The organism is Pseudomonas sp. L5B5, from assembly GCF_020520285.1.
GTDB lineage: Bacteria > Pseudomonadota > Gammaproteobacteria > Pseudomonadales > Pseudomonadaceae > Aquipseudomonas.
Genome location: NZ_CP084742.1, coordinates 1,589,680 through 1,645,750, shown reverse-complemented (window position 1 = coordinate 1,645,750; position 56,071 = coordinate 1,589,680). Strand labels below are relative to the sequence as shown.

Annotated in this window: 52 protein-coding genes (2 of these 52 running past the window's edge); 20 read left to right on the top strand and 32 right to left on the bottom strand. The window is 63.5% G+C overall.

What is annotated here, in order from left to right; translation table 11 throughout:
* The 5 genes from LGQ10_RS07365 to LGQ10_RS07345 all read right to left on the bottom strand — a co-directional run.
* Positions 1 to 215, bottom strand: the 5' portion of a protein-coding gene (locus LGQ10_RS07365) for a GFA family protein (protein ID WP_226525145.1). 172 nt of this gene lie to the left of the window's left edge; 215 of the gene's 387 nt are visible here — the first part of the coding sequence; its start codon is at positions 213 to 215; its stop codon lies beyond the left edge, outside the window.
* Between the two features lie 72 nt (positions 216 to 287).
* Positions 288 to 1,601 (bottom strand): NAD(P)/FAD-dependent oxidoreductase, encoded by a 1,314-nt coding sequence (locus LGQ10_RS07360; protein ID WP_226525144.1) that lies wholly within the window; start codon positions 1,599 to 1,601, stop codon positions 288 to 290.
* Positions 1,602 to 1,679: 78 nt separating this feature from the next.
* A complete protein-coding gene (locus LGQ10_RS07355) occupies positions 1,680 to 3,044 on the bottom strand; it encodes a glutamine synthetase family protein (RefSeq protein WP_226525143.1) in 1,365 nt (454 codons plus the stop codon).
* 629 nt (positions 3,045 to 3,673) lie between these two features.
* A complete protein-coding gene (locus LGQ10_RS07350) occupies positions 3,674 to 4,333 on the bottom strand; it encodes a methyltransferase family protein (protein ID WP_226526104.1) in 660 nt (219 codons plus the stop codon).
* 65 nt (positions 4,334 to 4,398) lie between these two features.
* Positions 4,399 to 5,292, bottom strand: a complete 894-nt coding sequence (locus LGQ10_RS07345; RefSeq protein ID WP_058435641.1) for a LysR family transcriptional regulator — start codon at positions 5,290 to 5,292, stop codon at positions 4,399 to 4,401.
* 443 nt (positions 5,293 to 5,735) lie between these two features.
* Here LGQ10_RS07345 and LGQ10_RS07340 point away from each other — a divergent pair, with 443 nt between their 5' ends.
* On the top strand, positions 5,736 to 6,314 hold the full coding sequence (locus LGQ10_RS07340; protein WP_226525142.1) for an antibiotic biosynthesis monooxygenase: 579 nt from the start codon (positions 5,736 to 5,738) through the stop codon (positions 6,312 to 6,314).
* A 31-nt stretch (positions 6,315 to 6,345) separates the two neighbouring features.
* Complete coding sequence (locus LGQ10_RS07335; RefSeq protein WP_226525141.1) at positions 6,346 to 8,196, top strand: amidohydrolase; 1,851 nt, start codon at positions 6,346 to 6,348, stop codon at positions 8,194 to 8,196.
* A gap of 169 nt (positions 8,197 to 8,365) precedes the next feature.
* Here LGQ10_RS07335 and LGQ10_RS07330 read toward each other — a convergent pair whose 3' ends face one another.
* Entirely contained in the window at positions 8,366 to 8,695 is a 330-nt protein-coding gene (locus LGQ10_RS07330) for a hypothetical protein (RefSeq protein WP_058438489.1), read from the bottom strand.
* Positions 8,696 to 8,894: 199 nt separating this feature from the next.
* Between LGQ10_RS07330 and LGQ10_RS07325 the strand changes: the two genes are divergently transcribed.
* Positions 8,895 to 9,230 carry a hypothetical protein gene (locus LGQ10_RS07325; RefSeq protein ID WP_226525140.1) on the top strand — a complete coding sequence of 112 codons (336 nt, stop codon included), beginning with the start codon at positions 8,895 to 8,897 and terminating at the stop codon, positions 9,228 to 9,230.
* A 35-nt stretch (positions 9,231 to 9,265) separates the two neighbouring features.
* A complete protein-coding gene (locus LGQ10_RS07320) occupies positions 9,266 to 11,626 on the top strand; it encodes a DNA polymerase II (RefSeq protein WP_226525139.1) in 2,361 nt (786 codons plus the stop codon).
* A 34-nt stretch (positions 11,627 to 11,660) separates the two neighbouring features.
* Here LGQ10_RS07320 and LGQ10_RS07315 read toward each other — a convergent pair whose 3' ends face one another.
* Entirely contained in the window at positions 11,661 to 11,957 is a 297-nt protein-coding gene (locus LGQ10_RS07315; protein WP_058434529.1) for a hypothetical protein, read from the bottom strand.
* Positions 11,958 to 12,227: 270 nt separating this feature from the next.
* Between LGQ10_RS07315 and LGQ10_RS07310 the strand changes: the two genes are divergently transcribed.
* Positions 12,228 to 13,685 carry a serralysin family metalloprotease gene (locus tag LGQ10_RS07310; protein WP_226525138.1) on the top strand — a complete coding sequence of 486 codons (1,458 nt, stop codon included), beginning with the start codon at positions 12,228 to 12,230 and terminating at the stop codon, positions 13,683 to 13,685.
* Positions 13,686 to 13,792: 107 nt separating this feature from the next.
* On the opposite strand, the gene LGQ10_RS07305 is transcribed toward LGQ10_RS07310, so the two are convergent.
* Positions 13,793 to 14,539, bottom strand: coding sequence for a glycine-rich domain-containing protein (locus tag LGQ10_RS07305; RefSeq protein ID WP_226525137.1), 747 nt, complete (start codon positions 14,537 to 14,539; stop codon positions 13,793 to 13,795).
* A 203-nt stretch (positions 14,540 to 14,742) separates the two neighbouring features.
* On the opposite strand from LGQ10_RS07305, the gene LGQ10_RS07300 reads away from it, so the two are divergent.
* Complete coding sequence (locus LGQ10_RS07300; protein WP_226525136.1) at positions 14,743 to 15,966, top strand: DUF2599 domain-containing protein; 1,224 nt, start codon at positions 14,743 to 14,745, stop codon at positions 15,964 to 15,966.
* Between the two features lie 53 nt (positions 15,967 to 16,019).
* Here the strand turns inward: LGQ10_RS07300 and LGQ10_RS07295 are convergent, their stop codons facing one another.
* Positions 16,020 to 17,642: an MFS transporter gene (locus tag LGQ10_RS07295; RefSeq protein WP_226525135.1), complete on the bottom strand. Its 1,623-nt coding sequence runs from the start codon at positions 17,640 to 17,642 to the stop codon at positions 16,020 to 16,022.
* A gap of 181 nt (positions 17,643 to 17,823) precedes the next feature.
* Positions 17,824 to 19,470: a GMC family oxidoreductase gene (locus tag LGQ10_RS07290; RefSeq protein WP_226525134.1), complete on the bottom strand. Its 1,647-nt coding sequence runs from the start codon at positions 19,468 to 19,470 to the stop codon at positions 17,824 to 17,826.
* A 162-nt stretch (positions 19,471 to 19,632) separates the two neighbouring features.
* Here LGQ10_RS07290 and LGQ10_RS07285 point away from each other — a divergent pair, with 162 nt between their 5' ends.
* Positions 19,633 to 20,532 carry a LysR family transcriptional regulator gene (locus tag LGQ10_RS07285; protein ID WP_226525133.1) on the top strand — a complete coding sequence of 300 codons (900 nt, stop codon included), beginning with the start codon at positions 19,633 to 19,635 and terminating at the stop codon, positions 20,530 to 20,532.
* 6 nt (positions 20,533 to 20,538) lie between these two features.
* Here LGQ10_RS07285 and LGQ10_RS07280 read toward each other — a convergent pair whose 3' ends face one another.
* Both LGQ10_RS07280 and LGQ10_RS07275 read right to left on the bottom strand, forming a co-directional pair.
* Entirely contained in the window at positions 20,539 to 21,456 is a 918-nt protein-coding gene (locus tag LGQ10_RS07280; protein WP_226525132.1) for a phytanoyl-CoA dioxygenase family protein, read from the bottom strand.
* Positions 21,457 to 21,684: 228 nt separating this feature from the next.
* Positions 21,685 to 23,229 carry an MFS transporter gene (locus tag LGQ10_RS07275; RefSeq protein ID WP_226525131.1) on the bottom strand — a complete coding sequence of 515 codons (1,545 nt, stop codon included), beginning with the start codon at positions 23,227 to 23,229 and terminating at the stop codon, positions 21,685 to 21,687.
* Between the two features lie 154 nt (positions 23,230 to 23,383).
* Between LGQ10_RS07275 and LGQ10_RS07270 the strand changes: the two genes are divergently transcribed.
* Entirely contained in the window at positions 23,384 to 24,016 is a 633-nt protein-coding gene (locus tag LGQ10_RS07270) for a TetR/AcrR family transcriptional regulator (RefSeq protein ID WP_226525130.1), read from the top strand.
* 30 nt (positions 24,017 to 24,046) lie between these two features.
* On the top strand, positions 24,047 to 24,421 hold the full coding sequence (locus tag LGQ10_RS07265) for a hypothetical protein (RefSeq protein ID WP_226525129.1): 375 nt from the start codon (positions 24,047 to 24,049) through the stop codon (positions 24,419 to 24,421).
* 55 nt (positions 24,422 to 24,476) lie between these two features.
* On the opposite strand, the gene LGQ10_RS07260 is transcribed toward LGQ10_RS07265, so the two are convergent.
* The 5 genes from LGQ10_RS07260 to LGQ10_RS07240 all read right to left on the bottom strand — a co-directional run bounded on the left by LGQ10_RS07260 (position 24,477) and on the right by LGQ10_RS07240 (position 30,341).
* On the bottom strand, positions 24,477 to 25,502 hold the full coding sequence (locus LGQ10_RS07260) for a DUF6602 domain-containing protein (RefSeq protein ID WP_226525128.1): 1,026 nt from the start codon (positions 25,500 to 25,502) through the stop codon (positions 24,477 to 24,479).
* Positions 25,503 to 25,532: 30 nt separating this feature from the next.
* Entirely contained in the window at positions 25,533 to 26,627 is a 1,095-nt protein-coding gene (locus LGQ10_RS07255; protein ID WP_058433428.1) for a DNA alkylation repair protein, read from the bottom strand.
* A 76-nt stretch (positions 26,628 to 26,703) separates the two neighbouring features.
* A complete protein-coding gene (locus LGQ10_RS07250; protein WP_226525127.1) occupies positions 26,704 to 28,533 on the bottom strand; it encodes a monovalent cation:proton antiporter-2 (CPA2) family protein in 1,830 nt (609 codons plus the stop codon).
* Between the two features lie 161 nt (positions 28,534 to 28,694).
* On the bottom strand, positions 28,695 to 29,711 hold the full coding sequence (locus LGQ10_RS07245; RefSeq protein WP_058435798.1) for a M48 family metallopeptidase: 1,017 nt from the start codon (positions 29,709 to 29,711) through the stop codon (positions 28,695 to 28,697).
* Between the two features lie 30 nt (positions 29,712 to 29,741).
* The gene (locus LGQ10_RS07240; RefSeq protein ID WP_226525126.1) at positions 29,742 to 30,341 is read right to left on the bottom strand and encodes a LemA family protein; all 600 of its coding nucleotides are present in this window, start codon (positions 30,339 to 30,341) and stop codon (positions 29,742 to 29,744) included.
* 192 nt (positions 30,342 to 30,533) lie between these two features.
* Here LGQ10_RS07240 and LGQ10_RS07235 point away from each other — a divergent pair, with 192 nt between their 5' ends.
* The 4 genes from LGQ10_RS07235 (at position 30,534) to LGQ10_RS07220 (ending at position 32,227) form a co-directional block, all read left to right on the top strand.
* On the top strand, positions 30,534 to 30,965 hold the full coding sequence (locus LGQ10_RS07235; protein ID WP_226525125.1) for a DUF4265 domain-containing protein: 432 nt from the start codon (positions 30,534 to 30,536) through the stop codon (positions 30,963 to 30,965).
* A gap of 27 nt (positions 30,966 to 30,992) precedes the next feature.
* Positions 30,993 to 31,385, top strand: coding sequence for an Imm10 family immunity protein (locus LGQ10_RS07230; protein ID WP_226525124.1), 393 nt, complete (start codon positions 30,993 to 30,995; stop codon positions 31,383 to 31,385).
* Positions 31,386 to 31,461: 76 nt separating this feature from the next.
* Complete coding sequence (locus tag LGQ10_RS07225; RefSeq protein ID WP_226525123.1) at positions 31,462 to 31,800, top strand: FKBP-type peptidyl-prolyl cis-trans isomerase; 339 nt, start codon at positions 31,462 to 31,464, stop codon at positions 31,798 to 31,800.
* Positions 31,801 to 31,816: 16 nt separating this feature from the next.
* Positions 31,817 to 32,227 carry an NUDIX hydrolase gene (locus tag LGQ10_RS07220; protein WP_226526103.1) on the top strand — a complete coding sequence of 137 codons (411 nt, stop codon included), beginning with the start codon at positions 31,817 to 31,819 and terminating at the stop codon, positions 32,225 to 32,227.
* Positions 32,228 to 32,259: 32 nt separating this feature from the next.
* Here LGQ10_RS07220 and LGQ10_RS07215 read toward each other — a convergent pair whose 3' ends face one another.
* Positions 32,260 to 33,282 carry a sensor domain-containing diguanylate cyclase gene (locus tag LGQ10_RS07215; RefSeq protein ID WP_226525122.1) on the bottom strand — a complete coding sequence of 341 codons (1,023 nt, stop codon included), beginning with the start codon at positions 33,280 to 33,282 and terminating at the stop codon, positions 32,260 to 32,262.
* Positions 33,283 to 33,433: 151 nt separating this feature from the next.
* The gene (locus LGQ10_RS07210) at positions 33,434 to 34,069 is read right to left on the bottom strand and encodes a LysE family translocator (RefSeq protein ID WP_226526102.1); all 636 of its coding nucleotides are present in this window, start codon (positions 34,067 to 34,069) and stop codon (positions 33,434 to 33,436) included.
* A gap of 118 nt (positions 34,070 to 34,187) precedes the next feature.
* On the opposite strand from LGQ10_RS07210, the gene LGQ10_RS07205 reads away from it, so the two are divergent.
* Positions 34,188 to 35,135, top strand: a complete 948-nt coding sequence (locus LGQ10_RS07205) for a LysR substrate-binding domain-containing protein (RefSeq protein WP_226525121.1) — start codon at positions 34,188 to 34,190, stop codon at positions 35,133 to 35,135.
* 15 nt (positions 35,136 to 35,150) lie between these two features.
* Here LGQ10_RS07205 and LGQ10_RS07200 read toward each other — a convergent pair whose 3' ends face one another.
* Entirely contained in the window at positions 35,151 to 35,645 is a 495-nt protein-coding gene (locus LGQ10_RS07200; protein ID WP_226525120.1) for a DUF1543 domain-containing protein, read from the bottom strand.
* Positions 35,646 to 35,739: 94 nt separating this feature from the next.
* Positions 35,740 to 36,858, bottom strand: a complete 1,119-nt coding sequence (locus tag LGQ10_RS07195; protein ID WP_226525119.1) for a cytochrome P450 — start codon at positions 36,856 to 36,858, stop codon at positions 35,740 to 35,742.
* 81 nt (positions 36,859 to 36,939) lie between these two features.
* Here LGQ10_RS07195 and LGQ10_RS07190 point away from each other — a divergent pair, with 81 nt between their 5' ends.
* Entirely contained in the window at positions 36,940 to 37,689 is a 750-nt protein-coding gene (locus LGQ10_RS07190) for an ArsR/SmtB family transcription factor (protein WP_226525118.1), read from the top strand.
* Between the two features lie 86 nt (positions 37,690 to 37,775).
* Positions 37,776 to 38,291 carry an AAA family ATPase gene (locus tag LGQ10_RS07185; protein ID WP_058433834.1) on the top strand — a complete coding sequence of 172 codons (516 nt, stop codon included), beginning with the start codon at positions 37,776 to 37,778 and terminating at the stop codon, positions 38,289 to 38,291.
* An 18-nt stretch (positions 38,292 to 38,309) separates the two neighbouring features.
* Here the strand turns inward: LGQ10_RS07185 and LGQ10_RS07180 are convergent, their stop codons facing one another.
* From LGQ10_RS07180 to LGQ10_RS07160, 5 genes are all read right to left on the bottom strand, one after another.
* Positions 38,310 to 39,107 carry an AraC family transcriptional regulator gene (locus LGQ10_RS07180; protein WP_058433833.1) on the bottom strand — a complete coding sequence of 266 codons (798 nt, stop codon included), beginning with the start codon at positions 39,105 to 39,107 and terminating at the stop codon, positions 38,310 to 38,312.
* A gap of 504 nt (positions 39,108 to 39,611) precedes the next feature.
* On the bottom strand, positions 39,612 to 40,487 hold the full coding sequence (locus tag LGQ10_RS07175; RefSeq protein ID WP_226525117.1) for an EamA family transporter: 876 nt from the start codon (positions 40,485 to 40,487) through the stop codon (positions 39,612 to 39,614).
* Complete coding sequence (locus tag LGQ10_RS07170) at positions 40,484 to 41,623, bottom strand: hypothetical protein (protein ID WP_226525116.1); 1,140 nt, start codon at positions 41,621 to 41,623, stop codon at positions 40,484 to 40,486. The genes LGQ10_RS07175 and LGQ10_RS07170 overlap by 4 nt, the downstream gene beginning before the upstream one ends.
* 21 nt (positions 41,624 to 41,644) lie before the next feature.
* Positions 41,645 to 42,457 (bottom strand): DUF3865 domain-containing protein, encoded by an 813-nt coding sequence (locus tag LGQ10_RS07165; RefSeq protein WP_226525115.1) that lies wholly within the window; start codon positions 42,455 to 42,457, stop codon positions 41,645 to 41,647.
* A gap of 29 nt (positions 42,458 to 42,486) precedes the next feature.
* Entirely contained in the window at positions 42,487 to 43,953 is a 1,467-nt protein-coding gene (locus tag LGQ10_RS07160; protein ID WP_226525114.1) for a B12-binding domain-containing radical SAM protein, read from the bottom strand.
* Between the two features lie 1,126 nt (positions 43,954 to 45,079).
* Here LGQ10_RS07160 and LGQ10_RS07155 point away from each other — a divergent pair.
* Complete coding sequence (locus tag LGQ10_RS07155; protein WP_226525113.1) at positions 45,080 to 46,015, top strand: DMT family transporter; 936 nt, start codon at positions 45,080 to 45,082, stop codon at positions 46,013 to 46,015.
* Positions 46,016 to 46,024: 9 nt separating this feature from the next.
* Here LGQ10_RS07155 and LGQ10_RS07150 read toward each other — a convergent pair whose 3' ends face one another.
* On the bottom strand, positions 46,025 to 46,672 hold the full coding sequence (locus LGQ10_RS07150) for a sel1 repeat family protein (RefSeq protein ID WP_226525112.1): 648 nt from the start codon (positions 46,670 to 46,672) through the stop codon (positions 46,025 to 46,027).
* 171 nt (positions 46,673 to 46,843) lie between these two features.
* On the opposite strand from LGQ10_RS07150, the gene LGQ10_RS07145 reads away from it, so the two are divergent.
* Genes LGQ10_RS07145 through LGQ10_RS07135 form a run of 3 tightly spaced genes read left to right on the top strand, consistent with a single transcriptional unit; the run spans position 46,844 to position 49,650 of the window.
* Positions 46,844 to 48,064 carry a putative DNA modification/repair radical SAM protein gene (locus LGQ10_RS07145; protein WP_226525111.1) on the top strand — a complete coding sequence of 407 codons (1,221 nt, stop codon included), beginning with the start codon at positions 46,844 to 46,846 and terminating at the stop codon, positions 48,062 to 48,064.
* Positions 48,061 to 48,951, top strand: coding sequence for a TIGR03915 family putative DNA repair protein (locus LGQ10_RS07140; protein ID WP_058437901.1), 891 nt, complete (start codon positions 48,061 to 48,063; stop codon positions 48,949 to 48,951). Before LGQ10_RS07145 ends, LGQ10_RS07140 begins: the two co-directional genes overlap by 4 nt.
* A 12-nt stretch (positions 48,952 to 48,963) precedes the next feature.
* Entirely contained in the window at positions 48,964 to 49,650 is a 687-nt protein-coding gene (locus LGQ10_RS07135; protein ID WP_226525110.1) for a hypothetical protein, read from the top strand.
* Between the two features lie 72 nt (positions 49,651 to 49,722).
* Here the strand turns inward: LGQ10_RS07135 and LGQ10_RS07130 are convergent, their stop codons facing one another.
* From LGQ10_RS07130 to lpdA, 5 genes are all read right to left on the bottom strand, one after another.
* Positions 49,723 to 52,152, bottom strand: a complete 2,430-nt coding sequence (locus LGQ10_RS07130; protein ID WP_226525109.1) for a TonB-dependent siderophore receptor — start codon at positions 52,150 to 52,152, stop codon at positions 49,723 to 49,725.
* A gap of 82 nt (positions 52,153 to 52,234) precedes the next feature.
* Complete coding sequence (locus LGQ10_RS07125; RefSeq protein WP_226525108.1) at positions 52,235 to 53,236, bottom strand: FecR domain-containing protein; 1,002 nt, start codon at positions 53,234 to 53,236, stop codon at positions 52,235 to 52,237.
* A complete protein-coding gene (locus tag LGQ10_RS07120; RefSeq protein WP_058436638.1) occupies positions 53,233 to 53,748 on the bottom strand; it encodes a sigma-70 family RNA polymerase sigma factor in 516 nt (171 codons plus the stop codon). Before LGQ10_RS07120 ends, LGQ10_RS07125 begins: the two co-directional genes overlap by 4 nt.
* A gap of 177 nt (positions 53,749 to 53,925) precedes the next feature.
* A complete protein-coding gene (locus LGQ10_RS07115) occupies positions 53,926 to 54,945 on the bottom strand; it encodes a branched-chain amino acid aminotransferase (RefSeq protein WP_058436639.1) in 1,020 nt (339 codons plus the stop codon).
* A gap of 293 nt (positions 54,946 to 55,238) precedes the next feature.
* Positions 55,239 to 56,071: the 3' portion of a dihydrolipoyl dehydrogenase gene (gene lpdA / locus LGQ10_RS07110; RefSeq protein WP_226525107.1), read on the bottom strand. It continues 559 nt past the right edge of the window; the window shows 833 of its 1,392 coding nt (coding positions 560-1,392); its start codon lies beyond the right edge, outside the window; its stop codon occupies positions 55,239 to 55,241.

Here is a 56,071-nt window from a genome sequence, read left to right as displayed (position 1 = left end):
CTGGAATAGTCCGACGACCTGAAGGTGGCCGGGGCACCGCCTGGTCCGGTCCAGCTCACCCGCTCGCGGGGGAACTCGACCCAGGCCAGGGTCAGGGCGCCGCTGTGGCGCTGGCACAGCTTGCACGAGCAGGTATGGGGATTGGCGGCAGGCCCCCGGGCTTCGAAGCGAATCTGCCCGCACAGGCAGCCGCCCTGGTACATCACTGTGCTCATGCAAGTCTTCCTGTATCCGGGATTGTGCCGGTCTTGGCTGGAAGGCGAATCTAGCACGCCCTACAGCGCGGCTCAGCGCAGTTTTTCCAGCATCTGGTAGTACCACATGCCGGCGGCCAGCATCGGGTTGCCCAACTGGTCGCCGAAGGGCACGCGGATGTGCCGGCAGGCGGCGAAGGTGTCGTAGCGGCCCAGGTGGCCGGTCAGGGCCTCGGCCATGATCTCGCCCATGATGTGGCTGGTGGCCACGCCATGCCCGGAGTAGCCCTGGCAATACCAGACGTTGTCCGAGAGCTTGCCCAGCTGCGGGATGCGGTTGATCACGATGCCCATGGCGCAGCTCCACTGGAAGTCGATGCCCACGCCCTTGAGCGCCGGGAAGGTGCGCTCGATGCAGGGGCGCAGCTCACCGGCGATATCCCGAGAGTCCTTGCCGCTGTAGTTGGCGCCGCCACCGAACAGCAAGCGCCCATCGGCAGTCATGCGGTAGTAGTCGAGCACGAAGCGGCAGTCGTACACGGCCAGGTCCTCGGGGTTCAGGCGCCTGGCCAGCTCGCCCAGGGGCTCGGTGGTGACGATGCCGCCCATGGCCGGGAAGATCTTGCCCTTGAGTTGCTTGGGTTCGAGTTTGTGGTAGACGTCGCCGGCCAGCAGGACCTGGCGAGCCTCGATACGACCCTGGGCGGTGACCACTGCCGGCTGCGGGCCATGGACGATCTCGAGCACCGGGCTGTGTTCGAAGATCAGTGCACCGAGGCTTTCGGCGGCGCGGGCTTCGCCGATGCACAGGTTCAACGGGTGCAGGTGCAGGTTGCGGGTGTTCTTGATCGCGCCGTGGTACAGGTCGCTTTCCAGCAGGCCGCGGACCTGATCCCGGTCCAGCAGGCTGACCTCGTCGCCCATGCCGCGCTCGACGGCTTCATCGTAGGATGCGCGCAACTCGGCCAGGTGCCCGGGCTTGTAGGCCGCGTGCAGATGACCATGCTTGAGGTCGCAGGCGATGGCGTATTTCTCCACCCGCTGGCGAATGATCTGGTGCCCGCGCCAGCGCAGGTGCCAGATGAAGTCCTCCACTTCATTGCCCAGGCTGCGGCGCATCTGCTGGCGCATGGCAGCATCGCCGGACAGGCTGCCGGTGACCTGGCCACCGTTGCGTCCGCTGGCGCCCCAACCGATCTTGTGGCTCTCGACGATGGCCACCTTGAGGCCACGCTCGGCCAGTTCCACGGCACTGGCGACGCCGGTAAAACCACCGCCGATGATCACCACATCCACTTGATGGGTGCCCTGCAGGGTCGGGTACTGGGTTTCCTGGTTCAGGGTGGCGCTGTAGTAGCTGGGGCAGCGTTCGGCTGCCGGGGTCCGCGGATCGAAGGCGGCGCTCATGGGGAAATCCTCGCAAAAGAGTGAACCGGACCGCTGCTTGCAGGCAGCGGCCAGCACGTCGGGTTGCCAGCAGGGGCCTCAGGCCTGGGCCAGGTACCAGCGCCAATCCTGCTCGCCGACTTCGGCCATGAACTGGCGGTACTCGGCACGCTTGACCGCCAGGTACACGCCGAGAAACTCGCTGCCCAGGGCTTCGCGAGCCCAGGTCGATCGCTCCAGGGCGGCGAGGGAGGTCAGCCAGTCGGTGGGCAGCAGCTCCTTGGCCTGGGCATAACCGTTGCCCTGGACCGGGGCGCCCGGATCGAGTTGTTTGCGCAGGCCCCGGTGGACAGCGGCGAGGATCGCGGCGGCGGCCAGGTAGGGGTTGGCGTCGGCGCCGCAGATACGATGCTCGATGTGCCGGCTGTTGGCCGGGCCGCCCGGCACCCGCAGGCTCACGGTGCGGTTGTCGACGCCCCACGTCGGGGCCAGCGGTGCATAGCTGTTGGCCTGGAAGCGTCGGTAGGAGTTGGCGTTGGGGCAGAACAGCAGCAGGCTGTCCAGCAGTGAGGCGAGCATGCCGCCTACCGCGTGGCGCAGCAGTGGGGTACCGGCCGGGTCCTGGGTCGCGAACAGGTTGTGGCCGTCGGCATTGGCGACGCTCACGTGCATGTGCATGCCGGTGCCGGCCAGGTGGTCGAAAGGCTTGGCCATGAAGGTGGCCTGCATCCCGTGCTTGTGGGCCACGGCCTTGACCAGGCGTTTGTAGCGCACGGCCTGGTCCATGGCCTGGAGGGCATCGCCATGCTCCAGGGTGATCTCCACCTGGCCAGGGGCATACTCGGAAATCGCCGTGCGCGCCGGAATGCCCTGCAGCTTGCAGGCGGCATAGAGGTCGGCGAGAAAGGGCTCGATCTGCTCCAGCTCACGCAAGCCATAGACTTGTGTCGTGCGTGGCCGGCCGCCATCGGCATCCAGCGCGGGTTGCGGACGACCCTCGGCGTCGCGCCGGGCGTCGAGCAGGTAGAACTCCAGCTCACAGGCCATTACCGGGTAATAACCGTCGGCCTTGAGCCGGTCGATGATCTTGATCAGCAGATGGCGCGGATCGGCGATGCTGGCGGGCATGCCTTCCTGCGGGTGCATGCTGACCTGCACCGCGGCAGTGGGGATCTGCCGCCAGGGCAGGCGTACCAGGCTGCCGGCCAGGGGATAGGCGCGGCAGTCGATGTCACCCACGTCCCACACCAGCCCGGAATTCTCCACGTCGTCGCCATTGAGGGTCAGGCCGAGGATGGTGCTGGGCAATGGCCGGCCGCTTTCGTACACCGTCAGCAGTTCCTCGCGGTGCAGCAGCTTGCCTCGGGGCACGCCGTTGGCGTCGAGGATGAACAGCTCGATCATGTCGATATCGGGGTTGGCGGCCAGGAAGTCACGGGCCTCTTCGGGGGCGGCAAAATTCATTGTCGTTCTCGCTTGCGCCGTCAGGGCGCACAGGTCTTCAGGTCCTGCGACGACACCACGCACGGGCGTTCGCAGGGGCACAAGGCAGATCTGGGGCGTGGCGCGCGCAGTGCGCGATCAGGCCGGGAGCGAGTGATCCGGAGGGCGTGAGGAGTGGCGCAGGCGGGAGCGGCACAGGGCCATGGGCAGGTTGACCAGGAGTTTCATGGGCAAGCCCTGTCCAGCAGGTAATAACCGATGACGACGGCGCGATCCCCATGGACCTCATGAGGGCATTGGGCGGGCAATGGACGTGAGCGAGTGGACAGCGATCCTCGTGCGCCGCCGACACTCGCACGGCCCCGGCTGCAAGCCGTGGTGGCGGGTCTGGCGAATCCGTGGCACGGGTTCAGGAGGGACATCGGCCGGGTGATCTCGCTGTCGAGTTCGCTGTGATTATTCTTCGTGTGGACCGGGCGCCGTGGGGGCCGCAAGCCCCGGGGCGAAGCCATACTGCAAGAATCCGCCAGCCAATGTAAGGGGGTGGTAAAGGTGCCTGGCCCAGGAAAACCGTTGGAGACCAGGCGCAAATTGCCGGGCTAGAGCGGCGCCTTTGGACTGGCGAAGCTGTCTGATTTTTTTACAGGGCGTCAGTAGACCCCGGGCAGCAGGCGCCAGCTGCGGGCACAGTAATCCTCGTAGGGCTTGCCGAAATGCTTGCGGAGCAAGGCTTCCTCGGCATGGATCCGGGCAATCAGCGGCACCAGGGTCAGGGCCGCCAGCAGCAGGCCCAGCCCGGAGCGAAAGGCCAGCGCCCAGCCCACCGCGTTGACCAGCAAACCGAGATAGCTGGGGTTGCGCAGGTGGCGATACAGGCCATCGGTGACCAGTCTGTGGCCCGGCTGGATCGCCACCAACCCGCTGAAGCGCCGGCCCAGGATGAACACCGGCCACAGGCGCAGCGCGCCACCGGCCGCGAACAGCAGCGCACCCAGCCAGCGCAGGCCTTCGCCGCCGAAGGTCCAGACGTCCAGGCGATCGCAGTAGGCCGGCAGGAATCCGCTCGCCAGGCCGATTACGCCGAACACCGGCAACACCCAGCGATTGCCCCGGTCCTCCTGGTCGCCGCTGCTGAGGTTGACCTGGGTGTACAGCGAGGCCACCACCATCAGCAGCGTGGCCAGGGCGACCAGGATCAAGGCCGGGTGGCCGAAGAACGCCGCGAAGCCGCCGCGTCCCCAGATCGCCAGGCCAAGGTAGGCCAGGGCGCCGAGCAGGCTGGAGACGGCCAGCCGGGGAGAGATGTTCATGATCGACCGCGCAAGGAACAGTGCCTCTTGTGAGTGTAGGAGAGCGTTCATTGCGGTGCTGCTGTTCAGGGACTGGCGGTTGCCAGCCGGCTCACCAGGAAATCGATGAACACCCGGGTCTTCTGCGGCACTCGCCGGGCCGAGGGGTAGACCACGTTGATGCTGATGGGAGGCGCCTGCCACTGGCACAGTACCGGCTCCAGGCGTCCTGCGGCGAGGGCCTCCTCGACGATGAAGTCCGGCAACAGGGCGATGCCCATTCCGGCCTCGGCGGCCTGGGCCAGCAGGTCGCCATTGTTGGCATGCAGGGGCCCGGTCACGTGCACCCGCTGGGTGTCGCTGCCGTTGCTCAATTGCAGGCTGACGCCACTTTGCAGATAGCCGTAGTTGAGGAACTGATGACTGCTCAGGTCCCTGGGCTGGCCGGGCATGCCTGCACGCTGGAGGTAGCCAGGGGAGGCGACCATGATCCGTGGCGCCGGCGCCAGTTGCCGGGCCACCATGGACGAGTCCGCCAGGCTGGCGATCCGCAGTGTCACGTCGAAGCCGCCGCGTACCGGGTCCACTTGCTGGTCGCTGAGCACCAGCTGCAGCTCGATCAGCGGATGCAGTTCATGGAACAGCGGCACCAGCGGTCCGAGCCGACGCAGGCCGAAGGACATCGGCGCGTTGACCCGCAGTACACCGCGCAACTCGGCACGGCCATCCCGGGCCCGCTGTTCGGCCTCGTCCACCGCCGCCAGCACCTCGCGGGCGGATTCGTAGTATTCGGCACCGGCTTCGGTCAGGTGCAGGCTACGAGTCGTGCGTTGTAGCAGTTGCACGCCGAGGGCTTCTTCCAGGGCCTGGATCTGCTTGCTGACCTTGGACCGAGGCACTTCCATCGTGCGAGCCGCGGCGGCAAAACCGTTCTCGTCGACGGTGACGACGAAGGCGCGCATGCATTCGATACGGTCCATGATTGTCCCTGATCTGGAATCAATGATTCCCGATTTTAGGGAATTGTTCCTGCTACGGCCAGCACCTAGATTAGCCGCCAGGCCGGTTATTCAGGACGCATCCAGCGCCATCATCCGGTCATGTTCGCCCCCCAGCCCGACTGCAAAAGGAATGCGTCATGTCCATGCTCGAATCCCTACCTCTCAACGACCGCGCGCTCATCCCGCTCAATCATCCACCTTTGAAGAGCGACACCGTGGCCCTGGCCAGGACGGCAAGGATCTGCAACCTGACGAGCTTCCCCTGTTCCAGGCCGGCGCGGTATCGGTGACCTGGCAACAGCCGGCTCGAGTACCGGCACCCCGGGCTTCGGAACCTCCAAGGGTCCCCTAGGCCGCCTGTGCCCCCTGCAACGGCATGCCCTTCGCGGGGCTCTGATCTTCCTGGCAGTACGGAGTCAAACATGAACATCGAAATCACTGACGGCGTGGTGACCTTGCTGGTGCGCCACCGGGTCAAGAAGGGCCAGGATCAGGCCTATGAAACCTGGTTGCGGCAGATCATCGCCAAGGCCCGCAGCTACCCCGGGCACCTGGGAATCGACGTGGTGCGTGGCCACAGCGGTGGTCTAGGACTGTTCACCAGCGTGCTGCGCTTTGCCAGTACCGAGCAGCTGCAGCACTGGCTGGATTCTGCCGACCGCCGGCAATTGGTAGAGCAGGCCCGGCATCTGCTGGCTGATGGGGACCAGACCGAAGTCAACGTCGAACGCGAATTCTGGTTTACCCCCCAGGACAGCAGCGCACCCACTCCACCGCCCCGCTGGAAACAAGCCTGCGTGACTTTTTTGGTGATCCTGCCGCTGAGCTTCCTGGTGCCGCAGTTGTGGAAACCGCTGTTTGCCCAATTGCCCTGGCTCGGCGGTTATGTGCAGGCCAATGTGCTGATCACCCTGAGCATCGTGCTGCTGGTGGTCTACGTTTTCATGCCCCGGGTCACTCGCCTGTTCAGCCGCTGGCTGCAACCGCGCAGTGCGGGCTGATTCCTTCCCGATCTTCATTTGGAGCAATGCCATGAAACCCGATGCAATTGCCGATCTGATTCTGTTCAATGGCCGCTTGCACACCGTGGACCGGGCCAAGCCCCGGGCCAGCGCGGTGGCGATCAAGGACGGGCGCTTCATCGCCGTGGGCAACGATGCCCAGGCCATGGCCCTGCGCGGTACCGCCACCCAGGTCATCGACCTTATGGGGCGCACGGTGATCCCCGGGCTCAACGACTCGCATCTGCACCTGATCCGTGGCGGCCTCAACTACAACCTTGAGTTGCGTTGGGAAGGCGTGCCGTCGCTGGCGGATGCCCTGCGCCTGCTCAAGGAACAGGCCCTGCGCACCCCGGCGCCGCAATGGGTACGAGTCGTGGGCGGCTGGAACGAATTCCAGTTCGCCGAGAAGCGCATGCCAACCCTGGAGGAACTGAACCAGGCGGCGCCGGATACCCCGGTGTTCGTCCTGCACCTGTATGACCGTGCCTTGCTCAATCGGGCCGCGCTGCGGGTGGTGGGGTACGACCGCAATACGCCGAATCCACCGGGGGGCGAGATCGTCCGCGATGGCAATGGCAATCCCACCGGCATGCTGATCGCTCGGCCCAACGCGATGATTCTGTATGCGACCCTGGCCAAGGGGCCCAGGTTGCCCCTGGAATACCAGGTCAACTCCACCCGCCAGTTCATGCGCGAGCTCAATCGCCTTGGCGTCACCAGTGCCATTGATGCCGGTGGTGGCTTCCAGAACTACCCGGACGACTACCAGGTCATCAACGAGTTGGCGGCCAAGCAGCAACTGACCGTGCGCATCGCCTACAACCTGTTCACCCAGAAACCCAAGGAGGAACTGATCGACTTCAGGAACTGGACCGCCAGCGTGCGCTACGGCCAGGGCGACGATTTCCTGCGGCACAACGGAGCAGGGGAGATGCTGGTGTTCTCCGCCGCCGATTTCGAGGACTTCCTCGAACCGCGTCCCGATCTGCCGCAGGCCATGGAGCAGGAGTTGGAACCAGTGGTCCGCCACCTGGTGGAGCAGCGCTGGCCGTTCCGCCTGCACGCCACCTACGACGAATCCATCTCGCGCATGCTCGAGGTGTTCGAAAAGGTCGATCGCGACATTCCCTTCAACGGCCTGCCGTGGTTCTTCGACCACGCGGAGACCATCAGCCCGAGAAACATCGAGCGGGTCCGGGCCCTGGGCGGTGGCATCGCGATCCAGGACCGCATGGCCTTCCAGGGCGAGTATTTCGTCGACCGTTACGGCGCCAAGGCGGCCGAGATGACCCCGCCGATCCAGCGCATGCTCGCCGAAGGCATTCCGGTAGGGGCCGGCACCGACGCCACCCGTGTCTCGAGCTACAACCCCTGGACCTCGCTGTACTGGATGGTCAGCGGCAGGACGGTAGGCGGCCTGGCGTTGTACCCCCAGGGCCTGGACCGCGACACCGCGCTGGAGCTCTACACCCACGGCAGCGCCTGGTTCTCTTCGGAGCAGGGCAAGAAGGGCCAGATCAAGGTCGGGCAACTGGCGGACCTGGTGGCCCTGTCGGCGGACTACTTCCAGGTGGAGGAGGAGGCGATCAAGTGGATCGAGTCCCTGCTGACCGTGGTGGGCGGCAAGGTGGTTAACGCCGCTGGCGATTTCGCCACGCTGGCTCCGCCTGCCTTGCCGGTAACCCCCGACTGGTCGCCAGTGGCCAAGGTGCCGGGGCACTGGAAACCGGGCGCGCCGTTGCAGAATCAGGTGCACCAGTGCAACGGACCTTGTGCGGTACACGCCCATGGTCATGAGCGGGCTCGCCAATCATCGGTGCCGGTGAGTGATTTCCAGGGCTTCTGGGGAGCGTTTGGTTGTTCGTGCTTTGCTTTCTAGACCCACTGCTGTCATGAAAAAATAGCAGCGGCATGAATGAAAAATATTAGGAAAGCTTGAATCGCAGTGACTGGTTAGTTTCACGACGCAATAAAAAGGGCGCTCTCGAAGAGCGCCCGTTTTTATTGTTGTTTCATTGGGCTTTTATCAGCCAGGCATTGGCCGTTTATTAGCAAAACCGATCGATGACCCGAACTTCCGAGTTGCCGCGCAGCGACTGCCACTCGGCTTTCAAGGTCTCCAGTACTCGACCGATGAAGTCCTTGTCGGCGGCGGCTTTCCTGCCGACATAACCCTGCCCGCGGCGGTACATCTTCAGGCGGGCCGCGAGGTCCCGGTTGTTCTGGTCGAACTCTGCTTCATGGCTATGGGGCGACAGGCAGTCGATATGCACTTGGCCCGACTTGGCAATCCACAGGATGTGGCTGTCGTGGCTGTCTTTCTGTGCGGCGAACATACGTGCCAATTCATCAATAGTGGGTTGATTGTTAAGATTCATTTGTAGCCCCCTTGACCATTCATCGATCTATCTGAGTTGATTCGCTAATTCATCTTGCTACGTCGGTAAGTTGAACCCTGATACCGGAAACAGGGCGACAGAGGGTGTCTGTCGGATACAGATAAGGCCCAGAGCCTGATGTGTGTAGTTACCTTGATCAACTGCTACGCAGAGAGCGTCACAACGATAGAAAAGCAGCATGAACCGGGATGAATCTGCCGACATTCCCACCATCGGCCACAAGCATCTTGAAGAGTTCTCGCCAGCTTTCCCGTCGTATCCGCACGGTCAATGCCAGGTCAGTTTCATCAATCTGCCTTGTGGGCAGTACACATCCGGGTCAACAGCTCGGCGGTCAGACGAGCTTGCTCATAACACCTTTGCCTCGTCCCCCGATCGGGGGGACGCCTGCATCATGCAAGGGCGGAATCCGCTCGTCAACGGTTTTGTAGTGGAAATTTTCATGCACTACATATTGTCCGACAATAGCCATAAAGCCATCATCCAGGCCCCTGACCGGGGCCTGGGCAGGTAGAATCGGCGCCTTGAAACGGTCCTGAGGTTGCAACGGTGGATGTACAACAAGGCTTCGTCCTGACGCGGCACTGGCGCGATACGCCAGCCGGTACGGAAGTCGAATTCTGGCTGGCCACCGACCAGGGGCCGCGTCACCTGCGCTTGCCGTTGCAGACTTCCGTGGCCTTCATCCCGGCCGTGCAGCGACCCCAGGCCGAACGCCTGCTGGCCGATGACCCGGATGTCGAACTGCGCCCCCTGCAGCTGCGCGATTTCCACCAGCGCCCGGTGCTGGGCCTGTATTGCCCGCAGCACAACCAGCTGATGCGCCTGGACAAGACCCTGCGTCGAGCCGGCGTCGAAGTGCTGGAAGCCGACATTCGGCCGCCGGAGCGCTACCTGATGGAACGCTTCATCACCGCACCGGTTCAGTTCAGCGGCCAGCCCGGCCCGGACGGGTTGCTGCTGGAGGCGCAGATGAAGCCGGCGGCGGACTATCGGCCGCGGCTGCGCCTGGTGTCCCTGGACATCGAGACCAGCGAGCGTGGCGAGCTGTACTCCATTGCCCTGGAAGGCTGCGGCCAGCGCCAGGTGTACATGCTCGGCAAGGCCCGGGCCGACGACAGCGCGGTGGATTTCGACCTCGAGTTCTGCGCCAGCCGCGAGCAATTGCTGCACAAGCTCAACCAGTGGCTGGTCGACCATGATCCCGACGCGATCATTGGCTGGAACCTGGTGCAGTTCGATCTGCGGGTGCTGCATGAACATGCCCGGCGCCTGGCCGTGCCGCTGCGCCTGGGCCGTGGTGGCGAGGAAATGCACTGGCGCGAGCATGCCACCCACAACCATTACTTCGCCTCGGCGGCGGGGCGGCTGATCATCGACGGCATCGAGGCCCTGCGCTCGGCCACCTGGAGCTTCCCGTCCTTCAGCCTGGAGAACGTCGCCCAGACCCTGCTTGGCGAGGGCAAGTCCATCGACAACCCCTACCAGCGCATGGACGAGATCAACCGCATGTTCGCCGAGGACAAGCCGGCCCTGGCCCGCTACAACCTCAAGGACTGCGAGCTGGTGACGCGGATCTTCGCCAAGACCGAACTGCTGACCTTCCTCCTGGAGCGGGCCACGGTCACCGGCTTGCCCGCCGATCGCAGCGGCGGTTCGGTGGCGGCCTTCACCCACCTGTACATGCCGCTGATGCACCGCCAGGGTTTCGTCGCCCCCAACCTCGGCGAACTGCCGCCCGAGGCCAGCCCCGGTGGTTTCGTCATGGACTCGCGGCCCGGGCTCTACGAATCGGTGCTGGTGCTGGACTACAAGAGCCTGTACCCATCGATCATCCGCAGCTTCCTGATCGACCCGGTGGGGCTGGTCGAGGGCCTGCGCCAGCCCGATGAGCAGCATTCGGTGGCGGGTTTTCGCGGGGCGCGCTTCTCTCGCACCCGGCATTGCCTGCCGTCCATCGTCACCCGGGTCGCCGAAGGCCGGGAGGTGGCCAAGCGCGAGCACAATGCGCCGCTGTCCCAGGCGCTGAAGATCATCATGAACGCCTTCTACGGGGTCCTGGGCTCCAGTGGCTGTCGCTTCTTCGATCCACGCCTGGCTTCGTCCATCACCCTGCGCGGGCACGAGATCATGGCCCGCACCCGGCAGTTGATCGAAGCCCAGGGGCACCAGGTGATCTATGGCGACACCGACTCCACCTTCGTCTGGCTTGGCAGTGCGCATGACGAGGAGCAGGCCGGGCAGATCGGCCGTGCCCTGGTGGCCCACGTCAACCAGTGGTGGCGTGATCATCTGCACCAGCAGTACGGCCTGGAAAGCGCCCTGGAGTTGCAGTTCGAAACCCACTACAAACGCTTTCTGATGCCCACCATCCGCGGGGCCGAGGAGGGCAGCAAGAAGCGCTACGCCGGCCTGGTGCAACGTGCCGATGGCCGCCAGGAAATGGTCTACAAGGGGCTGGAGACCGTGCGTACCGACTGGTCGCCGCTGGCCCGGGAGTTCCAGCAGGAGCTGTACCAGCGCATCTTCCATCGCCAGCCGTACCAGGATTACGTACGCGACTATGTGCAGCGCACGCTGGCTGGCCAGCAGGACGACCTGCTGATCTACCGCAAGCGCCTGCGCCGGCCCCTGGACGATTACGAGCGCAACGTCCCGCCCCATGTCCGTGCCGCGCGCCTGGCGGACGAGTACAACCGCGAACAGGGTCGCCCGCTGCAATACCAGAAGGGCGGGTGGATCAGCTACGTGATCACCCTGGCCGGCCCGGAGCCCCTGGAAAACCGCCGGGCCGCCATCGACTACGAGCACTACCTGACCCGGCAGTTGCAGCCGGTGGCGGACGCCATCCTGCCCTTCGTGCAGGACGACTTCACGACCCTGGTGGGTGGGCAGATGGGACTGTTCTGAGGCCTGCCAGCGAAGGCCCCTGTGAGGGACAGGGTCAGTCGTCGACGGCCTCGCACAGGCTGCTGGCGCCGTGTTTGTCGGTGTACTTCACGCTCACCGAATCGTCGTCCTCGACACTGATGGACAGGCTCGCCTGTGGCGTTTTGACCTGGAAATGCCGTTCATCCACGGCATGGCTCTCCACCGCCTTGCCGTTGAGATAGACCGGCCCGCCCTGGTCGGCGCTGACGGCCAGGTTGCCGGGACAGGCGACGTTGAACAGCGGGATACCTTCGGCCTGGGCCGCACCGGCGGCGATCAGCAAAGCGCCCAGCAGCAGGATATTGCGCATTTCGGACTCCTCGAGGAAAGGGGGCGGACGCGGCGTGGCAGGCCCCGGACAAGTGCCTAGCCTAGCGTCGGTGCGGTACGCGTGCGAGTGGAAAATGTCCCCTCGAATCCAAGGGATTCAGCGGGTTTGTCGGACAAAAAAAACCATGGACTCGCCGTCGACGACTGTGTCAGTTTTTCAGCGCCTCTATGGGCGAGTGATAGGACGATCTCGCAGGCGGGGTCGTTTGTGTTCTATCGAATATCTTTTGTCTGGAACAAGGACGTAACAATGTCAAAGACACTGTCACAAGCACTGTCGGAAATCACCTGGAACTGGGCCGACCCGGCCGCACAAGCCAGCAACGCCTACCAACAGGTACAGGCCTTCAGTCACCTCTATGATCGTGGCGGCAGCGACCTGGTGAACGGCAAGCCGTCGTTCACCGCCGACCAGGCGGCTGATTCGATCCTGCGCAAGAACCTGTCATGGCACGACAAGAACGGCGACGGCAAGATCGACCTGACCTACACCTTCCTCACCGACAAACCTGCCAACTACAACCCGTCCCTGGGGACCTTCAGCCAGTTCAGTGCCTTGCAGAAGGCCCAGGCCGTGCTGTCCATGCAGTCCTGGGCGGACGTGGCCAATGTCAGCTTCACCGAGGCGGCCAAGGGCGGCGACGGGCACATGACGTTCGGCAACTACAACGTCAGTACCGGTGGCGCGGCCTTTGCCTACCTGCCATCCGGGGGCAGCTACGACGGTCAGTCCTGGTACCTGATCAACAGCCAGTACCGAGTCAACGAGACCCCCGGCACCGGCAACTACGGACGCCAGACCCTGACCCACGAGATCGGCCATACCCTGGGCCTGTCCCATCCTGGAACGTACAACGCCGGCAACGGCAACCCTACCTACAAGGATGCCAGCTACGCCCAGGACACCCGTGGCTACAGCCTGATGAGCTACTGGAGCGAGAGCAACACCGGCCAGAGCTTCACCAAGGATGGCAGCGGGGCCTATGCCTCGGCGCCGCTGGTGGATGACATCGTCGCGGTGCAGAAGCTCTACGGCGCCAACTACCAGACCCGTGCCGACGACACCGTGTACGGCTTCAACTCCAACACCGGACGGGATTTCTACAGCGCCCACTCCAACAGCGACAAGCTGGTGTTCGCGGTCTGGGACGGCGGCGGCAACGACACCCTGGATTTCTCGGGTTTCACTCATAACCAGAAGATCAACCTCAACGCCGGTTCCTTCTCCGACGTTGGCGGCCTGGTGGGCAACGTCTCCATCGCCTATGGCGTGACCGTGGAGAATGCCATTGGCGGTTCCGGCAACGACCTGCTGATCGGCAATGCGGCGGCCAACATCCTCGAAGGCGGTGCCGGCAACGACATCCTCTACGGTGGTGGCGGTGGCGATACCCTGTGGGGCGGGGCAGGGGCTGACACCTTCGTGTTTGGTGCGGCGTCGGATTCCACCTTTGACGCGCCGGACTGGATCATGGATTTCGCCAGTGGCCAGGACAAGATCGACCTCACCGGCATCCCGCAGTTCGCGACCGGCGGCGCAACGCTGAACTTCGTCAATGCCTTCACCGGGCATGCGGGCGATGCGATCCTCAGCTATTTCGCCGACACCAACCAGAGCAGCCTGCTGGTAGACCTCACCGGCCACGGCACGGCGGATTTTGCCGTGGGTATCGTTGGCCAGGCGGCCACGACCGACATCATCGCCTGATCGACCCAAGCCAATGGAAGCGGCGCGCCATGCGCCGCTTCCACACTACCGGTCAGGGCCTGCCAGCTGCTCGGTAGCAGCCCGACCGCCACCGGCTTCCCCGGTGCTCAGTCGCCGCCCCCTCCGCCACAACCCCCGCCTCCGCAACCACTGCTGTCACCCCCTGCGTCGCTGCCACCGTCGCCGCCGAAGCGCGAGCTGTCGCTGTCGGAGCTGCTGGAACTGCTGGGGGACGAGTCGCTGCCCAGGGAGCTGCTGTGCAGGTCGCTGCCGCAGTGAACCACCGTGCTGCCGGCGCTGCTGTCGCCCTGGCGCCGCAGGGACTGGCAGTCGGCGACGTAGTGGAAGCCCTGGGCGATCTTCAGCTTGGTGTCCAGGGCGAACAGCAGCGGCAGGCGGCTAGGCTGGGCGGGGTTGATGTTCTCTTCGCGGCAGGCCTGCTGCCAGATTCGGCGCAGCCCGTCGTCGCTCTGGCGTTCGGCATCGCGGCCCAGGGCCGCTGCCGGGGTGTGGTGCAGGAACTGGCCGAACGCCTTGTGGCAGAACGCCTGGTACTCCCGGGTGTGGAGGATGAACTCATGCCACAGGTCGTCCACCACCTGGGAGGGCATAGAGACATAACGCTGGCCGCTTTTGAGATACGCCAGGAAAAACTGGCGCAAGCCCTGGGCCACCAGTTGGCAGTCCTTGAGGGTCAATTGCGGGTGCCGGGCCCGCAGGGGCACGAACAATCCGGGCGGCAGGCTGAAGGTGCGAATGAAGGCTTCGCGCCGCAGGACCGCCAGGGTTTTCTGGCGTCGCCAGAACAGCAGGACCAGGGCCAGCGCGGCCACGGTGGGCAAGATGAACAGCATGCGAGGTCTCCAGCGCAAGGGGGCCCAGACAGTGGCGCAAAGCCGCGGTTTGTTCAAGCCGGAGACCGTCGCGGCCGGGCAGCGGCGACCGGGGACAGATGACGGAAAAACCCCGGTGGCGCCAGGTCGTGCTTCTATCCTCTGGCTGGCGCCGGTCGCACTTGCGCCCGGCCATGGATTTCACCCCACACGGAAGTCATGCCATGAAACCCAGCACCTCACTCTCTCTCGCCGTGGGCCTGGCGGGCCTGTGCCTGCTGCCCACCGCCCAAGCCGACCAGGGCAGCGACACGGTGGCCCGTCTCAATCAGCTGTACAACGACACTCGCCAGGACTGTGGCGGCCCGTCCAAGCCGGCGTTCCTCTGCTCCGGTGTGCTGTTTCGCGCCACCTGGCCCTCCACCGACTACCAGTTCTACAGCATCAGCCCCAAAAGCCAGGCCAGCGGCGGCGTCTCGGCGTCCTACCTGCGCAAGGATTCCAAGTTCCGCAAGCTGGCCTACGGCCTGCAGAGCGGCTTCATCTTCGACACCATCTTCGGCAACCCCAAGGATCACCAGGACTATGCCGTGCTGTGCTCCTTTCCCATCGACGCCGCCACCGACGATCGCCAGCAGCAGGGGTGCACCGACTCCCGGCGCACCCCGGGCAGCGTCGAGAAGTTCTGCCACGAGGTTGGTGTGACCACCGCCGAGCAATGGGGCGCCAACTACCGGCAGAACCGGGGCGATCACTCGCGCCAGTGCTCCTTCGATGTGCGTGACGAGCGCAACACCGCCGCCGGCCCGGCGTTCTACCAGAGCATCCGTTCCATGGCGCAGATCGCCGCCGAATCCTTCGGCACCCAGAACGAGCTGCGCCTGGCCAAGTGGGAGGAAAAACCGCCGCAGTCGCCGTCGATCCTGGCGCTGTTCTACACCGAGGAGGGCGGCCTGGAAGGCGCGCGCCTGAACCAGATCCAGTGGTACAAGGCAGTCCAGCAGTACCTGCCGGTGATCAACATGAAGCTGCCGCAGACACCCCAGCAGGAGGCGAGCTTTGTCTACGACAACAAGAAACAGGTGATCTACCCCATCACCGAGAAGAACAGCTGCGAACGTTATGTGCAGAGTGCCGCCTGGATCGAGCGTGACGACCCGGGCTTCGGCAAGAAGGTCATGACCCTGGAAGTCATCCCCACCGATTGCGGGCGCAAGGTCCAGGACAACCAGACCAACAACTTCTTCAACGAACTGGCCAGCGATCACTACCTCGATGCCCAGTGGAAGAACAACCCGGACAACCGCGACAGCACGGTGGGCAGCATGCGCCGCCAGCTGGTCTGCCACTTCAACATCGCCCGCAACAAGCCCGAGTGGAACCTGGAGCCCTCGCGCCCCTACACCTCCAACGAGGACTCCATCGCCAAGGGCTGCAACAACATCTGAGTCCCCGAGTAGGGTGGGGCAAGGCGCCCGGGTCCCAGGACCCGGGCTTTCTTTCAGAGGTGATGGATGTCCACGTCACGGGTTTCCTTCAGGCACAGCAGGCCGATCACCAGGCTGGCCCCAGTGATCAACACCGGGTACCAGAGGCCGTAGAAGATGTCGCCGGTGTACACCACCAGGGCAAAGGACACGGTGGGCAGGAAGCCGCCAAACCAGCCGTTGCCGATGTGGTAGGGCAGGGACATCGAGGTGTAGCGGATGCGGGTCGGGAACAGTTCGACCATCAGCGCCGCCAGCGGGCCGTAGCACATGGCGGCGATCAGGATCAGGGCGACGATCAGCGCGACCACCATGACCTTGTTGACGTTCTGGCTGTCGGCCTGTTGCGGGTAGCCGGCCAGGGTCACCGCCCCACGCAGGGCCGCCTCGTCGAAACCGTCGATCTTCACGTCGCCGACGCTGACCTGCACCGGACTGCCAGCCGGGGCGGCAATGCTGCTGTAGGGCAGGCCCTGTTTCACCAGGAAGGTCTTGACCTTGTCGCAGGGGCTGTCGAAGCGGGCCTTGCCCACCGGGTCGAACTGGAAGGTGCAGGTGGCCGGGTCGGCAGTGACGGCGATCGGCGCCTGGCGGCTGGCCTGGTCGATGGCCGGGTTGGCGTAGTGGGCCAGGCTCTTGAAGATCGGGAAGTACAGCGCCGTGGCCAGCAGCAGGCCGAACATCATCACCGGCTTGCGGCCGATCTTGTCCGAAAGCCAGCCGAACAAGATGAACATCGGCGCACCGATCACCACGCTGATGATCAGCAGGCTGTTGGCCAGGGCCGGGTCCATCTTGAGGAACTGGGTGAGAAAGAACAGCACGTAGAATTGCGCGGCGTAGAAGGTCACTGCTTGCCCGGCATTGATGCTGAACAGGGCGATCAGCACCACCTTGAGGTTCTCCCACTTGCCGAAGGACTCGCGGATCGGCGCCTTGCTGGCGAGGCCTTCCTCTTTCATCTTCAGGAAGGCCGGTGATTCGTGCAGGCTCATGCGAATCCAGGTGGAGATACCCAGCAGCACGATCGACAGCAGGAACGGCAGGCGCCAGCCCCAGACCTCGAACTGGTCGCCAGTGAAGTAGCGGCAGCCCAGCACCACCAGCAGCGAAAGCAGCAGGCCCAGGGTCGCGGTGGACTGGATCCAGCTGGTGTGCAGGCCGCGCTTGCCCTGGGGCGCGTGCTCGGCCACGTAGGTCGCGGCACCGCCGTACTCGCCGCCCAGGGCCAGGCCCTGGAGCATGCGCAAGGCCACCAGGATGATCGGCGCGGCGATGCCGATGCTGGCGTAGTTGGGCAACAGGCCCACGGCAAAGGTGGCCAGGCCCATCAGGATGATGGTGGCGAGAAAGGTGTACTTGCGCCCGATCATGTCCCCCAGGCGACCGAACACCAGGGCCCCGAAGGGCCGTACCACGAAGCCGGCGGCGAAGGCCATCAGGGCGAAGATGAAGGCCGTGGTGTCGTTGACCCCGGCGAAGAACTGCTTGCTGATCACCGCCGCCAGGGCGCCGTAGAGAAAGAAGTCGTACCACTCGAAGACGGTGCCGAGGGACGAGGCGAAGATCACCTTCTGGCTTTCCTTGTTGGTAGGCGCCACGGCTGCGGCGTCCATCGCTTGAGCATGTTCCGACATATCGATATCCCTCACAGTGACTATTTTTGTTGTTCCACTGTCGGCGCCAGCGTGGCGTCGCTATCTGGTTTTGTACCGGCCTCTGTAGGAGCGAAGCTTGCTCGCGATAGCGTCGGCGTGGGCGGCTCGATCTCTCTGGCGTGCCGGCTGGCTCTGTCGCGGGCAAGCCTCGCTCCTACAATCAGGCGGGAGAGGCGGTCTGTTTTTCCGGCGTAGTGCTCCTTGTGGTCGTGGCAAGAATCAGCTCGGCGGCCTTCTCGGCGATCATCAGCGTCGGCGAGCAGGTGTTGCCCGAGGTGATGCGCGGCATGATCGAGGCATCGGCGATACGCAACCCGGCGATGCCATGCACCCGCAGTTGGGCGTCCACCACGGCCTGGGCGTCGTGCCCCATGCGACAGGTGCCCACCGGATGGAAGATGGTGGTGCCGATCTTCGCTGCGGCTTCATGCAACTGCTCCTGGCTCTGCAATTGCGCACCGGGCAGGTATTCACTGGGCCTGAACGCTTGCAGGGCCGGGGCGGCGACGATGCGCCGGGTCAGGCGGATGGCATCGGCGGCCACTTGCAGGTCTTGCGGGTGGCTCAGGTAGTTGGGCTGGATCAGCGGTGCCTGGCCCGCTTCCACCGAGCGAATCTCGACCCGGCCACGGCTTTGCGGGCGCAGGTCGCAGACCGAGGCAGTGAAGGCCGGGAAGCTGTGCAGCGGCTCGCCGAAGCGTTCCAGGGACAGCGGCTGCACGTGGTATTCGAGGTTGGCGGTGGCCTGTTCAGGGCCCGACCGGGCAAAGGCGCCGAGCTGGCTGGGGGCCATGGACAGCGGGCCGCTGCGGTCGTACAGGTAGCGCAGGCCCATGCCCATCTTGCCCCAGAGACTGCCGGCGATCTGGTTCAAGGTACGGGCGTTGTCCAGTTTGTAGATCAGTCGCAGTTGCAGGTGGTCCTGCAGGTTCGCACCCACGCCGGGCAGGGCATGGGCGACGCCGATACCCAGGCGTTGCAGGAGCGCCACCGGGCCGATGCCGGAGCGCTGGAGGATGCTTGGCGAGCCGATGGAGCCGGCGCAGAGGATGATTTCCCGACGGGCCTTGAAGTTGTGCAGGCGTCCCTGGGCCATGGCGCGAACCGCCGTGGCGCGACCGCCCTCGAGGATCAGCCGCTGGACCTCGACATCGGTCAGCACGGTGAGGTTGGGGCGCCGGGCAATGGGCTTGAGGAAGGCCTTGGCGGCGTTCCAGCGCACCCCGGCCTTCTGGTTGACCTGGAAGTAGCCGCAACCTTCGTTGTCGCCGCCGTTGAAGTCATCGATGTTGGGGATGCCACTCTGCTCGGCAGCGCTGCGAAAGGCATCGAGGATCGGCCACGACAGGCGCTGGCGCTCCACCCGCCATTCACCGGTGCTGCCATGCACCTGGCTGGCCCCTGCAAAGTGGTTCTCGCTCTTCTTGAACAGCGCCAGGACCTCGCTCCAGCTCCAGCCCGGGTTGCCCTCGGCGGCCCAGCCATCGTAGTCGGCAGCCTGGCCGCGCATGTAGATCATGCCGTTGATCGACGAGCAGCCCCCCAGCACCTTGCCCCGCGGGTAGCTCAGGCTGCGGCCCTGCAGGCCCGGCTCGGCCTCGGTCTTGAAGCACCAGTCGGTGCGCGGGTTGCCGATGCAGAACAGGTAGCCGACGGGAATGTGGATCCAGGGGTAGTTGTCGCGCCCACCGGCTTCCAGCAGCAGCACCCGGTGCTCGGGGTTGGCGGACAAGCGATTGGCCAGCAGGCAGCCGGCGGGACCGGCACCGACCACGATGTAGTCGTAAGCGTCAAAGGCAGGAAGCATCCGTGACCTCGTTGGCAGATTCTTATTAGCAGCTGTCCGTCATCCGCGGCAGCCTTGTGCTTCATCCTAGTTGTTAGCTTTCGTTAAAAGAATGTTAGTTTTTGCCCACCCGCTGTGCGTTTTCTAACAGCGTTCGCCCCACGGCACCGGCAAGGAATCCCCATGTTCGACTGGAACGACCTGCGCTTTTTTCTCGAACTGCAACGCAGCGGGCGCCTGCTGACCGCCGCGCGCCGCCTGAACACCACCCACGCCACGGTGGCGCGGCACATCGAGGCGGTGGAGAAGGCCCTGGGCACCGCGCTGTTCGTCCAGCATGCCCAGGGCTATGAACTGACCCCGGCCGGCGAGGCGCTGCTCAAGCACGCCGAGGCCATGGAGAACGTCGCACTGCTGGCCCAGGAGGAAATCACCCAGTCCAGCGCGCTGCTGGGCAAGATCCGCGTCGGCGTCACCGAGGGCCTGGGGGTCAAGTTCCTCGCCAGCCGCATGGGTGGCCTGTTCGAGCGCTACCCGGGGCTGGAGGTGGAGCTGGTGGCGGTGCCGCGGTTCGTCAGCATCCTCAACCGCGAGGCGGAAATCAGCATCCACCTCGAGCGGCCCAGCGCCGACATGCTGGTGACCCGCAAGCTCACCGACTACCGCCTGGCGCTTTACGCCAGCGCGGCCTATCTGGATCGCGCACCGCCGTTGCGCAGCCGCGAGGACCTCGGGCGCCATGCCTGGATCGGCTACGTCAACGACCTGCTGTTCAGCCAGGAACTGATGTTCCTCAACAGTTTCTGTCGCAACCCCCAGGTGGTGTTCCACAGCACCAGCGTCATCGCCCAGCAGGAAGCGGCCCGTTCCGGCCTGGGGATCGCCGTGCTGCCGTGCTACATGGCCGCCAGGGACCGGCAACTGGTGCCGTTGCTGCCCACCGAGAGCATCCAGCGCGCCTACTGGATCAGCACCCGCCGCGAACTGCACAAGTCGGTGCGCCTGCGGGTGGTCTGGGACTACCTCATGGAGCTGTGCGGCACGCACCAGCCGGTATTGCTGGGGACCGCCCCACAGGTCTAGGGCGATTCACAGCAGCGGTCCGCAATGGGCCGAGCGGGTGAGCAGGTCGCCGGCCTGGATATCCACGAAGCGCGAGCCGTAGGACAGCGGCTTGAGTGCCCCGCGATCCTGGCCCATGCCCAGGCCTCCGGTGGTGCGGGTCTCGCCGTCCTGCAACAGCGGGTCCAGGCGGGCCTGGGCATCCACCAGGCGCAGGGTCACCGCCTGGCGCCGTTGCACTTCACCGGCCAGCAAGGGGCTGGAGCGGTGCCACAGGTATTTGCTGAACAGCAGGGCGTCGCCGGGTTCGAATGCTGCTTCGATACGCTGCTGCTCGAAACAGTCGGTTAGGGCGCCTGGGGTGGCGTAGGTCTGGCGCAGCAGGGCGCAGAGTTCGGCCACCGGCTCGCCCTCGGCCAGTTTCTGTGCCAGCAGGCGCGAGAACTGGAAGTTGCCCTGGGCCGAGAACAGCGACAGCGGCACCCAGGCCATGCCGCCGCCCTGGGCTTCGGGGCGCACCGGTTGCAACGGCAGCCACAGGCTGAAGGCCGGGTCCTGGGGGCGGATGTAGCGAAAGTTCAGCGAGTCGTAGTGCCAGGCGAAACCCGAGCGCCCCACGCCCAGCTCGAAGCCCTGGGCCTCACACAGGATCAGCCGGCTGTCGGTGAGGTAGGTCAGCATCTGGGCCAGTGCCGGCTGACCTTGGAGTTGCCGGAGAATACCGTCCTGGTCCAGGCGATGGGTCAGGCGGCTGAACCCCTCGCCAGTGGTTGCCTGGGCCGGGCGCAGCTGCTGGTCCACCAGCTGGCGCAACGACGCGATGGCGGTGGCCGTCAGCAGCCCCGGCAGCTTCAGGTAGCCCTGCTCCTGCAAGGCTCGCCGCTGGAGCGGGCCCAGGGGCAGGTGGTTGACCAGGGCAGGGACGGGCGACAGCGGCAGGTTCACGGGCGTATTCCATTACCGGGCGACATGGCCAGTCAGTATGGACAGGGCTGGCCCACGGCGCTGGCTGGATTCGACTTCGACGGGCGTGTCCGCGACATCGCCATTCACTGGGTTTGCCTTCTGGCCTGCCTTGGGCGCGTCCAAGGTGTGGAGGGGCGTTTGCCGATCCTCACGGCTCGCTTGCCAGGCGAGCGTGCCCTTGCGCGATGGCTCATCAGGCAGCGGGCTTCAGCCGATGTCATCGGCCCTTTCGGCAGGGGCTCTGCCCTGACGTTCCGGCGACAGCTCGGCGCTGGCAATGTCGGCCCTGCGTCGCGAGCCCAGCAGCAAACCCATGGCCAGCAGGCTGGAGGCGCCCGCCAGCAGCATGGCCAGGCGAAAACCGCTGGTCATGGCCGTGCTGTACAGCTCGCTGAACAGCGGATTGTCCAGTGGCAGCTGGTGTTCGGTCACCGCCCGATGGGCCAGTTCGCTGGCACTGGCCATGCCGCTGGCCCGCGCCGATTGCTCCAGCACCTGGATGGCCCGGGTGCTCATCAGGCTGCCGAGCAGGGCGATGCCGACGCTCATGCCGGTCTGGCGCAGGGCATTCATGCTGGCCGAGGCGATCCCGGCGCGCTCCGGCGGGCTACAGGCCATGACCGTCAGGCCGGTGCCCGGCACCGTCAGGCCCATCCCCAGGCCCAGCATCGCCAGCAACGAGCCCACCAGCCAGTAAGGGGTGTGGGCGTCGAAACCGGTCATGGCGGTCATGGCCACGCCCACCAGGCCGTATCCGGCAACCATCAGCCAGGGCAATGGCAGGCGCCTGTTGATGCGCCCGAAGAGGATCGACACCACGCCGGTGACGATGAACTGCGGCAGCATCCGCAGACCGGTCTCGGCGGCGGACCAGCCCTGGATCTGCTGCAGGAAGATCGAGAAGAAGAACAGGCTGGCGTAGCAGGAAAAACCCAGGATGAACGAGGCCAGGTTGGCCACCGCGAAATGCCGCTGGCGGAACAGGTCCAGCGGCACCAGCGGCCGTTGCACTCGGCGTTCCACCCGGCAGAAGAGCACCAGCGCAACGCCAGACACCAGCAATGACAGGAGGCTATCGGGGTGGGTGAAGCCCTCTTCGCCGGCCAGGATCAGGCCATAGGTCAGGGCGGCCAGCCACAGCACGCTCAGGGCCTGGCCCAGCGGGTCGAGCGCCGCATGCTGGGGGTGCTTGCGTTCGCTGATGCCCCAGCATCCGAGGGCCAGGGCCAAGAGGCCGATGGGCAGGTTGATCAGGAAGATGCTCTGCCAGCCGACGGACTCCAGCAGCAGGCCACCCAACAGCGGGCCGAGGATCAGCGCCAGGGCACTGAACGCCGACCAGCCGCCGATCACGTGGGCCCGCTGGCGCAGGTCGGGGAAGGCGTGGCTGAGGATCGGCATCGCCCCGGGAATCAGCAGCGCCCCGGCCAGCCCCTGGACTGCGCGCCCGGCCAGCAGCAACCAGAGTTCCTGGGCCATGGCGCAGAGCGCCGACCCCAGGGTGAACAACAGTACTCCGGCCAGCCAGCAGCGCTTGTGACCGAAACGATCGCCCAGCGGACCGGCCGACAGCATGAAGGCCGAGAGGCATATGGCGTAGGCGTTGACCACCCATTGCAGGCCGGCCAGGTCGGTGGCCAGGGCGTGTTGCAGGGTCGGCAGGGCGACGTTGACGATGCTGATATCCAGCGAGGCGAGAAAGGTCCCCAGGTAGGCGGCAGCCACCAGGGCCGGGCGGCGATAGCGTTCCATGAAGCAACTCCGATAGAGGGCCGCAGAGGGGCAGGAGGCTCAGGTTAGTATTTCGACTGACCGTCGGTCAATGGAAAATGATAAATATTCTCAACTCTCTTTTGCCCGGCAATTGCCCTAGACTGGCGGCCCTCGTCACCGTCCGGAATCGTTCATGATCGTGAAACGCCACAAGGCCCAGGAGCCTGCCAGCGACCTGCCGCAGCCGCGGACCAAGCCCGCCGAGGTGCGCCTGGAGGAGCTGATGGGCGCGGCTCGCAGCCTGTTCCTGGAGCAGGGTGTGGAAGCCACCACCATCAGCCAGATCGTCGAGCGCGCCGGGGTGGCCAAGGGCACCTTCTATCACTACTTCCAATCCAAGAACGACATGCTGGCGGCCCTGGGCGAGCGCTATACCCGGGATTTCCTCGACTGCCTGGAACAGGCGGTAGCGGCCTGCGCCGAGGATGACTGGGTGGCGAAGGTCGGCAGCTGGATTCGCGCCAGCGTCCAGGCCTACCTGGCCACCTATCGCCTGCACGACATCGTCTACCCCAACCATCACCACCATGGGCGCGGCAACCCCGAGCGCAATGCGATCCTGCAGCAGTTGCAAGGCATCCTCGAAGCCGGGCGGCAAGCCGGTTGCTGGCCCCTGGAGCAGCCGACGGTGATCGCCTCGCTGATCTACGCCGGGGTGCACGGCGCCACCGATGACGTGATCGCCGCCCGCGAGGAAGATGGCCAGGCCCTGGCCGAGGCCATCGTCCAGGCTTGCCTGCGGATGCTCGGTATCACCCAGCCCTGACGTTCTCCACGGTACAAGGAAAGACCCTCGATGAAACACAGCAAACGCCTGCTCGGCGCGGTACTGGCCGTATTCCTGGCGTACAAGGGTTATGGCTGGTTCTACTACGGCACGCCCTACCAGGACCGCTACTACCGTGACGACCACGCCTTCTACTACCAGAAGTACCGGCTGTTCAGCTGGCGCAGCTGGATTCCGACCATGACCATGCCTGGTGACGGCGACAGCTCGCGGTATTCCACCGGTGGCTACCTGCGGGTGTTCAAGGCCGATGGAGGCCTGGTGGGCCAGTCCTATGATCCGTGCATCGCGGTGGTGGAGGTGTCCTGGGGCAGCGAACACGTGGTGGGTTTTGGCTGCGACGAGCACTTGATAGCGTTGACGACCACGGCCGTCAAGGACTGAGGTCCGGCACCTGCGGCGCGCTGCGGCCGAGTTGCATACGGCCGCAGCGCAGGTTTCAGAAGCCGTTGGCCCTGGCGAAGTCCAGCCGTGGGTCGCTGATGCGCGTCAGGTTCACTGCCGCTCCGCTCCAGCCACCCTCCATCTCCTGGCTCAGGTGGTACCGGCTCAGGTCGTACTGGATCGCGGTGCTCCCCAACTGTGGGTGGCCGACCCGGCTGGTGAGGGTTTGCAGCAGGCTGGAAATCAGGTACTGCAGGGGCGTCTCGCAGGCCTTGAGGCCAATCCCGTAGTCGAAGCCCTGGTCGTCACGTTCGCGGAAGTGACTGAGAAACTCCCGTTTGCCCAGCTTGATCGGTGATGCCTGGTTGAATGCCTGGCGGCAGGCTTCCAGGTCTTCGCCGGCGACCCGGGGCAGGTCCAGGAGGTTGTTGAGGTTCTTCAGGGTCACGCACCCCTGGGTGGCAATCACCTCCGGCATCAGGATCACGTCCTGCTCGCCCTGGACCAGGGGCTCGCTGTGCCAGGCGTTGAGGCTCTGGCGCAGCTTGTCCAGGCTGTTGGCGGTATAGCCGTGGTAGCCGTAGATGTAGGTGGGCGGCAGCAACTGGTCGCGGATCGAGAACGATTGCGCCGGGGTCAGGTCGGCGAACGGCCGCTGGTAGATCTGCTGGCTGTGGTAGTCGATCGATTCCCCGAGCAGCGACACCTTGAGATTGCGCACCGACTTGCCATTCTCCAGCGCCTTGAACAACTGCGCCTGGTTGAGCTGCGACTTGACCTCCACCGTGGCCACCACGCCCTCGATCAGGTACACGTCGGCCGAACCGAAGGTGCGCAGGATGGGAAAGTCGTTGCGGTAGATGATCAAGTCGATCTGCCGTGAAATCCCGTCTTCGGCGTCGACGATCTGCCCCGAGCCGATGCTGATGTTGCGTGGCAGGAAGCGTTGCAACACGTCGCGGATGAAACTCTCCCGGGCGTCGCCCAGTACCGTCTTGTGGTCGGCGATGCTGCTGCTCACCGCAAAGCTGCTTTCCAGCACCTTGGCGATGGACTTGGCCCACCTGTTGATGATTGCCACGAGGTCTTCCTTGTGTGGGTTGAAAGGGGCTCAGGGCAGCAGGTCGAAGTGCGCGCTGGCCAGCCGTTCGCCGTTGACCAACAGGTGCACCCGATGGCGCCCCGGATAGTGCCGGCGGGTGGTGAATTCGCGGATCTGCTGCTGGCGGGCCAGTGTTTGGCGCGCCTGGCCGGGGAGGGTGAAGGTCTTGAGCTTGAACACCTTGGCGCTGGCAGCGCCCGAGGCCTTGATGTAGTCGATGGCGTAATCCACCACCAGGCGCTGTGGCTGCGGGTGGGTGGAGACCAGCTCCACGGCCAGTTCCAGGCGCTCGCCCAGGTGCAGGGCCGCAGGCGTGACGGTGAAGCGCTCGACTCGGATTTCGGCCCGGGCGCCAGCGCCGATCAGTGCCAGGGCCTGGCGCTCACCCTGCTTGATCAGGCTGCGCAGGCCATGGCGGACGATCCAGGCGGTGTGCGGCTGGTCCAGGGGCCAGCCTTGCAGGCGTTGCAGCACCCACTGCGGATGGTCCTTGGTGATGTCATTGAGGTGGTTGGCCACCGACTTGCGCACGTACAGGCTGGGATCGTTGCGCAGTTGTTCGAGGATCGGCGCCGCCAACTGCGGCTCGGCCTGCAACTGCTCCAGGCGGAACGACCAGGGCAGGCGCGGGCGACTGCCTTCGCTGGCCAGGCGGCGCACGTGTTCGTCAGGGTCGCGCGACCAGTCGTACAGATGCTCCAGGGTCGCCGCCTGCTGGCTGACCAGGAACGGGCGCACGGCGAACTCCGAGGAGCCGAAGCCGGTGAAGAACTTCAGCGCCGCCATCGAGCGGTCGAAGTCATGGGTGCCATGGCTGGCCACGAAGTGCGGCAGGAACATGCAGACAAAACGGCTGTCGAGTCGTGGCGCCAGGGCATACAGCAGTTCCAGGCTGTGCTCGTATTGCTTGGGCAGTACCTGGTGCAGGCTGTCGCTGACCCGCGCCAGGCGCTGCATCACCGAGAGCCCGGCCAGTTCGTGGCTGGCCCGTTGCAGGAAACCTGCGTGGTCGAAGGCCGGGTACACCTCGAGCATGGCGTCGGCGATGTGCACCAGGCGTTGGTGGTTGAAGATTTCCTTGAGGGCAGGGGCGGCGTCGCTCATCGAGGGTTCCTGTCGGGGGGAGGGAGGCCGCCCAATCTAGATCAGGCGGCTGACAGAATCTGTCAGGAGACTGGCTTCAGCGCATCGGCGGCAGCATGTTCTCTTCCAGCCGTTCGTCTTCCTCGTCGGCTTCGAACAGCCGCGCCAGTTCGCCGCGGGCTTCCTGGGCCGTCTGCATGACCTTGGCCTCGTCGTCGTAGATCTCATGCTGGGCGGCCAGCAACTGTTCGTCGTGCTGGGTGAAGCGCTGGATGCGCGAGTCGGCCTGGGCCTGGCTGAGCCCCAGGCCGATCAGGGTGCGGCGGCTCATTTCCAGGCTCGAATAGTAGGTTTCCCGCACGGCCTGGGCATCCAGGTCCACCAGTCGGTGCACGTGCTGGCGGTTGCGCGCCCGGGCGATGATCTTCAGGTGCGGATAGAGCTTGCGCACCTGTTCGGCGGTCTTGATGTTGGTGTCCGGGTCGTCGGTGGCGATGACGAAGTACTCCGCCTGGCCCACCTTGGCCGCGCTGAGGATCTCCGGGCGCAACGGATCGCCGTAGAACACCGGGATGCCACCGCCGAAGCTGCGGATCAGCTCGATGGTTTCCACCGAGGTGTCCAGGGCCACGAACGGCACCTTCTGCGCCCGCAGGATACGCGCCACGATCTGTCCCATGCGGCCCATGCCGGCGATCACCACCCGAGGGTTGTCGGAGTCGATCCGACGGTACTCGGCGGGCATCTCCACCGGCTTTGGCTTGGGCTTGAGCAGGCGCGAGCAGGCGAGCAGCAGCAAGGGGGTCAGGGCCATGGACAGGGTGATGGTGAGCACCAGCAGGTCGTGCAGGCGTGCTTCGAACAGGCCCTGGTCGCGCCCGATCTTGAACACCACGAAGGCGAATTCACCGCCTGCCGCCAGCACCACGCCGAGACGGATCGCGTGCTCGCGATCCAGGCCACCGGCCAGGCGTCCGACCACGAACAACAGCGGCAGCTTCAGGCCGATCAGCAGCAGGGTCAGGCCCAGCACGGCCAGCGGCGCGCTGAGCAGCAGGCTGAGGTTGGCGCCCATGCCGACACTGATGAAGAACAGGCCCAGCAGCAGGCCCTTGAACGGTTCGATCTGGGCTTCCAGTTCATGCCGGTATTCGGAGTCGGCCAGCAGCAGGCCGGCGAGGAAGGCGCCCAGGGCCATGGACACGCCCACCAGGTCCATCAGCCAGGCGGTGCCGATCACCACCAGCAAGGCGGTGGCGGTGGAGACTTCCGGCAAGCGGGTCTTGGCCACGATGCGAAACACCGGGCGCAGCAGGTAGCGGCCGCCGACCACCACCACGGCGATGCTGCCCAGCACCTGCAGGCCGTGGCGCAGGTCCTCGGCGCTGCTGGTGTGATGATCGACGCCGGCCAGGATCGGCACCATGGCGATCAGCGGGATCGCGGCGATGTCCTGGAACAGCAGGATAGCGAATGCCAGGCGGCCATGGGGGCTGGTCAGCTCCTTGCGTTCGGCCAGGCTCTGCAGGCCGAAGGCAGTGGACGACAGGGCCAGGCCCAGGCCCAGCACCACGGCGCTGTTGAGTGTCTGGCCGAACAGGAACAGCGCGATGCTGCCGATCACCACGCCGGTCAGCAGCACCTGGGCCAGCCCGACCCCGAATACCGCCCTGCGCATCACCCACAGGCGCCGCGGTGACAGTTCCAGGCCGATGATGAACAGCAACAGCACCACCCCCAGTTCGGAGATGTGGCTGACGCTCTGGGGATTGTCGATCAGGCCCAGCACCGAGGGGCCGATCAGTACGCCGGCCAGCAGGTAGCCCAGCACGGCTCCCAGTTGCAGGCGCTTGGCCAGGGGCACGGTGAGGACCGCGGCGCAGAGAAACACGACGGCGGCTTGTAGCAGGTTGCCTTCATGGGGCATCGGGGGGACTCCTGGTAGAACGGGCACGCAAGACTTGGCGCAGCGATGATAACGGCCTGGCGGTGACGATTTCAGCCGCAGGCGAGCAACGGTGGGTACGGCTTTCGGTTGAGACTTGGCTCAGGCGGCGTGAGGCACGCAGCGCCAGTGGCCGAGCGGGCTTATCGACGGTCTCCCGGGTAGCTTCCGTCCCACTGCGGGTCCAGGCGCCGTATGCGCTCGGTCAGGGGCGGATGGGTGGCGAACAGCCGGTCCAGGCGCGATTTCACGCCCTGGTGAAAGTACATGTGGCTGTATTGCGCGGCATTGAAGGCCTTCAGGCGCGAGCCGGCGCTGCAGCCGCCGATTTTCTTCAAGGCGCCGCTCAGGCCCTGGGGGTTGCGGGTGAACTGGACAGCCGAGGCGTCGGCGAGGAATTCGCGCTGGCGACTGATGGCCGCCTTGATCAGGTTGCCCAGCAGGCTGCCCAGGGAACCGAAGACCAGCAGGGCCAGGCCCAGTACGGCGAAGATGATCTGCCAGAAGAAGCGGTGGCGGTCGCTGCCCAGGTGCTGTTTTTCAGCCTGGCGCAGCACCGCGATGCCCGCCAGGCTGAACACCAGCAGGCCGTGGATCACTGCCAGCAGCCGGGTGTTGAGGCGCATGTCGCCATTGTGAATGTGGCTGAACTCATGGGCGACCATGCCTTGCAGTTCGTCGCGGTCCAGGCGGGCGAGGGCGCCACGGGTTACCCCCAGTACCGCCTGTTGCGGGTCGAGGCCGGCGGCGAAGGCGTTGATCCCATCTTCGGGCAGCACATACACGGCCGGCATCGCAGTGCCCGAAGCCAGGGCCATTTCCTCGACGATGTTCAACAGGCGCTGTTCATCGCCATTGCGCGCCGCACCGTTGATCAGGCGCCCGCCCAGGTGTTCGGCAATCACCTTGCCACCGGCGCGCAGGCGCCAGGTCTTGTACCAACTGCCCAGCAGCACCACCAGGACGATGAGCGCGGCCACCGCGGCCACCAGGGTCCAGTTGAACACCTTGGGCTGCTGGTACTCCTGGTTCAGCTCGCGCCACAGCAGGCCGAGGCCCAAGCTGCTCAGGGCGGTCAGGCCGGCCACGGCCAGGACCATCAGCAACAGCAGTTTGAAGGTGTGGCGCCGAGCGTGGGCCTGGTGTTGAAAGAACTTCATGCAAACGTCCGGAGGGCAGGGAGTGCGGATCTACTGAAAGGAGACTTTGGTGACGTCCTGGATCTGGGCGCTGTCGCTGAATTGCAGCAGTGCCGCATCGCTGCGATGACCCATGAAGCGGGCAAAGAACAGCGCCGGCACGCGCTGCTTGCACAGGTTGTAGTCGGTCACTGCATCGTTGAAGGCTTGGCGGGCAAAGGCCACCTTGTTCTCGGTGCTGGTCAGCTCTTCGCTCAACTGCGCCATGTTCTGCGAACCCTGGAGCTGCGGATAGGCCTCCAGGTTCAGGTGCAGGTGGCCCAGGGCCCGGTCCAGCGCGGCCTGGTCCTGGCCGAGGCGGGCGATTTTCTCGCGGTCGCCGGGCTCGGCCGCTGCTGCCTGAAGGCTGTCGCAAGCCTTGTTGCGCGCCTGCGCCAGGGCGGTGAGGGTGGTGCGTTCGTGCTGCAGGTAGCCCTTGACGGTCTCCAGCAGGTTGGGAATCAGGTCGTAGCGACGCTTGAGCTGCACTTCGATCTGGGCGAAGGCATTGCGCAAGCGAGTCTGCCGGGTCGTCAGGCGGTTGTAGAGGCTGACCAGGTAAAGTGCCAGCAGGATGAGCAGCGCCAGGGTGACGATATCGGCGGTGGCCATGGATGTCCTTATCGAGGTGGGTCGTGGGGGCGGCAATGGTAACGGAATACGCCCGCACAGTGACAACGCAGTCTATCGAGCGCGGTCGCCCTGGCAGTGATTGCCAAGTGGGGGCATTTCTGCGAAAAAGCGTTCCGCGTTTCGTCGCCCCATGGGCTGCGGGCATTCAATTTGCAGATCCAGGGACAGGTAATGGACAAGATCATGCTCAGGCTGGCTGTCGTCGACGACTATCCGCCGGTATCCAGCGAAGGCGTCTGGGCCGAACGCCAGCCTTCGGGTTGCTATCGCGTGGCCAATATTCCCTTTTATTCCCAAGAACTGTGCTACGAGGATGAGGTGCAAGTGTGCACCGAGGCCGATGGCCTCAAGTGGTTCCAGCAGGTCGCCAGCAGCAGCGGCAACAGCACCCTGCGCCTGGTGTTCTTCGCCCCACACGCGCAACGGTCGCCCGAGGTGCTGGAGTGCATCAATCGGCTGGGCTGTACCTGGGAAGGTGCCAGTGCACGCTTCTACTCGGTCAATGTGCCCGCCTCGGCAAGCCTGGACGATGTGCTGGATTACCTGTCGCAATGTTCAGAGCAGGGCTGGCTGGACTACGAAACTGGACTGCTGCGCCAATGACGGCGTGGGGCCTGCAAGGAGTTGTTGATGAACATGCAGTTTGATGCCACGACCTACAATGCCTTCGTCGAGGATGAGGTGCGGATCCTCGGCCTGGCCGATGATCCGGCACAGCCCGGGCAGTACCTGTTGTTGCAGCGTGCCGAGCATTTTGACGAGCAGGACGAAGCGCTGGGCATGGCCACTTACCATGTGGAGCTCGGAGGCCAGGGTGTATCCGGCTACGGCGGTATCGAGCAGGTGCTGCAGGCGCCGGGCCAGCTGACCCTGCATTTTTCCCAGGCGGTGGCCTGGTGTCGTTCCCTGCCGAGCCTGGAAATCCGCTGGGAGACCGGGCTGCTGGTGCCGGAAGAACTCGAGGCGGCACTGACCGGGATCTTCAGCGAGACCACCACCGTTATCCAGCGACAACCCCGGTGATTGCCAAGCCCGGGCAATTCTGCGAAAAAGCCGCCCGCAGCCCCGTATCGGGGCGATGGTTGAAGGAAGAACACGCATGAGCGACGAGTTGCAGGTGATCGATATCCAGTTGGGCGAAGGCAAGGCCGTGGTCAAGGGCGCCCTGATCACCACCCAGTACCGGGGCTTTCTGGAAGACGGCAGCAGCTTCGATTCCTCCTACGATCGGGGCAAGCCATTTCAGTGCGTGATCGGCACCGGGCGAGTGATCAAGGGCTGGGACCAGGGCTTGATGGGCATGCAGGTGGGTGGTAAGCGCAAGCTGCTGGTGCCCGCCCACCTGGGTTACGGCGAGCGCGCTGTCGGGGCGATTCCGGCCAACGCCAACCTGATTTTCGATATCGAACTGCTGGAAGTGCTGACCCGCGATGACTGATCCAGAACGCGCCGCCCTGCCGGCGAACAAGGCCTGCCCGGTGGTGCTGCGCCAGCGCGTGGGGTTGGAAATCCTGGCTTTCGAGCATCCGTTGGCGGGGCTGCAGCTGGTCAAGGGCACCATCGAGGCGGGTGAGGCGTCGGCCGTGGCGGCGGTTCGCGAACTGGCGGAGGAGGCTGGAGTCCAGGGTATCGCGGTGCGCCCGCTAGGCATCTGGCAGTCCGGATTCCCCGGCCAGGTCTGGGCCTTCCATGAATGCCGGGTGGCCCATGAGCTGGCCGAATCCTGGAGCCACCGTTGTGGCGATGACGGCGGCCATGAGTTCAGCTTCTTCTGGCATCCCCTGGCCGAGGTACCGTCGGAGCAATGGCATCCGCTGTTCCAACAGGCCCTGGCCTTTTTGCGCGAGCGCCTTGCGGGCAATTGAGCCGATAGCGGGCAATGGGTGTCGCAGTGTGTTCATTGCCCCAGCCGGTACTGGTTGTTGCCGCTGCGCTTGGCCTCGTACATCGCCAGGTCGGCGACGTGCAGCAACTGGTCCATGCGGTCCCCGTGGTCGGGGAACACTGCCACCCCCAGGCTGCTGCCGATGCTGTGTCGGTGGCTGTCGACCTCCACTGGTGGGGACAGCTGGCTGAAGATCTTCTCGCCGATGCGCCTGGCTTCCTCGGCCAGATCCAGGCCCGCTGACAAACCTTCGAGAATCACCACGAATTCGTCGCCACCGATGCGCGCCACGGTATCGCTGGCCCGCAGGATGCCTTGCAGGCGCCGGGCGGTGACGTTGAGCACCTGATCACCCGTGGCATGGCCATACTGGTCGTTGATGGCCTTGAAACCATTGAGATCGACGAACACCAGGGCCACCCGGGTCTGGTCCAGGAGCGCCTGCTCCAGGGCCAGGGACAGGCGCTGTTCGAGCATCAGGCGGTTGGGCAGGCCAGTCAGCGGATCGAAATGCGCCAGGCGCTGCAACTGGCGGGTAGAGACCTTTTCATCGGTGATGTCGCGCACCACCCCCATCATCTTGATCGCGGCGTCGTGTCCATTCTTCACCACGTTGCCGGTTTCCCGCAGCCAGTGGACGCTGCCATCGGGCCATACCACGCGGTACTCCTCATCATGGTTCTCCCCGGTCCGCAGGCAGCGCAATTCCCCCTCGCGCACCCGCTCCCGATCCTCGGGGTGCACGCAAGAACAAAACAGCTCGTAGGAGGGCACCACTTCGCCAACCTTGAAACCGAACATGCCGTAGATGGCTTCCGACCAATACAGGCGCTGGGTGTCCACCTCCCAATCCCAGGTACCGATGCGCGCGAAGTACTGGCTGCGCTTGAAGCGCTCGGCATCGTCGGGCAGGCCCGTGGCGAGTTCCCGATAGACCCGCAATTGGGCCTGGGCCTTGCGTTCGCGATGCAGCAGCCAGAACACCAGCAGGATCAGCACTAGGATCAGGCAGAGCAGGGACCAGACAACAATCATCGGATTCTGGGCGACATGAAAGGGTGGATCCTGAAGGACAGATAGCACTTGGCTATGTTAGTCCACCGTACATGACGAACAGCAGCTTTTTCTGTCAGGTCACCCCCGCAGCCCGGAACCTGTGCGCCTGGCTCTGCGCTGTGTCTGCCCCTCAGGCCGCCGGGCGCAGTAGCTCCAGCACCGAATAGACCAGCCCTACCAGCGCCACGGCCAGCAACACCAGGCTCGACAAGCCGGTGACCAGGCGTTTGTACTTCAGCGAGAAGCCCTGGCGCGCCATCAGGATATAGGCACCCAGCACCGCGAAGTCGATCAGGACCCAGACCAGGGTCAGCAGCAGGGCGCTGTGCTGCACGGAGCGGCCGACCTGGATGAACTGGGGAAAGAACGAGACGAAGAAGATGATGTCCTTGGGGTTGCCGATCCCCACCAGGAACCCCGTTGCCAGGCCCTGGCCTCGCCGCCGGGGAAGGCGTGCCTCGGGCTGGCTCCCGGGGGCGGCGGACAGTTCCCGCAGGCCCTGGATTGCCAGCCAGCCGATGAAACAGCAGCCCAGCAGGCTCACCCAGCTGATCAGTCGCGGGTCCAGGGACAGGCCGGTGGTCAGCATCAGCACGGCCAGCAACGCCAGTAGCAGCGAGGCCGCGTTGGTGCCCACGGCGGTCAGCAGCGCCTGGCGCGGGCCGGCGTTCATGCTGGTATTGATGATCAGCGCCACCACCGGTCCCGGGGTCGCCACCAGCATCAGCACGCTCAAGATGTAGACCAGCAACAACGACAGATTCAGCTCCACAGGCACCGCTCCCGGCAATTGACAGGCGCGCAGCTTGGGGGCTTTTGCCGGCGTTGAAAAACGCAAAAAGCTGTGCCCTACTATGATTTTTTATCATGATGAGTGCCCGCCGATGGTCGAGTCCCTGCCACCGCTTTATGCCTTGCGCGCGTTCGAAGTGGCCGCTCGTTCCAGCTCCTTCACCCGTGCCGCCGAGGAACTGTCCCTGACCCAGAGCGCCATCAGCCGGCATATCCGTACCCTGGAAAGCCAGTTCGGCTGCCGCCTGTTCGAGCGCCACGGACCGCGGCTGGTGCTCACCGAGGTGGGACAGCGTCTGGCGCGGGAGCTCAAGACCGGGTTTCGGATCATCGAGGATGCCTGCTTGCCCTTGCGGGCCAACAGCGGCCAGCTGCGCCTGAAAGCGCCTTCGACCCTGACCATGCGTTGGCTGTTGCGGGTGCTGGAGCAATTCAAGAGTGACTGTCCGGAACTGCCGGTGCAGCTGACCAGTGTCTGGATGGACTTCGACCATGCCGACCTGCAGGCCGAGCCTTACGACTGCGCGATCCTGCTGGGCAATGGCCACTTCGGTGCCGGGGTCGAGGCTTGCAAGCTGTTCGATGAGTGGCTGATTCCCATCGGCCCGCCGCAACCTGAGGATGCGCCGGCCTGGACCCTGGAGCGCCTGGCGCAGGCCGAGCTGATCCACCCTTCGGCGGATCGTCGTGATTGGCGCCGCTGGTTGCAGGCACAGCCGGACCAGGCGTTGCTGGAGTCGGTGCGGCTGGAACGGGGCACGGTCTTCGACACCCTGGACCAGGCGATTTCCGCCGCCACGGCCGGGCACGGGCTGTCGGTGGGCGACCTGCACCTGGTGGCCGAGGCCATACGGAGTGGGCGGGTGGGGGTGCCTTTTCCCCGGGCCGTGGCCTCGGGAGACGGTTACTACCTGGTGTGGCTGCGTGGCAGCCTCCAGCAGGAGCGGATCGCGCGCTTGCGCCAGTACCTGCTGGAGCGGGTGGTGCCGATCGACGATCTGGCCCTGGACTACCTCGTGCCCGGTGCGCCACGACCCTAGGCCGCCGCTGCGGGCCTAGCCGAGGATGATGTAGTCATTGTGCTGCGTTATACCCCGGTGCGGCCCCGGCACCAGGTGCACGTAGCGCCAGTGCAGCAGGTCGATCGGCAGGCAGTCGTCGACATCCAGCAGGACGTCGGTATGGGCCTTGTGCCAGTGGGCAAGCATCTGCTGCTTGCCCTTGGCCTTGGCCTGGTTCTTGTCCGGCGCCACCACCAACAGGTAGCGATGGGCTTCGCCGAAAGTGGCGTGCTCGTATCCCCCCAGATTGAGGAAAAACAGCCGTGGCGCGCCAGCGGCGGGCGCCAGTGGGCTGAGCTCGAGCTTGTAGCCTTCGACGCCATCGACCTGCATCCACGAGTCGATGTGCAGGCCGCCAGGGCTGCCGAACCAGCCTTCGCGCAGTTGCGGGTAGGCCGCCTGGAGCGTGTCGGCGACCACGAACTGGACGTCGTGGACCTCGATCTTCGCCTTGGGGTGCTTGCCCCCCAGCATCACTACAAACAGCATGGGCGTTCCTTGTTCCGGGATCGGGCGCGGTGCCCGGCACCACGTGGGTCGCAGGTTTTACCGCAAGCCGGGGGCGCTGCCAACCGTGGGTGGCTCAGGCGGTCGGCGACGCGTCGCTGAACCAGGGGATGCGGCCGTTGAGCGAGGGCAGGTAGTGCCACTGCAGCCGCAGCTTGGCCAGGGCCTGTGTGTGCAGCAAGGCCTGGAGCAGGCTGGTGACGATGTTCAACGCCAGGCCCCGGCCGGGGCAATGGTGACGACCGGCGCCGAAGCTGAAGTCCTGGCCGGGGTCCAGGGCCGGGTCGTGGTTGGCGGCGGCCAGCAGCACCAGCACCGTATCACCGGCTTGCAGCGGTACGCCGGCGAGGGTGCAGGGCTCGGCCACGAAACGCCGGGTGTTGTGCACCGGCGGATCGAGTTTCTGCTGTTGCAGCAACCAGGCGCCGAGCTGCTCGGGGAAACGCTGCAGGCGCTGGCGCAGCGACGGTTCGCCGAGCAAGGCCAGCAGGGCGTTGCCGAACAGCCCGGCACAGGCGTCATGAGCCTGGATCAGCAAGCCCGCCAGGTTGGCCCGCAGGTCCGCAGGGTCCAGCGTCCCTTGCTGTTGCAGGATCGCTCGCAGCAGCGGTCCGGGCGCGTCGGACTCCAGCAGGGCCTGCATCTGCAACTCCAGGTGCTGCGCCGCCAGGTGTGCGGCCTGGCGCTGGGACGCATCGCCCAGGGGCGAGAAACCGGCCACCAGCTCACTGGTGCGCCGGGCCACTTCTGCCTGCTGCGTCTTTGCCACGCCCAGCAGGCCGGCGACCATCATCACTGGCAGCTGCAATTGCCAGCGGCGCAGTTCTTCCACGCTGGTTGGCGCCTCCAGGGCCGGATGCCCACGATCCAGGCAGGCGTGCAGGTCAACAGAGGCCAGGGCCTGCAGGCCCGGCGCGATGATGGCGCGCGGGCAGGCGTGGCGTGGCCCGTCGTTCATCCGCATCAGGCGAGCGAACAGTGCCCCGGCGGGCCCATTGGCCAGTGCTGCGGGCACCGGCTCATCGACTGGTCGCACCCGACAGGCCGGATGGGCGAGGACCGCTGCCACCGCCTCGGCGCTGCTGGCGATCCACAGGCCGAGCCCGGGGTCGTAGGCCAGGCCACCCTCGGCGCGCAGGCGGGCGTAATCCCCTGAGTACGGGTTCGCGTGGGTGATAGTGCTGATCAGGTCCATGACTTATCTCTGTATGAGGCTGGCGTGCAGGTTGCTACTATCCGCAGACTTTCGAGGACATGATTCGTCAGGGAGCGAAATATGAATGCCGAGCAGAACGACCGGGGTGTGTCACAGGTGGCGGCGGCCATCGCTGAACCGGCCCGTACCCGCATGTTGTGTGCATTGATGGACGGCCACGCCCGCACCAGCACCGAGCTGGCGGCCATTGCCGAGGTCAGTGCCTCGACGGCCAGCGTGCACCTGGCCAAGCTCAAGGACGCAGGCCTGCTGCGGGTGCAGGTCCAGGGCCGGCATCGCTACTACAGCCTTGGCGATCCGCTGGTGGCCCGGGCCCTGGAGGCGCTGATGGTGATCGGCCAGGGCCGCGAGCAGCGCTTCATGCCGCGCACGCCGGATCGCCTGCAGTTCGCGCGGACCTGCTACGACCACCTGGCGGGCACCTTGGGCGTGCAGTTGCATGACCGCTTGTTCGAGGCCGGTTGGTTGCAGGAGGACGACGAGGGGTACCGGGTCAGCGAGGCCGGCGTCGAGTTCTTCCGTGGGCTGGACATCGATGTGGTCGCCCTCGCAGCCTTGCGTCGGCGCTTCGCCTGCAGTTGCCTGGACTGGAGCATGCGCCGTCCGCACCTGGGTGGCGCCCTGGGGGCCGCACTCCTGCAAGCCTTGCTGCAGCGCAAATGGCTGGTCCGCGACCTGGACAGCCGGGCCCTGGCCTTGACCGGCACCGGCGGGCGGGCCATCAGCAAGCGTTTCGGCTTGGCCCTGATCCAGCCCGACCGGCCACTCTCGGCCTCGGCCAGCTTAGAGTTGCAGAGCCTCGGCGGCTGAGCCGCGCGCCACGATTCAGGCTCGCAGGTGGCTGGCGCGCAGGATCGCCGTCGCTGCCGGACAACCATCAACCGTGAGGGGACCCCATGCTGATCGTTTTTTCAGGTTTGCCAGGAACCGGCAAGACCACCATCGCCCGCACGCTGGCCCCACGCCTGGAGGCCACCTACCTGCGGATCGACAGCATCGAGCAGGGATTGCGCGATGCCGGCCTGGCGGAGGTCGGCAAGGCCGGCTACCTGATTGCCCTGCAACTGGCCGAGGCCAACCTGGCGCTGGGCAATCGGGTGCTGGCCGACTGCGTCAACCCGGTGGCCGACAGCCGTGCGGCCTGGCAGGCCCTGGCGCACAAACTGGAGGTGGGACTGCTGGAGGTCGAGGTGGTGTGTTCCGACCTTCAGGAACACCGGCGCCGGGTCGAGAGCCGGCGCCCGGATGTGCCAGGCCTGCTGGCCCCCACCTGGCCATCGGTGCTCGCCCACGATTATCAAGCCTGGGACCGGCCGCGGCTGGTGCTGGACACCGCGCTGCTGGCGCCGGAGCAGGCGGTGTGCAAGATCCTCGCGCAGTTGCCCGGGGCTCCGCGGACACCGGCCGCCTGAGCCACGGGCCGCTACTGCTCAGTCGCGTCCCATGCATTGCCGGCGGTATTCGTCCGGGGTGGTGCCCATCATGCGCCGGAACATGCCGATGAAGGCCGAAGCGCTGCTGTAGCCCAGGTCCAGGCCGATGGTTTCCACGGTCTGGCCGCGTTCCAGCAGGGCCAGGGCCTGGACCACCTTCAGGCGCTGGCGCCATTCGAGCAGCGACATGCCCAGTTCCTTCTGGCTGCGGCGCACCAGGGTGCGCTCGCTGGTGTTGGCGGCATGGGCCAGCTCCGCCAGGGAGCGCGGATCGCCAGGGTTGGCCTTGAGCCTGCGCAGCACCGGGCCCAGCAGCGGGTCGGCGGAGGAGGGCAGGTAGCTGCCGGCGCAGGATGCCTGGCCGAGCTTGTCCACCAGCACTTGCAGCAAGCGCTGCTGCTCCGGGCTTTGCGGCAGGCCGGGCGGGTCCTGGCGCAGATCGTCCAGCAACGCCAGCACCAGCGGGCTGAGGCTCAGGGCACAGTGGCGCGCGGGCAGGGCACCGCACAGCTCCGGGCTCAGGTACAGCGAGCAGTGGCAGGCCTCCTGGTGGTTGAAACCCACATGCTCGACATTCGGCGGCAACCAGATGCCGTATTGCGGCGGCGCCAGGTAGTGATGGTCGTCCAGCTCGATCTCCATCACGCCCCGGTAGGCGTAGACGAACTCGCCCCAGGGATGGCTGTGCCGAGGGTAGGTGGCGTGGGCCGGCAGGTTGGCGGTGCGAAAGAACACCGGCGCCGGCAGGTCCTGGCTGAACGGTGGCAGGTGCAGGTGTTGCGCGGCTTTGGGCATGGCGGCACCGGTGGGTGGACAAGCAAAAGGAGGTAGGTGCGAATCCTACACGACCCATCAGATTCATCGCCGGAGGTGGTGTCAGAAAAGGACGCTGTACAGTCTTGCTGCCGTTTGGAGCGAATCCGAGGAGGGTTCCTGGATGATGTATGAAAGCGTCTACTGCCAAATTCCTATGGTGGTTTGTAGTTGTACTTGTGAGTTTGAGGGTGCAGTTGACTATGTGGCCGTCGTGACTGCGGTGGTGACCGCAACTGTAATATGCCTCATATTTATTCGGGCTACGCCGTCGATAATCAGAATATGCGAAGAGTTGTCGCTGGGTGTTCTAAAGCCTCTAGTCTGATGCAGGAAGGCTCACGATTTGAATCTGAGGTTTCTCTTTAATACACGCTATTTACTGATGTTAAACAGTTTTGTAGGTGAAATTGTTTCGTGCTAAATGCAAGAGTTAAGTCCGAAATTTCCAAACAAACATAATTGAGCATTAAATTCCGATATGGGTTAACTGGAGTGCTTTCTCGCGTCTGAAAGTGTGATTCCGATGGCAGCGATGGTTACCGCAACAACAGCAACGGCCATACGTGGATAGATAGGTTGAGATAGAACCACAAAAGCAACCAAGGCGGAGGCGGCGGGCTCCATCGATACAAGAACACCGAATGAGCGCGCCGATAAGCGGCGCAACGCATAATACTCGAGGGACAATGGCAGTATTGTAGAAAAAAAGGCCATCAAGAACTCACCTAGCAAGATGCTCGGTGCGACACTCCCCAATCCGTTGTCCAGCCAAGCAAAGGGAAAGATAAAAGCACAGGCAATGGCCATCCCGATTGCCAACCCGGATTCGCCTTCAAACGCCTTAGAAATTCTCGGGCTCAATAAGACAAAAATAGCCCAGAATACTGCCGACAAAACGGCGTAAACCACACCAAGCCTGTTGAGACTGGTACCCAACTCGGGAGCCAAGGCCAGTACACCTGCCATAGCCAGAAAGATATAAAAAAAATGTGAGGCACGCCTAGCAAACAACACAGATAACGCCAACGGCCCCATGAACTCTATGGTTGAACCAATCGCCATCGGAATCAGCTCTACCGCGTAGAAAAAAGAGAGAAACATTCCGGCGATAGAAAAACCAAATCCCAGTGCTAATAAAACATTCCGGGCATGCCACTGGATTTTTGCTCGCCAGGAAAAACTCCCCAATACGAGGGCTGAAAAAAATGCATTGTAAAATGCCGCACCACTTGCCGGGACTGCATGAAATAGGTGTATCGCAATAGCAGTGCCAACCTGTACAGACAAAATAGAGATAACGACCAGCCAAATCGGTGATACACGTGCCAACCAATGACCCAGTAAAACCTCGACCTTCATAATGGAGCCCCATTAACAATCTGAACCCAATCTTGCGCACCATAACCATTGAATCGCGTCGCCAGCGATGGCGAATAAGCACCTAACATGCCAAACCCTACATAGTCCCCAACGGTTATCTCATCGGGAAGTGAATACATCTTCTTGAACATGTCCGAACTGTCGCAGGTCGGTCCCGTCACGCGCCAAGGGCCTGCATTACCCATACGTTCCTGCCCGAGGTCATCCCAGACTTTCACCGGAAATACACAGTTCAAAAAATTTATCTCTGAGAGCCCGCCATATATACCGTCGTTCAGATGTACCAAGCGTTCACCAGTCTTGATCGCATCAACCCGCGTGAGGACTGTCACGGCGCTGGCTACCACCGAGCGACCGGGCTCACAACGAAGCGCAGCTCCTTCCAGCAAACTCCCTGACAATGTCTTTACAATGCGATCGACGTAGACGCTAAAGAGAGGCTCATCACCCTCATAACGAGCAGGAAACCCTCCTCCAACATCCAGCACACGGATGGGAACGCCAGCACTCTCAGCAATGGCAATGGCCTGAGCAAGAGTCTTTTGATACCCCATCGGATCAAGGCATTGAGAGCCGACATGAAACGTGATGCCGCACTGAAAACCTAGGGACTGAGCAAGTTGTAGTAACCTAACCGCCTCGTCACCCCCTACGCCAAATTTGCCGGCCATGTTTGCCAGGGCTCCATGTCCCGAAACTGCAAGACGAATCAACAGGGTGACTGTGGCGGGCGGTATCCCGATCCTGACAAATTTACGTACTTCTTCTTCCTGATCTACCGCGAAGTCGGTGACCCCATAGTGGGTATAGGCCTCGACAATATCGGCGGGAGGTTTTATCGGATGCATAAAACGAGCGGGGAGTACGCGGGACAGACGGCTGACTAACCTGACCTCTTCAATGGATGCAACGTCCCAGGCTTGCGCACCATGGTGAATCATCTCCTCCAGCACCAAGGGATGGGGATTACATTTCACGGCATAAGCAACCTCTCCTGGAAACCCCTCAATCAGTCTACGCAGACACCGACCAATTTGCGTCAGTTCAAGGCAATAATGAGGCGTCTCGGGCCTGCCCTGGATAATGAAGTCTTCAATGCTGGCATAGGTTTTCATTAGTCACTCACCGGCAAACCATTAAAGAGACGCAGCAAAGTCCAGTCTTCTTGCGTATATCTCGATGGTAATGTTTTCCCACCATGCGTTCAGCGCGGTGCATACGGCCACAAATCCCTTAGTCAACGCCTCGCCCTTCTCTGGGGTGATATATGTCCCTATGGCAGAGCGCATACCCACATAGTGATCATCCTCAGGGTTCTCACCCGGGGGCCCATCGGCCACATGGCCAAGGATGTATTCACCCGTCAAGGAATCAGCGTTGATCTCTCCGCCATCTATTCTGTGCTTGAGTGCACGCAGAATTTTCTCGACTCCTTTGAATTCAAAGGTGGCAGTTGCTTCAAGTGCCAGCAGCGCTCCGCAGAGATAAGCATTGTTCGAACTTCTGAATACAGTGCGCATTTTATTCAACAGTTGTTCAGTACAAGCACTGTACTGCACTCCTTCAGTTTCGACGCCCAATTCTTGCTTGTAGCCTCGCCTCATAAGCACCAGATGAGGTACGCCTTTTGTCAGTGACCCCATTTCTTCGGCAAGATTACGCTGGACTTCAGTCTTCACCCCGTCCCACTCTAGATGAATCAATGCATCATAAAACAAGTGAATGGACTCATTAGAGAAGCCGGAATACTCCTTCACCAAAAACTCAATATCCTCCTTTTTCCAGTCATTGATATTGATCACGGCAGGATTGGTGTCGACATTGAGTGCGCCATACTTGTGGCTTATCAGTTTTTCGAGTTCGCAGGTCAACTGGTCGAATATCAGTCCTTGGGAAAGTATTCGATTAACCGATTTTTCTACTTCCAGATATTGGTTTTCCCTTATCATGATGCACCTCCAGGCAATTGATTTTTTAGTTAAACGTGCGGTCCTGACCAGAACTTTCCATATTCGATATCAGATGATTGGTGTGAATAATTCAACACCTTCGATGTTTTGCCCATGGTCTCTGTCAAGGCACTGATACCAAATAAAAATACCTTGTAAATGTCATCGGGATCGGCGTGAGCGGTTTTATAAACAGGTGGCAATTCTTCGTGGTAGTAACGAAAATCCTTATGTAGCAATTCCATTCCAAACTGTTCAGGCTTGGAAAACAAATCACTCCCAGGATAAGGCACTAACCCAAAAAGATAAGATGCCTGTAACAAACCTCGATCAATCAATCCGCAAGTGTATTCAATTGAATGTTTCATATCGTCAGGTGTCTGGTCGGGGAAACCATTGACTAGAAATGCACAGGTCGCCAACCCCGAGTCTTGAACTCGGGCTAAAGTGTTTTCAATTTCTTTGAGTTTAACTTTCTGCTTATGAATGTTTTGACTGTCTTGGTTGACTGTTTCAATGCCGATTTCCACCCAACTGCAACCACTGCTCTTCAAGGTATCAAGCACCTCTGAGTCTTCTAGGCAATTGAGTCTGGTTTGAATGTCGTAGCGAATGGTTCCGTCATTTTTTAGAGCACTACAGATATCCAGCGTACGCGACTTGTTAACAGTGAATGTCTCATCGCCAAAATAAATATTGTGGTGCGAACCATAATGATTACGGTAGCTCGCGATTTCACTGATCACTCGATCAAGAGCAAAATAGTCTGCTTTGCGACCAATGGTTTGAATAGTGCAGAACGAACAACGATAGGGGCACCCCAGGGCATAAACTTGACGTAAATAGCGTATGTCATCCCCTACGGATCGGTCAAAAAGATCAACTTTCGGCAGTGCAATTTCATTGACTGGAACCCAAGGGTACTCGAAGTGTGAAGTATGAATACGGCCATCTGGTAGTTTGAAGGAAAGATTTCCTATGAACTCCGGTCCTTCTCCTTTACTTAGGGCTTTTAGTAACGCGGGTAACGCAAGTTCGCCACGTCCGAACACTACAAAGTCTATGCTGGGATGTTGTGCGATTTCCTTGTGTAGAGGGGTGGCTACGACACCGCCAAAAATAATCAAGCTGTTGGGGTAAATATGTTTTATTAGGTCGGCAATCTGAAGTGCGAACGGTAAATTAGGCGTCATGGGTGAAAAGAGGTAGATGTCACCTTGATAACGTCTAATGGTTTCTCCCATCTTGGCATTGTCAATGCCTTTCATCGTGCATTCAGATGCATAAAGATCCATTGCTTCCAATGAGTCGAATCCTTCTTGTATCAGGACTCCCGCCAACCACGTCATCCAATGAGGGAGTTCCCAAAGATCATTCTTCATTGGCTTGAGTCCAGGGTGAGTGGCGTGGTAACGAATATCAAAGTTTCGCCAAAAGCTCTCTCGCTCGGAAAGGCTGACTGTTGCCATGGGCGTATGAACAAAAACAATATGCATGGTAGGAGCTCCTGTCTTCGATCATTTTCCAAGCTTGACTGAACTTCAAGTGGCGCTATTTTTTGATGCCTCTATCCAAGTACGAAAAGCATGCGGTCAACAAGTTAAACATTGTCTGGAATCAAAAAATAATCAAGAATTAGCCTGAATAATTTTATTTATATGTTTCAATGAGATAGTGGTTTTCGGACTTTTCATACATTGATTTCGGAAGTTTCAGTCGAAAATGGTCATTGGGTATTCCGCCTAATTGTGGCTGAAATGGCCTGTGTATTTAAGTTGAGTCACAGTGGATTAGTGTTGTGCAATAAAAACCCGCCCGAAATGGCTTGTGTTTGTGCAGCAATAAATTGTCTGGCAGGACAGTCTCAACCGACTGTCTATCTTGGTTCAGCGGTTCCAGCCCTGATTCCGGTACATCTCCTGACGTGCTTTGAACTACTGCGTTTTTTGCCATGAACAGCAGGCAAGTAATCTGCGAGTTACTGGCATAGCCTAGAAAAACCACATATACAGGGGATCTCTGCTCAATACATCTGGAGCGTCGTGCTACTTACAGCAGGGTGAACACGATCTACCTCCGTTTACATAAATGCGAAGGTAGGAAAATTAAGATGCAGCTTTGTCTTTACCAACGTCGGGTTGGTGATCTGTACATCAACAACGCGGTCGATCTGGTCGAGGATCCAGTCCTTGTGCCTTGCCGTTTCAATGGTGGCCCGTAGCCCATATGCTCGGGCACCTTTTTTAATCTGGGCGTAGTGCTGGGAATTCCGCTGTAGAGGGGCAGGCGAGGGCCTTGCGGTCTTTTGCTTTTTCCTCGAGGCACTGGATTTGCAATACCTGCTCTATGGGCATCAGATGCTCGTCGCTGAAAGCGACGGCACGCTTACTCGTAAAGGCTTTGAAAGCCCTTTTAGTGATGCACCAGTCTCTGATAGTTGCTGATAGTGAGCGAACAGTGCTTGCTCGCCTACCGCCAGATTGGTTTGTCTTGAAAGTCCCCTCGTGAAAATTTCCGATGCGGTTGTCTTTAACTCGCTATGACTTGGCGTAGGCGAGCTATATCCAGCAATTCTGTCAGGCGGACAATAGCGCATCCGAATCATCCACCCAAGGAATCACCATGGCTGCACGCCAACCCCTCGATGCCACGGCTTGTAGCCTGATGATCGGCCTCTGCGCCGTCTGGGGGCTGCAACAGGTGGCGCTCAAGGCCACCGCCCAGGACATTGCGCCGATCATGCAGATTGCCCTGCGTTCTGCCGGTGCCGCGTTGCTGGTGGGGCTGCTGATGCTCTGGCGTGGCGAGCGCCTGGGCGTGCGCGACGGCCACTGGCGTCCGGGCCTGTTGGTGGGCGCGCTGTTCGCCCTGGAGTTCTTGCTGGTGGGCGAGGGCCTGCGCCACACCAGCGCCTCGCACATGGCGATCTTCCTGTATACCGCGCCGATCTTCGCGGCCTTGGGCCTGCATTGGCGGCTGCCCGCCGAGCGGCTCAAGCCGGCGCAATGGCTGGGCATCGGCGTGGCTTTCGCCGGTATCGTCGTGGCGTTCAGCGGGCCTGCGTCCCAGGACACGGGCGGCAATGTCCTGCTGGGGGATTTCCTCGGCGTGCTCGGCGGCGTCGCCTGGGGCGCCACCACGGTGGTGGTGCGCTGTTCGCGGCTGGCGTCCAGCCCCACCACCCGCACCCTGCAATACCAACTGCTGGGGGCCTGCGTCTGGCTGGGGCTGGCGGCCTGGCTGTCCGGCCAGATGCACATCCGTTTCACCCCGCTGGTCATCACCAGCCTGGGCTTCCAGGTGCTGGTGGTGTCCTTTGCCAGCTTCCTGATCTGGTTCACCCTGTTGCGCCGCTACCTGGCCTCGCGCCTGGGGGTGCTGTCGTTCATGACCCCGCTGTTCGGCATCGGTTTTGGCGTATGGCTGCTGCACGAGCCCCTGGAGCCGAACTTCATCTTCGGCGCGGCGCTGGTGCTGGCAGGCATCGTCATGGTCAGCGGCTACGAGTGGTTGCGCCAGCGCCTGGGCCATGGCCCGCGGCGGGCCCTGGACTCTTGAGGCGGTGCCTCAGGGCTTGGGCGCCGCGAGCTTGTCCTGGATCTTCTGCTGGAGCTGGATGGCGGCGGTGCAGGCCGGGTCCTCGGTACCGTGCTTGTTGCAGGACCTGTCCAGCACCTTGAGGGCCTTGGTGTTGTCTGTCGTGGTGCCGATGCCCTGGCTCAGGTTGAATCCGTACATGGTGCAGGCCCAGGGGTCGCCCAGCTCGCAAACCTTGGCGTAGGTCTTGGTCACGCACTGGCGCACGGGTTCGTCGTCGGGGGTGGCCACGTACATCCCGGCCGCACGGTTGGTGCAGCCGGAGACCACGCCCAGGGTGCAGGCCCGCTGGAACAGCGGCTCATAGCCCATGGCCGGGCCCTTGGCCTTTTGCACGTTGATGCCCAGCCAGTAGCAGTCATTGCCATCGCCGCGCTTGCAGCTTTGCAGGCAGCCTTCCATCTGCTCGGGCTCGCTGCAGCGGTCGGGCTCTGTCGGCGCCTCCCTTCGTGGTACCAGCGTCGCCGGGCATTGCCGGGCCAGGCTCTGCCATTGCGGTTGCGCCAGGACCTTGGTCGACACGGCTTCGGCCGGGGTTGCAGGGGCTGGTGCGGCCAGGGCCTGCCAGGTCGGCAACAGGGTCATGGCGAGTAGCCAGGGGAAGTAGAAGGGGCGCATGGGCAGTCCTTTAGCGGCTGGATAAGCGCGTGTATCTTAAGGATTTTTACCCACCAGGCCAGGGTTTTATCCCAAGCGGCCAGGGATATTTCTGTGACGCTGGTCAGGCGCCCCTTGAAGTGCCGGGTGCGAACTCTGTACTGTATATAAAAACAGTATATGGGTCCGGCCATGCAACTGATCGACAAGCTGGGCATCCTCGCCGATGCCGCCAAGTACGATGCTTCCTGTGCCAGCAGTGGCGCTCCCAAGCGCAGTTCCCAGGGCAAGGACGGGCTGGGCTCGACCAACGGCATGGGCATCTGCCACAGCTACACGCCGGATGGACGCTGCGTTTCGCTGTTGAAGATCCTGCTGACCAACTTCTGCCTCTACGATTGCCAGTACTGCGTCAACCGGCGCTCCAGTGATGTGCCACGCGCCCGCTTCACGCCCGAGGAAGTGGTGCGCCTGACCCTGGATTTCTACCGCCGCAATTGCGTCAGCGGGCTGTTTCTCAGCTCCGGAATCATTCGCTCGGCGGACTACACCATGGAACAACTGGTGCAGGTGGCCAGGCTCCTGCGCGAGGAGCACGAGTTCCGTGGCTACATCCACCTCAAGACCATTCCCGACGCCGATCCGGCGTTGATCGAGCAGGCCGGGCGCTACGCCGACCGCTTGAGCGTGAATGTCGAGTTGCCCACCGACCAGGGCCTCAAGACCCTGGCCCCGGAGAAACAGCTGGGCTCGATCAAGCAGGCCATGCGCACCATCTACACCGGCGAGCAGACGGTGCTCAATGAGCCTCGGGCGCCACGTTTCGCCCCGGCCGGGCAGAGCACCCAGATGATCGTCGGCGCCGACGACACCGACGACAGCACCATCTTGCACAGCGCCGAGGCGCTGTACGGCAACTTCCGCCTGCGCCGGGTCTACTACTCGGCCTTCAGCCCGATTCCCAACAGCCCGAAAAGCGTGCCCCTGGCCGCGCCGCCGCTGATGCGCGAGCACCGCCTGTACCAGGCCGATTTCCTGTTGCGCGGTTATGGCTTCAGCGCCAATGAGCTGTTCCAGGGGCCGGGGCACCTGGCCCTGGACATCGACCCCAAGCTGGCCTGGGCCCTGGAGAACCGCAGTGTGTTTCCCCTGGACCTGAACCGCGCCGAGCCGGCGCTGATCTCGCGTATCCCGGGCATTGGCCTGCGCACCACCCAGCGCCTGGTGGCGTTGCGTCGGGAACGGCGCATCCGCTTCGAGGACCTGGCGCGCATGCGTTGCGTGCTGAGCAAGGCCAAGCCGTTCCTGATCACCAGCGACTATCACCCGCAGCAGGCCGAGACCAGCAGCACGCAGCTCTACCAGCAACTGCGCGACCGCCCGCAGCCGCAGCAGATGGGGCTCTGGGGATGATCGACCTGGAGTGCCACGACCTGTTCGACACCTGGCGCCAGCAGGCCCGCTGGCTGCTCAGCCATGGCGTCGACCCGGGCCAGGTCAGCTGGTCCGGAGCCCGCGAGGCCGACCTGTTCGGCCAGGAACAGGCGTACCCGGCGCAGCCTGGACCGTTCCAGGCGCGCATTCCCCTGGCGTTGCTGGGCCTGTTGCAGCGGGCTGCCTGCTATCGCGGCGAGCAGCGCTGGAGCCTGCTGTACGAGGTGCTGTGGCGGGTCAGCCACGGCGATCGCACCGCGATGCTCAGCGGCGACCAGCTGGGCAGCGAACTGCAACGGCGCATCCGCCAGGTGGATCGCGAAGCCCATCACCTGCATGCCTTCGTGCGCTTCGTCGGCGTGCCCGAGGGGCACTCGAGCCTGGCCGAGCAGCCTGAGTACGTAGCCTGGCACGATCCGGCCCACGACATCCTGGCCACCGCCAGCGAACACTTCATCGGGCGCATGGGGCGCCATCGCTGGATGATCGCCACACCCCGTGATGGGGTGTATTTCGATGGCGCGCAACTGCATCACCAGCGCCAGTGCCCCGGCGCCTGGCAGCAGTTGGCCCAGGGCATCGACGACCCCGGAGGCGAACTGTGGCTGACGTACTACAGCCATATCTTCAATCCCGCCCGGCTCAACCCCAAGGTCATGCAGGGACACTTACCGGCGCGGTTCTGGAAGCACCTGCCGGAGGGACCGTTGATCCCCGCGCTGATCACCCAGGCACGCCATGGCAAGCAGCGCGATGGCCAGGCCCGCCAGGTGGCGGCGCAGCGTGGCAAGCAGATTGGCCTGCGAAGGGAGAGCAAGGTGTCGTCGCTGGAGTCATCAGCGACAATGGGCAGCTTTGAACAATGAGGCAGGCAGCCAATGGATGACGGCAAGGGCATTACCGAGGATTTCTGGTCGAAGGGGGTGAGCGACGATGCCAAGATGCTGTGGCGGGTGGGCAGCCGTGGCGTGACATTCCTGATGGCGTTGCTGCTGCCCAAGACCGGGTTCCGGGCCGTGGATATCGGGGTCGGGGTGCTGACCATGCTGATCCCGTTGCTGGTGATCGAGACACAGAGGGCCTATTCGAAATTTTCTCCCAAGTTCCTGGACCGGGTGATCCGCCTCAGTGTGTTCGCCACGGGTGTCGCCATGGCCAGCCTGGGGTTGGTGGTCTACTTCGGGGTCGTGATGCCCGTGGTTTCAACGGTGGGCATTCATTTTTTTCAACAGAGCGCCAGTTTTCAGCTGCCGGGGCAGGACGGGGTGGAGGTCGCGGGTTTCTGGTGGATGGCTGCCGTCACTGGGTGCGCCGTGGTGTACGCGGTGTTCAAGAACTTTCGCGAGACCCAGGTGTTCGAGATCGTCTATCACAAGCCGCGCAGTGGGGTGAGGCAGCTCATGCAGGATCGGCCGTTGCGCGTCAGCAACTGGCCGATGTTCGTCTGGTTCGAGCTTTGCGTGTTGATCGCGAGTTTTCTCTACACCCTGATGGCGTCCCGGGCTGCGCTGCTGGTGGTGGACGGGTCGCGTCAGGTGCTGAGGCTGCTGGGTATCGACCCTTGAGGAGCCAACCCGTCTTCATCGACATGAAGGCGGGCGGCACCGAGGCTCGACTGCGCGGCGATGCGGCCGCTGTCAGAAGCTGTACTTGAAGCTGGTCATCAGGTTGCGCGGGGCGCCGTAGTTACCGTACAGGCCGGCGTTGCTGTAGTACTCGCGATCGAACAGGTTGTTGAGATTGAGCGAGGCACTGAGGTTGCGGCTGATGTCGTACCGGGCCATCAGGTTGGTCACCGCGTAGCTGCCCTGGGTGAAGGTGTGCAGGTCGTTGCCGACCTTGCTCTGCCAGTTGACGCCGCCGCCCACGGTGAGCTTGTCCAGCGGGCCATGCAGGCGGTAGCTGGTGAAGGTCTTGAAGCTGTTGCGCGGCAGGCCGGTGTTGATCCGCTGGTCGTCGGTGTCGGTGGTCACCGAGTAGGTGTAGCCGGCGGACGCCTGCCAGCCTTCGGCCAGCTCGCCGTTGAATTCCAGTTCCACCCCCTTGGAGGTGGTGTCCTGTTCGGCACTGTAGACGTTGTCGTGCTGCCAGATGGCCAGGTTGTCCTGCTGCAGTTTGTACAGCGCCAGGCTGGAGTTCAGGCGGCCATCGAAATGACTGCCCTTGATCCCGATCTCGTAGCCCTTGCCTTCCATTGGGTCCAGGGGCTTGTTGTCTTCGCTGCGTACCCAGGACGCCTGGGGGTTGAAGATGCTGGTGTAGCTGGCATACACCGACCAGGTGTCGTCCAGGTCGTAGACCACCCCGGCGTAGGGGATGAACACACCGTTTTCTTCGCGCTTGACCTCGGTCTCGGTGCCGCCATAGGGGCGTTCGGTGGTGTCGCGCTTCCAGTCGATGACCCGGCTGCCGAGGATCAGGCTCAGGTCATCGGTCAGGCTCAGGCGTGAGGTCAGGTAGGCCGCGTACTGGTCTTCATCTATCGAGGATTTGCCGCTTACGTTGAAGTCCGGCTTGGGTGATCGGCCGTCCCAGCCGTTGAGGTTGCCGATGGCACCGGCCGCAGAGCCGGCGTAGTCATAGCGCCAGCCGCCCCAGCCAGGGGTGCGCTCGTTGTACTGGGACAAGGTCACGCCGCTGATCAACTCATGCTCGCGGCCGAACAGGCTGAAGGGGCCGGTCAGGTACAGGTCGAGGTTGTCCTGGCGGGGTGTGCCGGAGAAGCGCACCGGCAACTGGCTGAGCCCGCTGCCGTCTTTGTTCACTGAACCCATGGCGAAGTTGAACAGCTCGTCGAACTGGTTTTCGGCGTGGGTGAACTCCACCTTGCCGCTCCAGCCGTTGCCCAGTTGCTGTTCGATGGAGGCGAAGTAGCTGGTCTGCTGGTGGTCGTTGTAGGACCAGTCCGGGGCGGTGTTGGTGGAGCGCTTGAAGTGGGTGCGCTCACCGCTGCTGAAGCGCGTCGGCAAGCCGGTGCGTAGCGGCGAGTCGACGTCGGTGCGCTGGTAGCTGAAGCCCAGGGTCAGCAGGGTGTCTTCGCTGAGGTCGAATTCGCTGATGCCGTACAGCAGTTGGGTCTGTTGCTTGAAGCGGTCGACCCAGGCGCTTTCAGTCTTGTAGTCCGCCACCAGGCGCCCGCGCACATTGCCGCTGTCGGTCAGCGGGCCGGAGACATCGACCCCGCCGCCATAGCGGTCCCAGGTCCCGGCCTGGCCGGTGATACTGGCCTGGGCCTCGCTGGTAGGGCGCTTGCGGATCAGGTTGATGGTGGCCGCCGGGTTGCCCATGCCGCTGATCAGGCCGGTGGCGCCGCGCACCACTTCGACCCGGTCGTACATGGCCATGCTCTGGGAGTAGTTGTCCAGGCGGGTGTTGGTGGGCACGCCGTCGATCTCGTAGTTCTGGATCGCAAAACCCCGGGACCAATAGCTGTCGGTTTCCGCTCCCAGGCCGTCGCGGGTGACGATGATCCCGGGAGTCGCTTCCAGGGTATCGGTGAGGGTGCTGAGGTTCTGGTCGTCGATGCGCTGGCGGGTCATCACCGTGATCGACTGCGGGGTTTCCCGGGGCGTGAGGTTCAGGCGGGTCGAGCTGCTGGAGGAATAGGTGGTGTATTCGCCGGTGCCTTCGGTGGTGGAACCGGGGGCCTTGCCAGAGATCGAGATCGGGCTCAGCTCCAGGCTCGCGCCGCTGCTGCGGGCCTGCAGGGAGTAGTCGCCATTGGCGCCGCGCACCGCTTGCAGGCCGGTGCCGCTGAGCAGGAGGGCCAGGCCGCCGTCGACATCATGCCGGCCCTGGAGTCCCGGGCTGCTGCGGCCTTCGGCCAGGCTTGCCGGGTAGGACAGCAGGATATGCGCACTCTGGCCGAAACGGGTGAGGGCGCCGGCCAGGTTGCCGGGGGCGATATCGAATTCGACCTGGGCCTGTTCAACTGCCAGGGCCCACGTGGGCAGGACCATGGCCGCGGCGCTGCCAGTGAGGCAGACCAGGCCCTGGGCCACGGCGCCGGCCAGGTTGTGCTTGAGTGAAAAGGTTCGCTGACGGCGCTGCATTACTGCGGATGACATGTGTGGCTCCCCATGCAAATGAATGTTCTGGGGGTTAAGTCTCGTCAGCGCGAAAAACAGACCACCTTGGTGCAACTTTTTTTCAGCCCAGGACAGCGCGAGGCTTGAGGGTGACCCAGTAGCGGGTGAACTGGCGCACCTCCAGGTGCAGGGTCTGGGCCACGGCAGACAGCACGCGGTCGGTGTCCGCCAGGGGGAAGGTGCCGGAAACTTTCAGCTGGGCGAGGCTCGGATCGCAGCCCAGGTGTCCGGGGCGGTAGCGCCCCAGCTCTTCGAGGAACTGCGCCAGGGGCTGGGCCTGGGCCACCAGCATGCCCTGGCTCCAGGCCGGTTGCGTGGTGTTCTGTGCCTGGCGCAGCAACAAGCCCTGGCGACTGAAATGTGCTTGTTCGCCGGCTCCCAGGCGCAGCGGGGGCTGCCCGCCATCCCGTGGACGCAGGGTCAGATCGCCCTGGTACACCGTCAATTCGGTGCGTCCTGCCCGTTGGCGCACGCTGAAGCTTGCCGCACGGGCTTGGATCCAGCCTTCGACGGTTTCCACCTGCAGGGCCGGAAGCGAGTCCTGTCGTGCCAGGGTCAGCAGCAGTTCGCCGCGCAGTAGCCTGATACGCCGTTGCTGGCGGTCGAAAGCCAGGCTGATCGCAGTGTCGGTATTGAGCTGTACCTGGGTGTGGTCCGCCAGGGTGATGCGTCGCTGCTGGCCGACCCGGGTGCTGTAGTCGGCGCTCCAATCCTGGATCAGCGCGGTATCGCGCGTGGCCCAGGCACCGGCTCCGGCGGCCAGCAGCAGGGCCAGTTGCTTGAGGGCGCGACGCCGGCCCGGGTTCGGTGCCAGGGTGGCCCGGGCCAGCTCGCTGTGGCCCTGGCTGCGCACCTGCTGCAGGCGTTGGGCGAGGGTTTCGGCCCGCTGCCAGGCTGTCTCGTGCAGCGGGTGGGCCTGGCGCCAGCGCTGCCAGGCGGCGAGGGTGGCGGCACTGACCTGGGGTTCCTGCAGGTCCAGTTGCCATTGCATGGCCTGCTCGGCCATGGCGATGTCGATGGACTGCGGATCGGTGCTGGTGTCGCGGCTCAGCGGCTGATTCACAAGGAGCCCAGGCTGTCGTCGAGAAGGATGCACTGGGCCCCGGCCTTGACGATGTAGCGCTTGACCGTGGTCACCGAGACTTGCAGGCGTTCGGCGATCTGCTCATGGCCCAGGCCGTCGAGCTGCCACCAGAGGAAGGCCTGGCGTACCGGGCGCTCCAGGCGCTCGAGCACGGCGTCCAGCTGCATCAGGGTTTGCATGAGGATGGCCTGGGTCTCCAGGTCCGGCACCCCATGCGCCGGCACGTGCTGCAGGGCCTCGAGGTAGGCTCGCTCCAGTTTCTGGCGCCGGTAGTGGTTGCTCAGCACGCTCTGCGCCACCTTGGCCAGGAAGCTGCGCGGTGCCAGGATCTGCAGCGGTTCGGGCTTGGCCAGCAGACGCAGGAAGGTGTCCTGGGCCAGGTCGGCGGCGCTGTGGGAACAGTTGAGCCGCAGGCGCAGCCAGTTCTTCAGCCATTGATGCTGTTGGCGATACAGCAGGGTCAGGTCGCTGGCTTGGACGGGAGCAGGCATGGCGGACAATTACCGGGGCAGGGAGGTCGCGAATGATAACGCTTATCATATAGATCGCTCCCCAAGCTCGGCAAGAAAAGTCTGAGCGCTGCCAGGAGGAATCCGACAGCCCGCCAATCTCCCATGAAAAAGCCCGCCGCTGGCAAGCAGGGGCGGGCTCGGGTGAAGCGGGGCGGGTCAGACCTTGACGATCCAGCCGGCCGGAGCCTCGACGTCGCCGGTCTGTACGCCAGTCAGCTCCTTGTAGAGCTTCTGGGTGATCGGACCGACTTCTTTTTCGCTGTAGAACACGTGCAGCTTGTCCTGGTACTCGATGCCGCCGATCGGCGTGATCACCGCAGCAGTGCCGCAGGCGCCGGCTTCCTTGAAGTCCGCCAGCTTGTCGATCAGCACGTCGCCTTCGACCACTTCCAGGCCCAGGCGGCTCTTGGCCAGCTCGATCAACGACAGGCGGGTGATGCCTGGCAGGACCGATGGCGAGTTCGGGGTCACGAACTTGTCGTCGTGGGTGATCCCGAAGAAGTTGGCCGAGCCGACTTCCTCGATCTTGCTGTGGGTCAGCGGGTCCAGGTAGATGCAGTCGGCGAAGCTGGCCTTCTTGGCCTGGGAGCCGGGCATCAGGCTGGCGGCGTAGTTGCCACCGACCTTGGCCGCACCGGTGCCTTGTGGCGCCGCGCGGTCGTAGCTGGAGATCAGGAAGTTGTGCGGGGTCAGGCCGCCCTTGAAGTAGGCGCCGACCGGAATGGCGAAGATCGAGAAGATGAACTCGGGTGCGGTACGCACGCCGATGTTGTCACCCACGCCGATCACGAACGGACGCAGGTACAGCGCGCCGCCAGTGCCGTAGGGCGGGATGAAGCGTTCGTTGGCCTTGACCACGGCCTTGCACGCTTCGATGAACTGTTCGGTGGAGACGTGTGGCATCAGCAGGCGAGCGCAGCTGCGTTGCATGCGGGCAGCGTTCTGGTCCGGGCGGAACAGGTTGATCGAACCGTCCTTGCAGCGGTAGGCCTTGAGGCCTTCGAAGCACTGCTGGCCATAGTGCAGGGCGGTGGAGCCCTCGCTGATGTGCAGCACGTTGTCTTCGGTCAGGGTGCCTGCGTCCCACTCGCCGTTACGCCAGTGCGACAGATAGCGCTTGTCTGTCTTGATGTAGTCAAAACCCAGCTTGTCCCAATTGATGCTTTCGTTACCCATGACACCCTCTATCACTTAACAACCGTCGTAACGGCTCAAGGCTTCTGACGTTTTATTGGATGGGCACAACAATACTGCATTCCGGGGGCAGGCCGCACCCCGGACGATGGGAGGGGGAGCAAAAAAACTTAGCCTGCTCATGAACCCTCCAGCCACCCCACGGATAGCGACCTGCTTTGCATCTTTTTTGTAGGAGCGAAGCGTGCTCGCGAAGCATCGGTGCAGCTGGCTCGACATCTCTGGCGTGCCCGCTGGCCTCACCGCGGGCAAGCCCCGCTCCCACGGCCCGGTGTTTACATATGCAGCGCGTGGCCCAGGGCTCGCAACGCGGCTTCCTGGACGGCCTCGCCCAGGGTCGGGTGGGCATGGATGGTGCCGCCGATGTCTTCCAGGCGCGCGCCCATTTCCAGGGATTGGCCGAAGGCCGTGGACAGTTCGGAAACCCCCACGCCCACCGCCTGCCAGCCGACAATCAGATGATTGTCACGCCGTGCCACCACCCGCACGAACCCGCTCTTGGATTCCAGGGTCATGGCCCGGCCGTTGGCCGCGAACGGGAAGCTGCTGACGATGCAGTCCAGGCCGGCTGCCTTGGCTTCGTCCGGCGTCTTGCCGACCACCACCACTTCCGGATCGGTGAAGCACACCGCCGGAATCGCCGCCGGGGTGAACTCCCGGTGCTTGCCGGCGATCAGCTCGGCCACCATCTCGCCCTGGGCCATGGCCCGGTGGGCCAGCATCGGCTCGCCGCTCAGGTCGCCGATGGCCCAGACGTTGCGCATGCTGGTCTGGCAGCGTGCATCGATCTTGATCGCCGAGCCGTTCATGTCCAGGTTCAGCGCTTCCAGGTTCCAGCCCTGGGTGTTGGGCTTGCGGCCCACGGCCACCAGCACCTGGTCGGTTGCCAGGTCCAGGGTGTCGCCGTTGGGCTCGCGTACCTGCAGGCTGCTGGTGCCGGCATCGAAGCCCAGCACGCTGTGCTTGAGGTAGAGCTTGATCCCCAGTTGCTTGACCGATTCCAGCACCGGTTGAGTCAACTCGGCGTCATAGGCCGGCAGGATGCGCTCCTGGGCCTCGACCACGCTGACCTCGACGCCCAGCTTGCGGTAGGCGATGCCCAGTTCCA

Bases quoted from the DNA above. Each gene is read 5' to 3' on its own strand.
- LGQ10_RS07360 (WP_226525144.1), bottom strand. From the start codon at position 1,601: ATGAGCGCCGCCTTCGATCCGCGGACCCCGGCAGCCGAACGCTGCCCC.
- LGQ10_RS07355 (WP_226525143.1), bottom strand. From the start codon at position 3,044: ATGAATTTTGCCGCCCCCGAAGAGGCCCGTGACTTCCTGGCCGCCAAC.
- LGQ10_RS07350 (WP_226526104.1), bottom strand. From the start codon at position 4,333: ATGAACATCTCTCCCCGGCTGGCCGTCTCCAGCCTGCTCGGCGCCCTG.
- LGQ10_RS07345 (WP_058435641.1), bottom strand. From the start codon at position 5,292: ATGGACCGTATCGAATGCATGCGCGCCTTCGTCGTCACCGTCGACGAG.
- LGQ10_RS07340 (WP_226525142.1), top strand. From the start codon at position 5,736: ATGAACATCGAAATCACTGACGGCGTGGTGACCTTGCTGGTGCGCCAC.
- LGQ10_RS07335 (WP_226525141.1), top strand. From the start codon at position 6,346: ATGAAACCCGATGCAATTGCCGATCTGATTCTGTTCAATGGCCGCTTG.
- LGQ10_RS07330 (WP_058438489.1), bottom strand. From the start codon at position 8,695: ATGAATCTTAACAATCAACCCACTATTGATGAATTGGCACGTATGTTC.
- LGQ10_RS07325 (WP_226525140.1), top strand. From the start codon at position 8,895: ATGAACCGGGATGAATCTGCCGACATTCCCACCATCGGCCACAAGCAT.
- LGQ10_RS07315 (WP_058434529.1), bottom strand. From the start codon at position 11,957: ATGCGCAATATCCTGCTGCTGGGCGCTTTGCTGATCGCCGCCGGTGCG.
- LGQ10_RS07310 (WP_226525138.1), top strand. From the start codon at position 12,228: ATGTCAAAGACACTGTCACAAGCACTGTCGGAAATCACCTGGAACTGG.
- LGQ10_RS07305 (WP_226525137.1), bottom strand. From the start codon at position 14,539: ATGCTGTTCATCTTGCCCACCGTGGCCGCGCTGGCCCTGGTCCTGCTG.
- LGQ10_RS07300 (WP_226525136.1), top strand. From the start codon at position 14,743: ATGAAACCCAGCACCTCACTCTCTCTCGCCGTGGGCCTGGCGGGCCTG.
- LGQ10_RS07295 (WP_226525135.1), bottom strand. From the start codon at position 17,642: ATGTCGGAACATGCTCAAGCGATGGACGCCGCAGCCGTGGCGCCTACC.
- LGQ10_RS07290 (WP_226525134.1), bottom strand. From the start codon at position 19,470: ATGCTTCCTGCCTTTGACGCTTACGACTACATCGTGGTCGGTGCCGGT.
- LGQ10_RS07285 (WP_226525133.1), top strand. From the start codon at position 19,633: ATGTTCGACTGGAACGACCTGCGCTTTTTTCTCGAACTGCAACGCAGC.
- LGQ10_RS07275 (WP_226525131.1), bottom strand. From the start codon at position 23,229: ATGGAACGCTATCGCCGCCCGGCCCTGGTGGCTGCCGCCTACCTGGGG.
- LGQ10_RS07270 (WP_226525130.1), top strand. From the start codon at position 23,384: ATGATCGTGAAACGCCACAAGGCCCAGGAGCCTGCCAGCGACCTGCCG.
- LGQ10_RS07265 (WP_226525129.1), top strand. From the start codon at position 24,047: ATGAAACACAGCAAACGCCTGCTCGGCGCGGTACTGGCCGTATTCCTG.
- LGQ10_RS07255 (WP_058433428.1), bottom strand. From the start codon at position 26,627: ATGAGCGACGCCGCCCCTGCCCTCAAGGAAATCTTCAACCACCAACGC.
- LGQ10_RS07250 (WP_226525127.1), bottom strand. From the start codon at position 28,533: ATGCCCCATGAAGGCAACCTGCTACAAGCCGCCGTCGTGTTTCTCTGC.
- LGQ10_RS07245 (WP_058435798.1), bottom strand. From the start codon at position 29,711: ATGAAGTTCTTTCAACACCAGGCCCACGCTCGGCGCCACACCTTCAAA.
- LGQ10_RS07240 (WP_226525126.1), bottom strand. From the start codon at position 30,341: ATGGCCACCGCCGATATCGTCACCCTGGCGCTGCTCATCCTGCTGGCA.
- LGQ10_RS07235 (WP_226525125.1), top strand. From the start codon at position 30,534: ATGGACAAGATCATGCTCAGGCTGGCTGTCGTCGACGACTATCCGCCG.
- LGQ10_RS07230 (WP_226525124.1), top strand. From the start codon at position 30,993: ATGAACATGCAGTTTGATGCCACGACCTACAATGCCTTCGTCGAGGAT.
- LGQ10_RS07225 (WP_226525123.1), top strand. From the start codon at position 31,462: ATGAGCGACGAGTTGCAGGTGATCGATATCCAGTTGGGCGAAGGCAAG.
- LGQ10_RS07215 (WP_226525122.1), bottom strand. From the start codon at position 33,282: ATGATTGTTGTCTGGTCCCTGCTCTGCCTGATCCTAGTGCTGATCCTG.
- LGQ10_RS07205 (WP_226525121.1), top strand. From the start codon at position 34,188: ATGGTCGAGTCCCTGCCACCGCTTTATGCCTTGCGCGCGTTCGAAGTG.
- LGQ10_RS07200 (WP_226525120.1), bottom strand. From the start codon at position 35,645: ATGCTGTTTGTAGTGATGCTGGGGGGCAAGCACCCCAAGGCGAAGATC.
- LGQ10_RS07195 (WP_226525119.1), bottom strand. From the start codon at position 36,858: ATGGACCTGATCAGCACTATCACCCACGCGAACCCGTACTCAGGGGAT.
- LGQ10_RS07190 (WP_226525118.1), top strand. From the start codon at position 36,940: ATGAATGCCGAGCAGAACGACCGGGGTGTGTCACAGGTGGCGGCGGCC.
- LGQ10_RS07185 (WP_058433834.1), top strand. From the start codon at position 37,776: ATGCTGATCGTTTTTTCAGGTTTGCCAGGAACCGGCAAGACCACCATC.
- LGQ10_RS07180 (WP_058433833.1), bottom strand. From the start codon at position 39,107: ATGCCCAAAGCCGCGCAACACCTGCACCTGCCACCGTTCAGCCAGGAC.
- LGQ10_RS07175 (WP_226525117.1), bottom strand. From the start codon at position 40,487: ATGAAGGTCGAGGTTTTACTGGGTCATTGGTTGGCACGTGTATCACCG.
- LGQ10_RS07170 (WP_226525116.1), bottom strand. From the start codon at position 41,623: ATGAAAACCTATGCCAGCATTGAAGACTTCATTATCCAGGGCAGGCCC.
- LGQ10_RS07165 (WP_226525115.1), bottom strand. From the start codon at position 42,457: ATGATAAGGGAAAACCAATATCTGGAAGTAGAAAAATCGGTTAATCGA.
- LGQ10_RS07160 (WP_226525114.1), bottom strand. From the start codon at position 43,953: ATGCATATTGTTTTTGTTCATACGCCCATGGCAACAGTCAGCCTTTCC.
- LGQ10_RS07155 (WP_226525113.1), top strand. From the start codon at position 45,080: ATGGCTGCACGCCAACCCCTCGATGCCACGGCTTGTAGCCTGATGATC.
- LGQ10_RS07150 (WP_226525112.1), bottom strand. From the start codon at position 46,672: ATGCGCCCCTTCTACTTCCCCTGGCTACTCGCCATGACCCTGTTGCCG.
- LGQ10_RS07145 (WP_226525111.1), top strand. From the start codon at position 46,844: ATGCAACTGATCGACAAGCTGGGCATCCTCGCCGATGCCGCCAAGTAC.
- LGQ10_RS07140 (WP_058437901.1), top strand. From the start codon at position 48,061: ATGATCGACCTGGAGTGCCACGACCTGTTCGACACCTGGCGCCAGCAG.
- LGQ10_RS07135 (WP_226525110.1), top strand. From the start codon at position 48,964: ATGGATGACGGCAAGGGCATTACCGAGGATTTCTGGTCGAAGGGGGTG.
- LGQ10_RS07130 (WP_226525109.1), bottom strand. From the start codon at position 52,152: ATGTCATCCGCAGTAATGCAGCGCCGTCAGCGAACCTTTTCACTCAAG.
- LGQ10_RS07120 (WP_058436638.1), bottom strand. From the start codon at position 53,748: ATGCCTGCTCCCGTCCAAGCCAGCGACCTGACCCTGCTGTATCGCCAA.
- LGQ10_RS07115 (WP_058436639.1), bottom strand. From the start codon at position 54,945: ATGGGTAACGAAAGCATCAATTGGGACAAGCTGGGTTTTGACTACATC.